This window comes from Terrabacter sp. MAHUQ-38, assembly GCF_014518425.1.
Taxonomy (GTDB): Bacteria; Actinomycetota; Actinomycetes; order Actinomycetales; family Dermatophilaceae; genus Terrabacter.
Genome location: NZ_JACVCU010000002.1, coordinates 689,764 through 747,434 on the forward strand (window position 1 = coordinate 689,764; position 57,671 = coordinate 747,434).

Below are 57,671 nucleotides of genomic sequence, written 5' to 3' on the forward strand. Positions count from 1 at the left end.
CGATGAGGACGAGAACGTACTCGTGCACCTACCGACCTTCATTCGTCGCCGACGCCGGCGGGATGGCCCCCGACTCAGCGAGGGTATGCCGGGAAGCGCGTGACGAGGTCGGTGACCTCAGCACGCACCTCCTTGCTGACCGTGTGGTCGGGGTCGGCGTCGCCCTCGGTGACAGCCCTGTGGATGAGCGAGGCGATGGTCTTCATCTCCTCGAGGCCCATGCCCTGGGTGGTCACCGACGGCGTGCCGACGCGGATGCCGGACGCGATGTTGGGCTTCTGCGGGTCGAACGGGATCGCGTTCTTGTTGAGGACGATGCCGGCGGCGTCGGCGCGCTCCTCCGCCTCCTTGCCGGTGACGCCCACGCCTTGGAGGTCGAGCAGCGACAGGTGCGTGTCGGTGCCGCCCGTCGTCGGGCGGATGCCCACCTCGAGCAGGCTCGCGGCGAGCTGCTGGCTGTTGGCGATGACGTCCTTCGCGTACTGGGCGTACTCGGGGCTCGCGGCCTCCTTGAAGTTGACCGCCTTGGCCGCGATCGTGTGCATCTGCGGGCCACCCTGCATCATCGGGAAGACCGCCTTGTCGAGCGCCGCCTGGTGCTCGGCCTTGCAGACGAGCGCGCCCGACCGCGGCCCGCGCAGGACCTTGTGCGTCGTGAAGGTGACGACGTCGGCATACGGGACGGGCGACGGGATCGCCTTGCCCGCGACGAGGCCGATGAAGTGAGCGGCGTCGACCCAGAGGATGGCGCCGACCTCGTCGGCGATGGCGCGGAAGCGCTCGAAGTCGATGAGACGCGGGATCGCGGAACCGCCGGCGCAGATGACCTTGGGACGGTGCTCCTTGGCGAGGGCCTCGACCTGGTCGTAGTCGATGTCCTCGGTCTGCTTGTCAACGCCGTAGTGCACGGCGTTGAACCACTTGCCGGAGAAGGAGACCTTCGTGCCGTGGGTCAGGTGCCCGCCCATCGGCAGGGCCATTGCGAGGATCGTGTCGCCGGGCGACATGAAGGCGCCGTAGACCGCCTGGTTGGCGCTCGCACCCGAGTGCGGCTGGACGTTCGCGTGGTCGGCACCGAAGAGGGCCTTCGCGCGGTCGATGGCGATCTGCTCGGCCTTGTCGACCTCGGCGCAGCCACCGTAGTAGCGGCGGCCCGGGTAGCCCTCGGCGTACTTGTTCGACAGCGTGGACCCGAGGGCCGTGAGCACGGCCGGCGAGCTGATGTTCTCGCTCGCGATGAGCTGCAGCCCGCCGCGGATGCGGTCGAGCTCGGACAGCAGCACGCCCGCGAGGTCGGGGTCGAAGCTCTGCAGGGCGCCGAAGTCGGAGCCGTAGAACGTGTCGTCAGCCATGGGAGTTCTCCGGGTGGGTCGGGAGCTGGGGCGCGAGCGCGAGCCAACTCTATGCCGTCGGGTGACGGCCGTTCGAGTGGTCCTCGGTGGTGGACAGCTGCTCGCCGAGCGTGTCGCCGGTGCCCGCGGCGAGGTCGGGCTCCGACCCCAGCTCGGGCTCCGGCTCGGGCTCGGGCTCGGGCTCCGGAGCCAGGGCCGCGTCGAGCTCGTCCTGAGAGATGGCGCCGACCCGCAGGGTCACCGGCGTCTCCCCCGTGCAGTCGACGATCGTCGAGGGCAGCGCGCCGGCCGAGGGCCCGCCGTCGAGGTAGACGCCGACGGACTCCCCGAGCATCGCGACGGCCTCCTCGACGGTGCGCGCGGCGGGGTCACCGGTCGTGTTGGCGCTCGTGACCGCCATCGGGCCGATGTCTCCGAGCAGCTCGAGCGTGATGTCGTGGTCTGGCACGCGCAGCGCGACGGTGCCGTTGGTCTCGCCGAGGTCCCAGTGCAGCGACGTCTGCGCCTTGAGCACGAGCGTCAAGGGGCCCGGCCAGAACGTCTCCATCAGTCGCTGCGCGTGGTCGGGCACCTGGGTAGCCAGGCCCTGCGCGGTGCGCGCGGTCGGGATGAGGACGGGCGGCGGCATGTCGCGGCCACGGCCCTTCGCGGCGAGGACCGTAGCGACGGCGTTCGCGTCGAAGGCGTCACAGCCGATGCCGTAGACCGTGTCGGTCGGCAGCACGACGACCTCGCCTCGACGAACGGCGGCGGCTGCGGCCGGGATGCCCTCGGCGCGCCCCTCTGGGTCGGTGCAGTCGTAGCGCTCGCTCACGAGGGCGAGCCTACTTGGGCCGCTCACGGGCTCGCCGCCCGCCGTCCCCGGGACGACGAGCGGCGAGGTCTTCGACGCGGACGGCACAAGGCCGTATGCCGTGTCGCCGGGGTCTACAGGGCGTCGAACGCCTGCTTGCTGCCGGGGGCGAGCGGGATGGGGTCGGTCCGTGGCCCGGTCTCGGCGGTCAGCTCCTTCGCGGCAGGGTGCACCTTGGCGAGCTCGGCGCCGCTGCCCCAGATGAGCTTCGTCAGGGCGCAGGCGTTCGCGGCCGAGAAGTCGTCGCGGACGAGGAGCACGTTGGGGACGACGATCGTCCTGACGTCGGCAGGAAGGCCGTACGTCGCTGCGGGAATGGTGCCCTCGGCGTAGACGGGGTTGACCTCCTTCAGCTTCGCGAGGCCCGCGGTGGCGTCGATGAGCTCGACGGCGTCCTTCTGCGACGTGAAGAGGTCGGTGAGGGCCGGTGTGGGCAGGCCGCCCGACCACACGAACCCGTCGATCGAACCGTCCTTCATCGCGTCGACCGTCTTGCCGAGCTCGAGGCGTTGGGCCGCGACGTCGGAGTTGATGTCGAGCCCGGCGGCCTGGAGCAGCCGGGTCGCGATGACCTCGGTGCCCGACTTCGGCGAGCCGGTCGAGATCCGCTTGCCCTTCATGTCCGCGACGGTCTTGATCCCGGACGCCTTGCGGACGACGACCTGCGTGTAGTTCGAGTGGATCCGGCCGAGGGCCTGCACCTTCTGCGGTGCGCTGAACGAGCCCTTGCCCGCCACGGCGTCGGCCGCCGTGTCGGCGAGCGAGAAGGCGATGTCGTACTGGCCGCCGACGAGCTGCTGGATGTTCTGGACCGACGCGCCGGTCTCGGCCGCGGTGGCCTTGAGCGGGGACTTCGCCGACATGAGGCTGGCGATGCCGCCGCCGAGCACGTAGTAGACGCCGGTGCTGTTGCCGGTCGCGATGGTGACCTGACCGGCGCTGGCCTCGCAGCCGCCTGCTCCGGTCGCTCCCCCGGCGGCGCCCTGGGGCTGCTTGCCCCCGCAGGCCGCGAGGGCGAGCGCCGCGGCGACCGCGGCTGCGACGAGCGGCACGACCCGGCGGCGGGTCCGTCGCTCCGACGTGGGTGGCGCCGAGATGGGTGGGGTGGTGGTCATGACAGCTCCTTTGCTGGCAGGGACGGTGCGGGTGAGGTGCGGGCGCGGGCGAGGTTGAGCAGCACGGCGGCGGCGAGGCACGCGAGGCCGGCAAGGATCGTGAGGGGCTGCAGGAACAGGAGCAGTCCGGCGGCGGGCACGCAGAGCAGGCGCTCGACGCCGTTGGCCGGTCGCAGCAGCCAGCCGCCCGTGACGGCGGCGAGAGCCGCCACGGCGAGCATCGAGACCGCGGTGGTCCACACGATGTCGACGACCGGTCCCTGCAGGAGCAGGTGTGAGCCGTTGTCGGTCATGACGAAGGCGAGCGGTGCGAGGAAGGCGGGCAACGTGTACTTCGCCGCCTGCCACATCGTGCGGATCGTGTCGCCGCCCGTGATCGCGGCCGAGGCGACGGCCGCCAGCGCCGTCGGCGGCGAGACCTCCGACAGGACCGCGTAGTAGAAGATGAACATCGCCGTCTCGGGTCCGCTCACGCCGAGCGCCTGCAGCGCGGGGCCGATGACGACCCAGCTGATGATGAACGACGCCGTGACCGGCACCGCGAGGCCGAGCAGGATGATCGCGAGCGCCGACAGCACCGCCGTGATGACGACGACGAGCGCCGGGTTGTCGGTGACCGCGTGGGCCGCGGCGACGAGGAGGTTCGCGAGGTTCTGCCCGAGGCCGGTCTTGACGATGACCGAGGTGATGATGCCCGCGGCGGCGCACACCGCCGCGACGGGCAGGACCGAGCGCACCCCGGCGGCGAGCGCCCGGTAGAGCTGGACGGCATACGCCAGCAGGGCTCCCCCGCGCGAGTTGACCTCCGCGTCGGGGTCGAGGGGGTCACGGCGCGAGACGAACCGCTCGACGAGGCCGACGGCCGCGGCGAGCGCCGTCGAGTAGATGACGGCCTTGAACGGGGGCACGCCGAGCGCGAGGAACACGACGATGACGCCGAGCGAGAGCAGGTGGTAGCCGAAGCGGAGCAGCAGCCGCCACGGGTTGCGGCGCGGCACGTCCACGGCGTCGACGCCGAACCGGCGGGCGTCGATCTCGACGGCGAGGATGATGCCCAGATAGTAGAGCAGCGTCGGGATGCTGGCCCAGAGAAGCACCTGGAGGTAGCTCGTCTGCAGGTACTCGGCGATGATGAAGGCCGCCGCGCCGAGGGTCGGCGGCGAGAGGATCGCCCCGATGCCGGCGGCCGCGAGCATGCCGCCGGCGTTCTCCCGCGGGTAGCCGGCCTTCTTGAGGATCGGCCACGAGACGGCGCCGAGGCTGACGGCCGTCGCGGTCCCCGAGCCCGAGACGGTCCCGAGGAGGAAGCCGCTCAGGGTCACCGTGCGACCCGGGGCGGTGCGCGAGCGGCCGAACACGGAGAAGCTGAAGTCGATGAAGAAGCGCCCGGCCCCTGTGGCGTCGAGCACGGCCCCGTAGATCGTGAACAGGACGATGTACGACGCGCACACGTCCAAGGGCACACCGTAGAAGCCGGACTGGTCGTTGTAGAAGCCGTTGACGATCTGGTCGAAGTCGACACCGGCGTGCGAGACCGGCCACCCGACGGGCAGGAACCCGCCGTAGTACGCGTAGGCGAAGAAGACGGCGCAGACGACCGGCAGGACGAGGCCGGTCGTTCGGCGGCAGCCCTCGAGGACGAGGAGCGTGAGCAGCGTCCCCATCGCGACGTCGGTCGGCGTCAGCTGGCCCTGGCGGTCGAGGAAGGCGTTGAAGCCGCCGCCGCTGTCGCCGAGCGCGAACGGCAGCACCGGGTAGAGGCACACGACGAGTGTGACGAGGGCGAGCAGCCAGTCGTGCACCTGTGGGTCGTCACGCGGCCCGCGGTCGGCCGGCGCGCGCTTGCGGCCACGGTAGGTGAGGAAGACGAGCGGCAGGACCAGCCCGAGGAACAGCATGAGGAAGAACTGGTTGCCCTGCCGCAGGGGCGCGAACACCTGGAGCAGCACGAACGCCGAGATGGCGAAGCAGTACACCGTGACGGCCGAGTCGAGCCGCTCGCGCAGCCGGCGTTGCGGACGCTCCTCGTCGTACTCGGCGATGAGGTCGTCGACGTCGACCTTCGTGGTCTGGGGACCGGCGTCTCTCGCGCCGGTGCGATCGGGTCCTGCAGTCACCGCTTCGTTGAGGGACATGCCGGGGAGGCTGCCACGGGCGAGCGCCCTGGCGGTGGTTGTGCCGGGATTCTTAACACCCTCTTGAGAATTCGCCCCGCGTCACGGCGTCCCCTGCTCGCGTATGCCGTCCCGCGGGCTCCCAGAGGTCCCCGACGAAGCGTCCTGGCGGGCTAGCATGCGCGGATGCGTGTCCTCATCGTCGAGGACGACGACTCCGTCGCCTCGGCCCTCGGTGACGCCCTGCGCGCGACCGGCCACGACGTCGACCGGGTCGACTCGGGCGTCGACGCGCTGCTGCGCCACCACGACCGTGACGTCGTCCTGCTCGACCTCGGACTTCGGGACGGCGACGGCTTCGACGTGCTGCGCAAGCTGCGCCAGGTGAGCCGCACGCCGGTGCTCGTCGTGACCGCCCGCTCCGACGAGCGGTCGACGGTGCGCGCCCTCCACCTCGGGGCCGACGACTACCTGGTCAAGCCGATTCGCCTGCGAGAGCTGCTCGCCCGCATCGACGCGGTGACCCGACGACGAGTTGCACCCAGCGCGCGGGCAGACCTCGTGCACACGAACGGCGTCACCATCGATCTCGCCGCACGCACGGTCGCTGGAAACGACGGGACACCGATCGCCTTGACCGCCAAGGAGTTCGCACTGTTGGCCGTGCTGGCGCGAAGGGTCGGCACGGCGGTGAGCCGGCAGCAGATCCTCGACGAGGTCTGGGGTGACGCGTTCGCCGCCGCGTCGCGGTCGTTCGACGTGCACCTGACACAGGTGCGAGCCAAGCTGCCCGCGGCCGAGCTCATCACGACGATCCGTGGCTTCGGCTACCGCCTCGAGGCCTGACCGTGCGCACCCGGGTGCTGGCACCGATTCTCGGCTGCGTGCTCCTCGTGGTCGTCGCCATCGCCGTTCCTGCGCTGCAAGCAATCTCGCGCGAGCGCACGCAGGAGCTGGTGCTCAAACGGTCGACCGCACTGGCCCGCTTCGCGAGCCTGGCCCGGTCGAGCATCGACACCGGTGACCTGGCGGCACTCGTCCAGCACGGCGAGACGTACGTGGGGCTCTACGGCGAGCCCGTCCTCGTCCTCGACCCGTCGGGACACGTCATCTTCGAGACCGAGGCGCTGTCGCTCGATGACCCTGCCGTGGCCGCAGCAGCGACGGCGGCGCGGCGCAACCAGCCCATCGACGCCTTGCCGGTGGTCTTCCCGTGGAGCGAGAGCAGCCACCTCATGGCGCAGCCCGTCGTCGGCACCGGCGACCTCACGGGCGGGGCGGTCATCACCCGCGTCGACGCCGGTCGTGCCATCGCCGACGTGAGAGAGCGGTGGGCGCTGGCGCTCGCCGCGGCCGCGGCGGGGCTCGTCGTGCTGACGGCGCTGGGCCTCCTCCTCGGACGGTGGGTGTTGCGTCCGGTGCGCGACCTGGACCTGGCGTCCCAGGCGCTCGCCGCCGGACGGCTCCCCGAGAGCCTCCGCCGCACCGGCCCGCCCGAGCTGCGTCGGCTCGCCCACTCGTTCGACGAGATGGCGGCCTCGGTGACGGGCACGATCCGCGAGCGGGGTCGGCTCGTCGAGGACTTCTCGCACCGGCTCCGCAACCCCCTCGCGGCGCTGCGCCTGCGCGTCGATGCGCTGGCCCACGACGAGACCGGCGCCACGCGCGGTGCCTCCCTCGCGCAGGTCGACCGTGACCTCGACCGCCTCGAGCAGATGGTCGACACCCTGCTCGACCTGGCCGAGGCAGAGCACCGAACGGGCGCAGGGTCGGTGAGCGGCCTGCTCGAACCCGACGAGAGACCGCTCGAGCTGACCTGCGACCTCTTCGCCGAGGAGGTCGTCGCTCGCTGGGCAACGCAGTCCGCGGCCCGCGATCTACGCCTGCTCCGCGAGGGCCTGGACCACGTCGGGCTGCGCTGCTCGGCCATGGACGCGCACGACATGGTCGACGAGCTCGTCGAGAACGCCGTGCGGTACGCCGGTCAGGGCGCCGACATCGTGCTGCGCCTCTCCCTGCGCGCGGGCGCAGGCGACACCGCAGGACCGGCGGAACGCGTCGCGCTCATCGAGGTGGCGGACACCGGCCCCGGGCTGGGTCCCGACGAGCTGGAGCATGCCCTCGAGCGCTTCTGGCGCTCGCCCGGGCAACGCGACACCGACGGCACGGGCCTCGGGCTCGCGATCGTCGCCCAGCTCGCCCGGGCCAACCGCGGCCACGTCGAGCTCCGCCCGAACGAACCGAACGGCCTCCGAGTGCGGCTGACCCTGCCTGCCGTGGGAGACGCATGAGGTCGCGCCACGTGCATGAGCAGCGCCGAGCAGCGTCGGGGGCGCCGCGGCCGCCCGGCGGTCACCTCCCCGGGCGTCGGACCGTCGTGCGGGCCGCCGTTGCGGCTGCGGCGGCCGGTCTCGCAGGTGCCACCGCCGGAGGCTGCACGGCGGACGACGCCCTCGACCGGCTCGACATCGCGTGCGGCGAGCCCGGTGGCACCTACATCCAGTTCGGCCGCCTCCTCGGTGGCGCGGCCGTGGTGGAGGGGCTGGCTCCCTCGTCGAACGCCCTCGTGACGGCGGGCAGTGTCGACAACCTGCACCGGCTGCGTACGGGGACAGCGGGCCTCGCCATGTGCCTCGCCGACTCCGCCCGTGAGAATGCCTGGACACCCGCGGCCATCGGCCGCGTCTACCAGAACTACCTCCAGGTCGTCGTGCCCGCCGGCAGCCCCGTCACCTCGGTCGAGCAGCTGCGGGGGCGGGCAGTGTCGATCGGTGCGCCCGGGTCGGGCACGGCGGCGACGACCCGCCGGGTCTTCGACGCCCTCGGTCTGCTCGACACCGGAGCGCGCCGGGTCGAGGTGTCCGAGGTCGTCCTCGCCGAGGCGATCCGCCGGCTCCGGGCCGGCACGCTCGCGGCCCTCGTCTTCAGCAGCGGCATCCCGATCCCCGCGCTGACGGCGGTGGCCGCGCAGTTCCCGGTGCGGCTGCTCGACCTCACCGAGGTCTTCGACCGGCTGACCCCCGTGCAGCGCGAGGTGTACGCCCGCACGACGGTGCCGGCGGCGACGTACGACATGCCTGCCGACGTCACCACGGTCGGTGTCGCGAACCTGCTGCTCTCACGACCCGACCTGCCCGAGGACACTGCCGCACGGCTCGTCGACCTCGTGCTCGGCCACGCCCGCGACCTCGTGCCCCCGCCGTCGACGGGCATCCAGTACCTCACCCAGCAGACCCTGGTCGACACCTTCCCGATCTCGCTGCACCCGGGGGCCGCGAGGCGCTACCGCGAGCTGCACGGGTAGACCGAGGGCTTCTGACCGTCCTAGCTGCTCGTCCGCCGGGCCGTGGTGACGCGGGGACGGCCGGTGAGGTCGGGGTGGTCGACGACGTCGCGCCACTCCCCCGTGGCCGCGAGGCGCCGCGGGAGGCTCTCACCCTGCGAGTCAGCGTGCTCGACGAGCACCAGGCCACCCGGCCGCAGCAGCCCGGCGGCGACCCGCGCCACCGCGAGCGGGATCGCCAGGCCGTCCTCGCTGCCGCCGTAGAGGGCGACCTCGGGGTCGTGGTCGCGCACCTCGGGGTCGAGTGGCACGGCTCCGACGGGGATGTAGGGGGGGTTGACCGTCACGACGTCGACAGTGCCCGCCCAGTCGGCGAAGCAGGGCTGCGTCGCGTCACCCTCGACGAGCTCGACGTCCAGCCCCAGGCGGTCGCGGTTCGCGCACGCCCAGGCGTACGCGTCCGGCGACAGCTCGAGGCCACGCACCTGCGCGCCCGGACGCTCGTGCTTGACCGACAGGGCGATCGCCCCGGACCCGGAGCAGAGGTCGACGACGCGAAGGGGTGCGAGAGGAGCGGTGGTGGCCGGAGTGCTGAGACGGTCCACCTCGGCGAGCGCGAGGTCGACGAGCACCTCCGTCTCGGGCCGCGGCACGAAGACGCCGGGGCCGACGGCCAGGGCCAGCCGGCGAAAGTGGGCCCGGCCGGTGAGGTGCTGCAGCGGCACCCGGCGCGCGCGCTCCTCGACGAGGACGCCATACGTCTCCGGAAGGCCCCGGCCGCCGATCACCGCGAGTCGGCGCACCTCGGACGCGTCGACGCCGAGCACGTGCGCGGCGAGCTCGACCGCGTCGACGTCGGCCGACGCGACGCCGCAGTCGCGCAGTCGGGAGGTCGCCGCCCGGATGCCGTCGCGCAGGTCGGTCACGCGCCGGACCTGTCGCCCTCGGCCAGCGCCGCGAGCTTGGCCGCCTCGTCGGCGTCCAACGCGGACTGGACGACCGGGTCGAGGTCGCCGTCGAGGACGGCGTCGAGGTTGTACGACTTGTAGCCGGTGCGGTGGTCGGAGATGCGGTTCTCCGGGAAGTTGTAGGTGCGGATGCGTTCCGACCGGTCGACCGTGCGCACCTGCGACCGGCGCGCCGCCGAAGCCTCGGCGTCCGCCTCGTCCTTGGCGATCTGGTGCAGTCGGGCCCGGAGGACGCGCATCGCGGCCTCCTTGTTCTGCAGCTGCGACTTCTCGTTCTGGCACGAGACGACGAGACCGGTCGGGACGTGCGTGATGCGCACCGCGGAGTCGGTCGTGTTGACGCTCTGGCCGCCGGGCCCGCTGCTCCGGTAGACGTCGATGCGCAGGTCGTTGGGGTCGATCGTGACCTCGACCTCCTCCGCCTCGGGCATCACGAGGACACCGGCCGCCGACGTGTGGATGCGCCCCTGGCTCTCGGTGACGGGGACGCGCTGGACGCGGTGGACGCCGCCTTCGTACTTGAGCCGGGCCCACGGCGCCTCGTCAGGGCCTGGGCTCCCCTTGGCCTTGACGGAGACGCGGACGTCCTTGTAGCCACCGAGGTCGCTCTCGGTCGCGTCCTCGATGGTGGTGCGCCAACCGCGCTGCTCGGCGTAGCGCAGGTACATCCGCAGCAGGTCGCCGGCGAACAGGGCCGACTCGTCGCCACCCTCGCCCGCCTTGACCTCGAGGATCACGTCGCGGTCGTCGTCGGGGTCACGTGGCACGAGCATGCGACGCAGGTGCTCCTCTGCCTCGACGAACCGGCCCTCGAGGGACGGCACCTCCTCGGCGAACGACTCGTCCTCGGTGGCGAGCTCACGCGCGGCGGCCAGGTCCTCACCGGCTGCCGTCCACTCGCGCGCCGCGGCGACGGTCGGGGCCAGGGCGGCATACCGCTTGTTGAGGGTGCGCACGAGGTCCTGGTCACCGTGCACCGCCGGGTCGGCGAGGCGCGACTCGAGGTCGGCGTACTCGTCGAGGATCGACTGGACGGAACGAAGCACGGGAGGCCCTTCGGTCAGGGGGTGGCTGCGCGGTGGACGGGGTAAGACGAACGCCGGCCCCCGACGACCGAAGTCGTGGGAGCCGGCGTGCGGGAGACCTACTTGGCGGCCTTCTTGCCGTAACGGGCCTCGAACCGGGCCACTCGGCCACCGGTGTCGAGGATCTTCTGCTTGCCCGTGTAGAACGGGTGGCACTGCGAGCACACGTCGGCGGCGATCTTGCCGCTCTTCTCGGTGCTGCGGGTCGTGAACGTGTTGCCACAGGTACAGGTGACCGTGGTCTCCACGTAGTCGGGGTGAAGGTCGTTCTTCAACGTCGTCTCCTTGAGGTAGTCGGCCGGGTCGGTGTCATCGCTGCTCGTGCTGGGAGCCGCTCTCCCGTGAACCGGTCCAAAGGAAGAGTGTGCCAGAAAGGCGCACCTCCCCCAAAACGCGCAGAGGGCGCCCGGCATTCCCCTGCCCCCGGCGTCACAGGGACAGCATCGCGACGTCGGAAGCCCCGTCGTGACCTGCAACGACCCACACCGTCCGAGCAGCCGCCGGTGGCGTGCGGCCGGGGCTACGCGGGGACGGTGGCCGGCTGGACCACCGGCAGGACGACCTGCATCGTCGTGCCCTCCCCCTCGACCGAGGCGATGACGAGCTCGCCGCCGTGGCCCTCGACGATCGCGCGCACGATCGCGAGCCCGAGCCCCGTGCCGGGGATCGCGGCCGCCGTGGCGTTGCCCGCGCGGAAGAAGCGCTCCGAGAGGCGCGCGAGGTCGGCCGCCGGAATGCCGATGCCGGTGTCGTGGACGGAGATGATCGTCGATGCGCCGGAGCGCTCGGCCGAGAGCACGACCTCGCCGCCCTCCGGCGTGAACTTCACGGCGTTGGACCCGAGGTTGATGAGCGCGCGCTCGACCTGGCCGCGGTCGACCCTCACGCGCAGCTCCTCGGGCACGTCAGGGCAGGTGAGCCTGACGCCACCGCCCGCCGCGACCGGTTGCATCGTCTCGGTGACGGTGCGGAGCAGGTCGCGGACGGCGACCTCCTCGGACACCGCCTGCAGGCCGCTGATCTCGATCTTGTTGAGCACGAGGAGGTCCTCGATGAGTCCGCGCAGACGGGTCGCGTTGCGGCCGATGATGTCCAGCGCCACGTGCTGCCCGTCGGACACGTCGCCGAAGTCGCCGTCGACGAGCAGCTCGAGGTAGCCGCTGATCGAGGTCAGCGGGGTGCGCAGCTCGTGGCTGACGGTGGCCATGAAGTCGGTCTTCTGACGGTCGAGCTCGGTGAGCCGCCGCACCTGCTCGTCCTGCATCTGCGACAGGCGCAGCGACACGATCGACTGGGCGGCGATGGCCGAGCACTGTTGCGCCGCCTGGATCTCGTGCCGGTGCCAGCGCCGCGGGGCGTTGACCATGAGCACCGCCAGGATGCCCAACCCGCGGCCGCCCGTGCCGACCGGCAGCATGAGCAGCGACCTGGCGCCGGTCGCACGGTGGAAGGCTCGGGCCCGTTCGTCCTCGTAGGCCTGGTGGGCGAGCAGGTCGCCGAGGTCGAAGAAGCCGACGCTCTGACGCAGCTGCTCGTTGACCTCGCCCACCTGCTGCGCCAGCGACCGCGGCAGGGGCGGCAGGTCGGGCAGGTCGTCGGTGTGCCACTGGTGGCGGCCCTCGATGGTCTGGCCGTCCTCGGCGAGCGCGTAGAGCAGGATGCGGTCGGCGCCGAGGCCGGCACCGAGCTTGGAGCAGACCCGTTGGAGGGCCTCGGGCACATCGACGGCCGAGCGGGCGCCGCGACCCACGTCGAGGACGAGCTCCTGCATCTCGAGTACCGCCGCCTGCTGGTCGACGAGGCGGGCGTTGGCTCGCGTCAGGTCGTTGAAGTCGCGCGCGAGCACGCGCACCTCCAGGGCGCCTTCCTCCTGGTTGGCGAGGGCGATGACGTCGTTCTCGGCCTGCCGGCGCACCACCTCTCGCAACCGCGCGAGCGGTCGGCCGATGGCACGATCCATGCCCAGGCCCCCCGCGACGAGGACGAGGACGACCAGTACGGCCATGGTGATGATGACGACCGAGGTGGTTCCCGTGGCCTCCCGCGCGCCGACACTCGCCGCGTTGCGCTGGTCCTGGATGGCGCGGCTGATCGTGTGGTTGGCCTCGAGGAAAGCGGAGTATGCCGCCTCGGACCGGGCACGTCCCGCCTCGGTCACGTCGCCGGCGGCAGACCGGCCCTGCAGGGCCGCGCGCGCGCCCGCGAACCAGGCGTCCACGGCGTCCTTCTCGCTGTCGAGGAGCGACCCAAGACGCGTGCGGTCGGACTCGTCGAGCTCGCGGCCCTGCGCGAGGGATGCGAGCCGGTCGAGATCCGCCCGGATCGTCGCCTCCAGGCTCAGCGGGTCGATGTGTGCCTGCGCTCCGGATGCTGCCTCGTGCCAGGCGCCCTCGGCGCGCGTCATCTGGAGGAGGACCGCGTTGTTGGCCTCGGTGGCCGGTCCGAGGACAAGCGTCAGCGAGCGGACTGCCGCGCTCTGCGACTGGATGATGGCGACGGAGACCACGGCCCCGACCGGCACGAGCACGAGGAGGATGCCGATGAGGAGCCGGATCTGGCTACCGACGGAGCGCCTCGAGACGGCCGGCAACCCGCCGTTCACGCCGGGTCCTCGTCGAAGCCGGTGCGGGTCATGACACCCCAGACGTGCTTCTTCCGGCGCAGGCTCGCCCACATGCCCTCGAGGCGCCACCACACGGTGGCCTGGCGGTAGCCGAAGTTCTCGAGCACGGAGGACGCCACGGTCTGCCAGATCGCGCGCCACCGGTCGTGCTTGTGGAAGGCCCACTCGTCGACGACCATCGCGGCGAGGGTCACGAGCACGGCATACCCGTAGGCCAGGACGAGGAAGAGCACGGCGAACGGCACGTCGACGACCCCGAGCAGCAGCCCGAGCGGCACGATGATGATGCCGAGGAGCTCGAGGAGCGGGGCGATCAGCTCGAAGAGCCAGTAGTACGGCAGCGCGACCCAGCCGATCCGGCCGTACCTGGGCCGGAAGAGCATCGCGCGGTACGCCCAGAGCGTCTCCCAGAGACCACGCTGCCAGCGGCGACGCTGGTTGCGCAGCACCCTGGCGGTCACGGGTACCTCGGTCCACGAGACCGGCTCGGGGACGAACTCGATCCGATAGTCGCGACCCTCGTCGCGCAGACGCTTGTGGATGCGCATGACGAGCTCGAAGTCCTCGCCGATGGTGCCCGGGTCGAGGCCCCCGACCTCGACGACGACGTCGCGCCGGAAGAGCCCGAACGCCCCGCTGATGAGGATGAGACCGCCCAGGCGCGACCAGCCGGTGCGACCGAGGAGGAAGGCGCGGAGGTACTCCACCAGCTGGATCCGTGGGAGCCACGTCTGAGGCATCTCCACCCGGACGATGCGCCCCGAGAGCACGCGGCTGCCGTTGACCGGACGGATGGCACCCCCGGTGGCGACCATGCGCGTGGGGTCGTCGGCGAACGGGCGGGTCACGTGGAGGAGCCCGTCGGGCTCGAGGATCGAGTCGCCGTCGAGCATCGCGACGAGCGGCTCGCTCGCGGCGTTGATGCCCAGGTTGAGCGCCTCGGTCTTGCCGGAGTTCTCCTTGCGGACCACGACGAGCCGAGTGCGGCCGTCTCGCGGCACGAAGACCCCGAGAACCCTTGCCCTCACAGGGATCTCGCGCGGGAGCTCACGCGGCACCGGCACGAGGTCGAAGGCCTCCTCGAGCCGTGCGAAGGTCGCGTCGGTGCTGCCGTCGTCGATGACGACGACCTCGTGCCGTGGGTAGCGCAGCGTGAGGAAGGACTTGACTGCCGTGACGATTCCGGCTTCCTCGTTGTAGGCCGGCACGAGCAGGGACACCCCGGGGGCCAACCCCGCACCCTGCCAGGACAGGGCCGAGGCACGGCGCCGTTGCTGGGCCCGGAACTCGAGGTAGGCCAGCACGATGAGCGTCAGCAGCGAGGTGTTGATGAGCACGAAGTAGACGAGGATCGGCACGCTCGAGACGTCCATGACCCACACGACGAAGGATCGAAGGCCCTCGATGAAGGCGTCCCAGCTCATGCAGCCGACTTCTGCAGGTCGGCGACCAGCCGGGCTGACCTCACAGCTGCGTCGTCCTCATGGCCCGCGAGGGCGTCGCGCCCTTCGGCACCCATCGTGATCAGCGCACCCGCCGCGAGCTCGGCCAGGCGAGGGTCCGGGTCGCCGAGCAGCCCCGCCAGCGTGGGCACGGCGCCCGGCTCACCGAGCTCGCCGATCGCCGTCACGCACGCACGGCGCAGCGGCAGCGGTTCGGTGGCGCCGGTGTGACGGGCTAGGACGTCGGCGTCCTCGCCTCGGCCGAGTCGCCCGATGGCAACCGCACACGTCTCACGGACAGTGACGTCGGGGTCGTGCGCCAGCAGGTGTCGCAGTTCGGGCAGGCCACGCGTGAAGCTGCGCTCACCGCTGAGGTGGGCCGCGACCATGCGGGTGCGGGCGTTCTCGTCCTTGAGTCCCTCGCGCAGCACCTCGGAGATGCCGACGCCCATCGACTGAAGAGCCTCCGCGGCGGTTGCCGCAGGAAGTCCTCGGTCGGGCACGCCGATGGCCGCCAGGATCGGCCCGGCCGCCGAGGCGTCGCCGATGAGACCGAGCGCATACGCGGCGCTGTTGCGCACCTCGACGGACTCGTCGCGCAGGGCATCGACGAGGAGCGGGACGGTGTGGGCCGCACGGGCCAGACCCAGCAGCTGGGCCCCGCGGGCGCGCTTCACCGACGAACGGCTCGACAGGTCGCCCACCGCCGCATCGACGGCGCCGTGCACCTCGAGCACCCGGACGAGCTGCTCCGCCGGCGCTCCTCGGATCTTCGTGAGCAGGTCGGCGATGTTGCGGTCGAGCACCGTCCGCGACACACCCGTCGCCCACGTCAGCTCTTCCGCGGCGCTGCCGTCGTCGTCCTCACCGGAGGCCACCGTGATGAGCGGCGGGCGAAGCGGTGACAGGAGCATCTCGTCGCGCTTGCTGCGGCTGTGCCGCCGGGCGCGCACGGCGATGACCCCGAGGATGAGCAGCAGGCAGGCACCGAGGACGACGATCGTCGCGCCGAGGAGCAGTGCCGCGCCCACGATCACGGGACCACGTCGCTCATCGAGCTCGCGCGAGCATGCCGTTGACCCTGTGGAGCAGCTCACGCGGGCTGAACGGCTTGATGACGTAGTCGTCGGCGCCGACCGCGAAACCGGTGTCGACGTCGGAGTCGCGCGACTTGGCGCTGAGGAGCAGGACGGGAACGCCGGCGAAGTCGCTCTCACGGATCTTGCGCAGGACGTCGATGCCGGACAAGCCCGGCATCATGACGTCGAGGACAGCCAGCTGCGGGGGGTTGGCCGAGAAGGCCTCCCACGCGCTGACGCCGTCGGGGACGGCTTCGACGGCATACCCGGCCTGGGTCAGCTTGAACTCGACGAGGTCACGGATGTCTGCGTCGTCGTCGGCCACGAGGACACGGACGGGGTTTGCATCGGGGTCGCCGGCAGGCGCAGACATGGCTCTCCATGGTGACGTCGGGAGTGGAACTCCATTTTAGGAACAAATCACCCGAATAGCCCATGAAACGCCGAAAGGGGACGGTGCCACCGGGCACCGTCCCCTTCCGCGACGCTCAGGACTCGTCGTCGAGCCGGGAGCTGCTGGTCTGCTGGACCTGCGTGAGGAACTCGTAGTTGGTCTTCGTCTTCTTGAGGCGGTCGATGAGCAGCTCGATCGCCTGCTGCGGGTCGAGCGCGGCGAGCACCCGGCGCAGCTTCCACATGATCTTCAGCTCCTCGCTCGCCAGGAGGATCTCCTCGCGACGCGTGCCGGAGCTGTTGATGTCGACCGCCGGGAAGATCCGGCGGTTGGCCAGGTCGCGGTTGAGGCGCAGCTCCATGTTGCCCGTGCCCTTGAACTCCTCGAAGATCACCTCGTCCATCTTCGAGCCGGTCTCGACCAGGGCCGTGGCCAGGATCGTGAGCGAGCCACCGTTCTCGATGTTGCGCGCCGCACCGAAGAACTTCTTCGGCGGGTAGAGCGCAGCCGAGTCGACGCCACCGGAGAGGATGCGCCCGCTCGCCGGGGCGGCGAGGTTGTAGGCACGACCGAGCTTGGTGATCGAGTCGAGAAGGACCACGACGTCGTGGCCGAGCTCGACGAGACGCTTCGCGCGCTCGATCGCGAGCTCCGCGACGGTCGTGTGGTCCTCCGCCGGACGGTCGAAGGTCGAGGAGATGACCTCGCCCTTCACGGCCCGCTGCATGTCGGTGACCTCTTCGGGACGCTCGTCGACGAGGACGACCATGAGGTGGCACTCGGGGTTGTTCGTCGTGATGGCGTTGGCCAGAGTCTGCATGATCATCGTCTTGCCGGCCTTGGCCGGGGCGACGATCAGGCCGCGCTGGCCCTTGCCGATCGGCGCGACGAGGTCGATGATCCGCGTCGTCAGGACGTTGGGCTCGGTCTCGAGGCGCAGGCGCTGCTGCGGGTAGAGCGGCGTGAGCTTGCCGAACTCCACGCGCTTGGCGGCCTCCTCCGGCGTCATGCCGTTGACCGTGTCGAGACGCACGAGCGCGTTGAACTTCTGCCGGCCGACGTTGCCCGACGGCTGCTCGCCCTCGCGCAGCGCCTTGACCGCACCGGTGACGGCGTCGCCCTTGCGCAGACCGTTCTTCTTGACGATGCCGAGCGGGACGTAGACGTCGTTCGGGCCGGCGAGGTAGCCGGACGTGCGGACGAACGCGTAGTTGTCGAGGACGTCGAGGATGCCGCCGACCGGCACCAGGACGTCGTCGTCACCGACCTGCAGCTCGGACTCGTTCCAGTCCTGGCCGCCCTCCCGGCCGCGGCCGCGCTTGCGGTCCCGGCTGCGCTGACGGTTGCGGCTGCGGCGGCTGCCACTGCGGTCGTCGTCGTCGAAGCGCGACTGCTGGCCGCGGTTCTGGTCGCCGGCATCGCCCGCCTGACGGTCCAGCTGACGGTCCTGACGGTCCAGCTGACGGTCGGGCTGACGGTCCGGCTGGCCGCGGTCGTACTGGCGGTCGTTCTGGCGCTCGCCCTGCTGACGTCCGTCACGGTTGCCCTGCTGCTGACGGTCCTGCTGTCGGTCGGGCTGGCGCTCCTGCTGGCGGTCCTGCTGGCCGCGCTCGGTCTGGCGGTCGCCCTGCTGACGGCGCTCGGGGCGGTCGGCCTGCCGGCCGCGCTGACGCCCCTCGCGCTCGTCCCCCTCGGCACGGTCATCGGAGCGCTCCTGGCGCTCCTGGCGCTCCTGGCGCTCGATGCGCTCGGCGGCCGGTGCGTCCGACCGGCCGTCGCCCTCGGCGCGGCGTGCACGCTCAGGGGCGTCGACGGACGGGGCTTCCACGACCGCCGCAGAGGCCGGCACGGAGTCCGGCGTGGAGGCCGGCTTCTCGGCCGGCGTCTCGTCGGCCGAGGCGGAGCCGGCCGGGCGGCTGGCTCGGCGGGACGCACGAGCGGGGGCCGCATCGGAGGTGGCGGCGGACGAGCCGCCCGCCTGACGGGCCTTGATGGCCTCGACGAGGTCGCTCTTGCGCATCTTGGTCGTCCCGGTGATGCCCATCGAGGACGCGACGCCCTTGAGCTCGTCCAGCTTCATGGCGGACAGGCCAGAGAGCGGACGGGTGGTTGTTTCTGACACGAAGGATCCTTCCCCCTCGTTTGCGGCCCGGGAGATTCCTGCGGGCCGGACTTGGACCAGATGACCTGGTCGTGTGAGATCCACGTCGGCGCAGAACGCGCCCAGAGGCAGATGTCTGCGCCTCAGTGTGGGGGTGGGTGCGCCGGCCTGCGATGACGCGGCATGTGGCGCGCGCTCAGGATACCACCCGGCGGCCGTCGGACCTGCGTCGCACACCCCCTTGTCGAGAATCAGCGGACCTGCACCCGGGCTCCGCGGGCCGGCACCCCGGGCAGGAGACGCTCCCAGTACGGAGCGAGATGGCCAGCCTGCACGTCGGCCTCGGCTGCACGTGTGGTGAGGACCAGGACGCTGGGACCGGCCCCCGAGACGACGGCGGCATGTCCCTGCGAGCGCAGGTGGTCGACGAGTGCCATCGTGTCCGGATAGGACGGCCGGCGGGCCTCCTGGTGCAACCAGTCACGGGTCGCGGCGTGCAGGTGGCTCGGGTCGGCCGTGAGGGCGTGGACGAGCAACGCCGCGCGGCCGGCACCGGCCGCCGCGGCAGCGAGCGAGACCGTCGCGGGCAGGACGGCACGCGCCGTCCGCGTGGCGAGCTGGGTCTCCGGGACGAAGACGACGACGTCGACGTCGGGGTGCGGGTCGATGCGTGCCGTGACGGTGCGCTCGCCGCGGTCGAGCCCGGTCCCGTCGGGCATCCAGCTCACGGTGAGGCCACCGAGGACGCTGGCCGACGCGTTGTCGGGATGCCCTTCGAGCTCGCTCGCCACGTGGGATGCCAGCCCGAGGTCGACGGGCACCTCCTCGCCGGGAGCCGGCCATCCGGCATTCGGCTCGATGGCGTACGAGAGCGCCTGTGCGGCAACGACGCCCGCCACGATGGCCGTGGCGGACGAGCCGAGGCCGCGGCTGTGCGGAACTCCGTTGGTCGCGACGATCCGCAACCCTGCCGGTGCCTCGACGCCGAGGGCGCGCCACGTGTGCTGGATCGTCGCGTGGACGAGGTGCCCCTCGTCGGTGGGCACGTCGGAGGCGCCCTCGCCGGTGACCTCGATGATCAGCCCTGCCGTGTCCGACGTCGTCACGACGTAGTCGTCCCAGAGACCGAGGGCGAGGCCGATCGAGTCGAAGCCGGGACCGAGGTTCGCGCTGCTCGCCGGCACGCGGGCGTGGACGGACCGGCCCGCGGGCACCCGGCTCACGCGCTCAGCCCTCGAGGCCGAGTGCCTGGGCGGCGGAGAAGGCGTCGACCGAGACGCGGGTCGGCACGACCTCCGCACCGTCGGCGGTGCGCAGCGCCCACTGGGGGTCCTTGAGCCCATGACCCGTCACGGTGCAGACGATGCGCGCGCCCGACGGGACCAGACCCGCCGCGTGGCTCGCGAGCAGGCCGGCCACGGAAGCTGCCGAACCGGGCTCGACGAAGACGCCCTCCTGCGAGGAGAGGTAACGGTGGGCGTCGAGGATCTGCTCGTCGGTGACAGCCTCGATGCGGCCACCTGACTCGTCGCGTGCCGCGATCGCCTGCTCCCACGACGCGGGGTTGCCGATCCGGATGGCGGTCGCGATGGTCTCGGGGTGGTCGACGGGGTGGCCGAGCACGATCGGTGCGGCTCCCGCTGCCTGGAAGCCCCACATGACGGGCAGGTGCGTCGCCGGGCCGGGGCGGTCGCTGACGGTGGGATCGGCGGAGTACTCGCGGTAACCCCGCCAGTACGCGGTGATGTTGCCGGCGTTGCCGACCGGGAGACAGTGGATGTCGGGGGCGTCGCCGAGGGCGTCGACGACCTCGAACGACGCGGTCTTCTGGCCCTCGATGCGGGCCGGGTTGACCGAGTTGACGAGCTCGACGGGGTAGGCCTCGGCGAGCTTGCGCGCCAGCGTGAGGCAGTCGTCGAAGTTGCCGTCGACCTGGAGCAGGGTCGCGCCGTGCGCGATCGCCTGGCTCAGCTTGCCCATCGCGATCTTGCCGTCGGGCACGAGCACGCCGCAGGCCATGCCGGCCTTCGTGGCGTATGCCGCCGCCGACGCGGACGTGTTGCCCGTGCTCGCGCAGATGACGGCCTTGGCGCCCGTCTTGGCGGCGACGCTGATCGCGGTCGTCATGCCGCGGTCCTTGAACGAGCCGGTCGGGTTGAGGCCCTCGTACTTGAGATGGACCTCGGCGCCCACTCGCTCCGAGAGCTTCGCGGCGTGGATGAGCGGCGTCCCGCCCTCGTGCAGCGTGACCACCGGCGCACCCTCGAGCATCGGGAGCCGGTCGGCGTACTCGCGGATCACGCCGCGCCACTGGTGAGCCATCAGGAACCTTCCACGCGCATCACGGAGTTGACACCACGGACGACGTCGAGCGTGCGCAGTCGCTCGACCGTGGACGAGAGGGCCGCATCGCTCGCGGTGTGCGTGACGATGATGAGGTTGGCGCGGGCGGACTCACCGTCCGCGGCCGCCACGAGATGCTGGCGCACCGTCTCGATCGACACGTCGTGGTCGGCGAAGGCCGCCGCGACCTGGGCGAGGACACCCGACCGGTCCTCGACGTCGAGGCTGATGTGGTAGCGCGTCTGGGCGTCGCCCATGGTCAGGACGGGCAGGTCGGCATAGCTCGACTCCCCGGGTCCCAGGCCGCCGCCGACCCGGTGGCGCGCGACGGCGACGAGGTCACCGAGCACGGCAGAGGCCGTGGGGTCGCCGCCCGCGCCCTTGCCGTAGAACATCAGCTGGCCGGCGGCGTCGGCCTCGACGAAGACGGCGTTGAAGGCCTCGCGCACGCCGGCGAGGGGGTGCGACCTCGGGATCATCGCGGGGTGCACGCGCACGCTGACGCCCTTGTCGCCGCGCTCACAGATCGCGAGGAGCTTGACGACGGCATCCATCTCCCGGGCGGCGGCGACATCGGCCGCCGTGACCTCAGTGATGCCCTCGCGGTAGACGTCGGTGCCGGACACCCGCGTGTGGAACGCGAGCGAGGCGAGGATGGCCGCCTTCGCGGCGGCATCGAAACCCTCGACGTCGGCCGTGGGGTCCGCCTCGGCGTAGCCCAGCGCCTGGGCCTGCTCGACGGCGTCGTCGAAACCGGCGCCGGTCGTGTCCATCTTGTCGAGGACGTAGTTGGTCGTTCCGTTGACGATGCCGAGCACCTTGCGCACCTCGTCGCCGGCGAGCGACTCGCGCAGCGGCCGCAGCAGCGGGATCGCGCCCGCGACCGCCGCCTCGTAGTAGAGGTCGACGCCGTACCCTGCGGCCGCGGCGTACAGGGCGGGGCCGTCCTCGGCGAGGAGGGCCTTGTTGGCCGTGACGACCGAGGCGCCGTGCTCCATGGCACGCAGGATGAGCGAGCGGGCCGGTTCGATGCCGCCGATGACCTCCACGACGACGTCGGCCCTGGTCACGAGCTCGTCGGCGTCGGTCGTGAAGAGGGCTGGGTCGACGCCGAGGTCGGACCGGTCGCGACCCGACCGGCGGACGGCGATGCCCGTGATCTCCAGCCGCGCGCCCACCCGGGCGGCCATGTCGTCGGCGTGCTCGGTGAGCAGGCGTGCGACCGCTCCACCCACGACGCCGGCCCCGAGCAGGGCGACGCGCAACGGCCTGGGGTCACTCACGGCGCTGTCCACGGTGCGAATCCTGCCGTCTGTCCGGGTGACGGACGGTCATTGTTTCGCGATCCGGACATGCCCGGCGCAGGAATTGCAGGAGGCATCAGATGTCGAGGGCGAGCAGGTCGTCGATGGTCTCGCGCCTGACGATGACCCGGGCGCTGCCGTCACGCACGGCCACGACCGGCGGTCGCGGCGTGTGGTTGTACTGGCTCGACAGGGACCGGCAGTAGGCGCCGGTGCCGGGGACCGCCACGAGGTCGCCGGGCGCGACGTCGGCGGGCAGGAACTCGTCCTTGACGACGATGTCGCCGCTCTCGCAGTGCTTGCCGACGACGCGCGCGAGCACGGGATCCGCCGTGGAGGCACGGTTGGCGAGGGTGCACGAGTAGTTGGCGTCGTAGAGGGCGGTGCGGACGTTGTCGCTCATCCCGCCGTCGACGGAGACGTAGACGCGCTGGGCCCCGCCGTCGAGGTCCACCGGCTTGACGGTGCCGACCTCGTAGAGCGTGAAGGTGCTCGGGCCGGCGATGGCGCGACCCGGCTCCACGGAGATCCTGGGCACGGCGACGCCGTCGGCGCGGCACTCGCGCTCGATGATCTCGGCCATGCCGGCGGCGAGGTTCTTCGGCGGGAGGGGGTCGTGCTCGGTCGTGTAGGCGATGCCGAAGCCACCGCCGAGATCGAGCTCGGGTAGCTCGGCGCCGAGCTCCTTGGCGACCTGCGTGTGCAGCCCGAGAATGCGCCGCGCCGAGACCTCGAACCCGGAGGTGTCGAAGATCTGCGAGCCGATGTGGCTGTGCAGCCCGAGCAGCCGAAGCGACTCGGGCCGGGCGAGGATGCGGCGGACCGCCTCGAAGGCATGGCCGCCCGAGAGCGACAGCCCGAACTTCTGGTCCTCGTGCGCCGTCGCGATGAACTCGTGCGTGTGCGCCTCGACCCCGACGGTGACGCGGACCAGGACCGGCGCGACCACGCCCAGCTCATTGGCGACGTCGGCGACGCGTTCGATCTCGTCGAAGGAGTCGATGACGATGCGGCTCACGCCGTACTCCAGGGCCGCGCGGATCTCGGCGACGCTCTTGTTGTTGCCGTGCATCCCGATCTTCTGGCCGGGCACGCCTGCGCGCACCGCGACCGCCAGCTCACCTCCGGTGCACACGTCGAGGTGCAGGCCTTCGTCGTGGACCCAGCGTGCCACCTCGGTGCAGAGGAACGCCTTGCCGGCGTAGAACACGTCGGCCGCGCCGGACAGGCTGTCGAACACCTCGGCGTAGGTCTGCTTGAAGTCCCTTGCGCGAGAACGGAAGTCGTCCTCGTCGATGACGTATGCCGGTGTGCCGAACTCGCGCGCCAGCTCGGTGACGCTCACACCGCCGACCGTGAGGACGCCGCCGCTGCCGCGCCCGACGGACGTCGCCCACAGGGACGGCACGAGGGCGTTGACGTCGACGGGGGTCTGGAGCCACGCGGGGCCGCGGTAGCCCTCCGCGTGCAGCGCTCCGGCTTCGTGTGCGCGCATTGCTACATCCTCTCCGGGGCCGAGGCGCCGAGGCGCTCGAGTCCATTGCGCAAGACGATGCGGACGGCGTCCGCGAGGACGACGCGGGCACCGTGGACTGACTGCACCGACGCGCCCACCGTCGTGGGTCGCAGCGGGTGGTCCCAGGCGTCGGCGAGCGAGGCCAGGTCGGTGACGGCGCGTCGCTGCTGCACCTCGTCACCGACATGGGTCTCGAGCCGTTGGGGAAGGTCGGCGAGCGCGACGAGCAGGTGCCGCTCGGCGACATGGGTCAGCTCGCCGAGCCGCGTCGGTGACCGGCGCTCCACCCCGGCGGCCTCCGCGTTGCGGATGAGCCGGCAGAGCCTCGCGTGCGAGCGTTGGGCGGCGAGGACCGGGTCGTCGGGGGGACGGCTCCCGGGCAGCTCGGTGAGCTCGCGGTGGGAACTGCCGGGGGCGAGAGCGTAGGTGTCCTGCCCCTCGAGGACCAGGCGGACGATGGCGGAGCGGGCGAGGTCCTCGAGGGTGATCGCGATGAGGCCGCTCGGCGCCACCTCGACCGCGGCGACCGGCTTCTGCTGGGTCAGCCCCCGGGCGAGGACGCGGGCGAGGTCGCGGGGTCCGAGGTCGATCTGCGGGGCCCAGCGCTGGGCGACGGGTGTCACCCAGTCGGCGATGACGCCGGCGGTTCGCGCATCGGTCGGCCGGAACAGCGGTCCCGCCGGCGGACCGGCCTCCGCCTCATCGGGGAGCTCCCCCGTGCGGGCTGCCTGCGCGGCGACGTCCTCGAGGAGGGCGCGCAGCTGCTCCGGCGTCATGGCGCGAGTCTACGAGGGACGGCTCGGCCGGGTCGGCCGGCTCGATCCGGGGGCGCATTCAGCGTCGGGCCGCCTCTGCTGCTAATCTCACCGGGCGCACGAAAAGTGTGTGTCGCCCCCGTAGCTCAGGGGATAGAGCACCGCCCTCCGGAGGCGGGAGCGCAGGTTCGAATCCTGCCGGGGGCACCGAACGCCGAAGGGCGGTCACCAAGCGCGAAGCGCCCGGTGACCGCCCTTCCGCACTCCGGTCCGGGATCGTCGGGTCGGGTGGTCAGGATGGTCAGGGGCTGGTGAACAGGACCAGGTCGGCACAGCCGAACTGGTCGTAGCACCGGGCGCCACCCGGAGACGTAGATGGTGATGGTGACATCCCGGCACGGCGCGCTCGAGGTGACCGCCCCGATGGCCTGCCTGACAGCCGAACGGCGTTGACCACGAGCGACGGAGATTGGGAATGCCTTTCGCCTGTAAGGCCGCTCGTTCCTGCGCGCCGCTGTCGTGACCGCAGTCGTGCGTACGCGTCGCGCTCGCCGGGGCCAACCCCCCTGACCTCAGGTGCGTGCCACGATGGGCTGGTGCTCATCTCCAAGCCCGTTGCCGAGGCCATTCGCGCCGGCACCGTCACCCAGGCCTTCCGGCGTTGGGACGCCCCGCGTGTCAAGGTCGGTGGACTCCAGCTGACGCCGGCCGGGCTCGTGCGCTTCGACGCAGTCAGCAAGGTGCGGGACCCGTCGCGGCTCACGGAGCGCGACGCGAGGAAGGCCGGACTCAAGGACCTCGCCACGCTCCAGAAGCACCTCGCGCCGAGGGAGCGCAGACCCTCGCCACGAGGAGGCCGTGGTGGCGACACCGTCTACCGCATCAGGCTCAGCTGGGCCGGGGAGGACCCGCGAGTCGCCTTGCGCGAGAGCCTTCCGGACGAGGCGACCCTCGGTGACATCGCGGCCCGGCTCGCCCGACTCGATGCCCGGCCGACCGGTCCGTGGACCCGCGACATCCTCACGTGGATCCGCGACAACCCCCGCGTCGTGTCCAAGGAGCTGGCCGCACTCCGCGGCTGCGAGCTGCTCCCCATGAAGATCGACATCCGCAAGCTCAAGGCCCTCGGGCTGACGGTCAGCCACGACGTCGGCTACGAGCTGTCCCCGCGCGGCAGGGCATACCTCGGCTACATCGAGCGCACCGAGCGCAGTGGGCCGACCGACCCGGACGCGCAGCCGGGGTAGCCCGTCGCGCGGTCACCGCTGGGTCGTGTCGGTGACCTCGCCGACGAGCTCCTCGAGCACGTCCTCGAGGAACACCACGCCCGTGACCTCGGCGTCGTCGTCGATGACCCGGGCGAGGTGCGCGCCCGTCAGCTGCATCGTGGCGAGCACGTCCTCGATGTCGTCCCCCTCGCGCACCGTCGCAAGGCGCCGTACGCGCTTGGGCGGGATGGGCTGCTCGTGGCGCTCGTCGTCTGCGTAGAGGACGTCCTTGAGGTGGATGTAGCCGGCGATCTCCCCCGCTGCGTCCCGCACCGGGTAGCGCGAGAAGCCCTGCTTGGCGACGAGTCGCTCGATGTCGGCCGGCGTCGCTCCCAGCTCGACCGTCGTCAGCGACCCCGTGTCGACGGCGACGTCGCGCGCGAGCTTGTCGGAGAACTCGAGCGTCTTGGCGACGAGGCCGTGCCGCTCCTCCTCGATGAGGCCCTCGCGCCGCGACTCGCCGACGATGTGGGCCACCTCCTCGGCCGTGAACGCCGAGGCGATCTCGTCCTTGGGCTCGACGCGGAAGAGCCGGACGAGCGCCTTCGCCACCGTCTCCATGGCGTGGACGACGGGTCGCAGCATCGTGGAGATCCAGAAGAGCGACGGCACGAGGACGAGCACCGCACGGTCGGGTCCGGCAATGGCGAGGTTCTTCGGGATCATCTCCCCGACGACGACGTGGAGGTAGCTGATGATGAGCAGCGCGAGGGCCAGGGCGACTCCACCCGCCCACGCCTCCGGCAGCCCCCACGCGTGGAAGACCGGCTCGAGGAGGTGGTGCAGGGCGGCCTCTGCGAGCGCCCCGAGACCGACCGAGCAGACCGTGATGCCGAGCTGGGCCGTGGCAAGCATCGACCCGAGCCGCTCGAGCGCGAGCAGGCACGACGCGGCGCGCTTGCTCCCTGCGTCCGCGAGGGGCTCGAGCGTCGAGCGGCGCACGGCCATCGCGGCGAACTCGGCACCGACGAAGAAGGCGTTGCCGAGCAGCAGGAGCAGCGAGACGAGGTAGACCCAGGCCCCGCTCACGACGCCTCCCCCGACGGGTCACGCGGCCGGTCGGGCGTGTTCTGGGCGTTCGCTCCGCCGGGTCCGTCGTGGTCGTCGGTGTGCGGCAGCGAGGCCGGGTCGGGCACGAACCGCAGCCGGTCGACCCGCCGTCCCTCCATGCCGACGACGTTGATCCGCCACCCCGGGACGTGGACGACGTCGCCGACCACCGGCACGCGGCCGAGACTCGTCATGACGAAGCCGCCCATCGTCTCGTACGTGTACCCGTCGGGGACGTCCGCGTCGAACGCGTCGCGCACCTCGTCGGGTCGCCACAGCCCGGGCACGGTCCAGGAGCCGTCGATGAGCTCGCGGCCGCCTTGGCGGCTGCGGTCGTGCTCGTCCGAGACCTCGCCGACGATCTCCTCGACGACGTCCTCGAGCGTCACGATGCCCGACGTGCCGCCGTACTCGTCGACGACGACGGCCATCTGGAACCCGCCCTCGCGCAGGTCGCGCAGCAGCGGGTCGAGGCGGATCGTCTCCGGCACGACGAGGCGTTCGGACATCAGGGCCGAGACCGGCACGTCCTTGCGCCGCTCGTGCGGCACGGCCATCGCCTTCTTGACGTGCACGACGCCGTCGATGTCGTCCCAGTCGTCGCCGAGGACGGGAAAGCGCGAGTGGCCGGTTCGTCGCGACAGGCGCAGCACGTCGTCGGCGGACTCGTCGCGGTGGATGCCGGTGCACCGCACGCGCGGCGTCATGACGTCGTCGGCCGTGCGCTCCCCGAAGCCGAGAGAGCGGGTCAGCATCCGGGCCGTCGTCACGTCGAGCGTGCCGGCCTGGGCGGAGCGCTGGACCAGGCTCGCCAGCTCCTGAGGCGTACGGGCCCCGGAGAGCTCCTCCTGCGGCTGGATGCCGACGGAGCGCAGGACGGCGTTCGCCGAGCCGTTCAGCACGACGATGAGCGGCCGCGCGACGACAGCGAACACGCGGACCGGCAAGGCGACCACCTTGGCCGTCGCGAGGGGAGCCGAGATGCCGAGGAACTGCGGCAGCAGCTCGCCGAAGACCATCGAGAAGACCGTGGCCAGCACGAGGGCGAGGGTGCTCGAGACCGCCTCGACCGCCCCGGAGCCCAGGCCGAGAGCGCCGAGCGGCCCGGAGACGAGCACGCCGATCGACGGCTGGGCGAGGTAGCCGACCACGAGTGTCGTGATGGTGATGCCGACCTGCGCCGCGGACAGCTGCGTCGAGAGCTGCTTGAGTGACTGGAGCACGACACGGGCGCGCGCATCGCCCTCGTCGATCGCGCGCTGCACGGTGGGCCGGTCGAGCGCGACGAGCGAGAACTCGGCGGCGACGAAGATCGCGGTACCCGCAGTGAGCAGGACGGCACCGAGGACCAGCAGCCACTCGGTCACCGACGGGCCACCCGTCGGGCGCGGGAAATGTGGAGCCCCGGGAGAGCCGGGACCCGGTCGCGGAGGCAGGTCATGGTGGGCCCACTATAAGGAGCGCCGGGCGCCCTTGGAGGTCCGCGGGCCCCCGCAGCGGCCTCCGTGTGGATGACGTATGCCGTGTGGTTGAGTTGGGCCCATCACGGCGGGACCCGGCTGGGCTGAGAGAGGGAGCACGGTGGTGAGCGGACAACCGGAGTTCGCCGGGCACATCGAGGTGCGCGGCCTGACGAAGCGCTTCGGCTCCTTCACCGCCGTGGACCACCTCGACTTCGACGTCGCCCCCGGCCGCGTGACGGGCTTCCTCGGCCCCAACGGCAGCGGCAAGACGACGACCCTGCGCATGCTCCTCGGCCTCGTCCGTGCGACGCACGGCACGGCCACGATCGACGGCCACCGCTACGCCGACATCCCGAACCCGCTGACCGTCGTCGGGTCGGCCCTCGAGGCGACCAACTTCCACCCGGGCCGCACGGGACGCAACCACCTGCGGGTCCAGGCCGCCGTCGCCGGAGTGCCCGACCGGCGCGTCGACGAGCTGCTCGAGCTCGTGGGGATCCCGGCAGCGGCGCGCAAGCGGGCCGGCGGCTACTCGATGGGCATGCGCCAGCGCCTCGGGCTGGCCGCCGCCCTGCTCGGCGACCCGCGCGTCATCATCCTCGACGAGCCCGCCAACGGCCTCGACCCCGAGGGCATCCGCTGGCTGCGCGGCTTCCTGCGCCACCTCGCCGACGAGGGGCGCACGCTGCTCATCTCGAGCCACATGCTCTCCGAGGTCGAGCAGACCGTCGACGACGTCGTCATCATCGCCAACGGTCGCCGGGTCGCCCAGGGGACGGTGGCCGAGCTGCGCGGCAACCCCACGGCATTCGTCCGCACCTCCGACCCCGACCGCCTGGCCGATGCGCTGCGGCTGCGCGGCCTCACCGTCACGCCCAAGGGGCGCGGGCTGCAGGTGACCACCGAGGACCTCGCGGTCGTCGGCGACGTGGCGCACGCCAACGACGTCGCGATCCACGAGCTGCGCGGCGAGCAGACCCACCTCGAGGAGCTCTTCTTCCACCTCACGGAGAGCGAGGAGCACCGCAACCGCAACCTCGGCATCGACCCTTCGCCTGACGGTCCGCTCGTCGACCTGCCGCCGCCCACGGGGGCGCCGCTCGACCCCGCCCTGCTCGCCGACCCCATGCCCGCCGTCCGGCACGCCACTGAGTCCCAGGAGGGCGCGCGATGACCGCGGCGGTGCGGGCCGAGCTCCGCAAGATCTTCACGACACGTCTGTGGTGGGGCATGGCCATCGCCGTCCTCGTCAGCGGGGCGGCGTTCGCGGTCCTCTTCGCGTTCGTGCTCACGAGCGACGCCGTGCAGGGTCCGCAGGGCGCGGCCGTCCCCAGCACCGACGTGGCTCTCGCGAAGGCCGTCTTCACCGGTGGCCTGCAGGTCGGCTACCTGCTCACCTTGGCCATCGGCGTCCTGACGATCGGCTCCGAGTACCGGCACCAGACGATCACCGGCACGTTCCTCGCGATCCCCCGCCGGGGCCGGGTCATGGCCGCGAAGGTCGTCACCCTCCTCGTGGTCGGTGCGTTCTACGGCGTGCTGTCGCTCGCGGGCGCGGTGGGCGCCGGCACGCTGGTGCTCACCTCCAAGGGCCACCACCCGTTCGCCGACCCGTCCGTCTGGCGCACCGTGGCACTGTCGCTCCTCGTCCTCGGCATGTGGGCGCTCATCGGCCTCGGCGCCGGCATCCTCATCCCCAACCAGGTGGCGGCCCTGCTCATCTCGGTGGCCGTCGCGTGGATCGTCGAGCCGGTCCTCGGCCTCGTGCTCGCCATCACCGACTGGGGCAAGAGCATCTCCCCGTACCTCCCGAGCCGCGCCACGAGCGCGATGCTCGACACCACCGGCGGCGGCTTCGACGGCCAGCCCATCGACCAGCTGTCCTGGTGGGCGGGCGCGCTCGTCCTCATGGCGTATGCGGCCGTGATGGCCGGTCTCGGCACGTGGCGGACCCTGCGCGCCGACATCAGCTGACGCCTGCTCGATCAACGTGATGAAGGCCTCGTCGACAGGCCGGCTCGACATCCGAGCCGCCGTCCGGTATCGGGGTCTTCGGGGCTAGGCTTGACCCCTGTATACGCAAGGTCGCAACCAAGCCAAATGAAAGAGGCGCATTCGCCGTGTCCGATCAGTCCACGTCCGGTGACCCGATTGCTGCATTCGGTCCGAACGAATGGCTCGTCGACGAGCTCTACCAGCAGTTCCTGACCGACAAGTCGTCGGTGGACAAGGCCTGGTGGGGGTACTTCGAGGACTACCGACCGGGTGACGCCGACCCGAGCGGGGGCGCGAGCCGGGCGGCGACCGCCACCGCGTCGAAGACGACGACCGGCACGACCTCCGCGCCTGCGGGCACACCTGCTGCCCCGGACGCCGCGGATGCCAACGGCTCCGCCAACGGCGCGCCCGCCCCGGCGGCGCCTCCTGCCGCCGCACCGAAGTCCCAGCCGGCAGCCGAGCCCAAGACGGAGGCCACGCTCCCGGCCGCCACCGAGGCGAAGGCCGAGCCCAAGCCTGAGCCCGAGCCCGAGCCCGAGCCCAAGCCGGCGACGAAGCCCGAACCGAAGGCCGAGCCGAAGAGCGAGCCCGTCGCCGAGGCGCCCAAGCCGCGCGACATCCCCGCCGTCAAGGGGACCGGCCCGGTCAACGAGGACGTCGTGACCCCGCTGCGCGGCGCGTCCTCGCGCGTCGTGTCCAACATGGAGGTCTCGCTCACCGTCCCGACGGCGACGAGCGTTCGCGCCGTCCCTGCCAAGCTGCTCATCGACAACCGCGTCGTCATCAACAACCACCTCGCGCGCTCGCGCGGCGGCAAGGTCAGCTTCACGCACATCATCGGCTACGCCATGGTCAAGGCCCTGGCGATCATGCCCGAGATGAACAACGGTTTCGCCGAGAAGGACGGCAAGCCCGCCCTCGTCCAGCCGGCCCACGTGAACTTCGGCCTCGCCATCGACCTGCAGAAGGACGACGGCAGCCGCACCCTCGTCGTGCCGTCGATCAAGTCGGCCGAGGAGATGGACTTCGTCCACTTCTGGACCGCCTACGAGGACATCGTCCGCAAAGCACGGGCCAACAAGCTGACGGTCGAGGACTTCCAGGGCACGACGATCTCGCTCACCAACCCCGGCGGCATCGGCACGGTCCACTCGGTGCCGCGCCTCATGAAGGGCCAGGGCGCCATCATCGGCGTCGGAGCCCTCGACTACCCCGCCGAGTGGCAGGGCGCCAGCACCGAGACGCTCAACCGGAACGCCGTGAGCAAGATCCTCACGATCACGTCGACCTACGACCACCGGATCATCCAGGGCGCCCAGAGCGGCGACTTCCTGCGGATCATCCACCAGCTGCTCCTCGGCGACAACCGCTTCTACGACGAGATCTTCGAGTCGCTGCGCATCCCCTACGAGCCGGTCCGATGGATGCAGGACGTCGACTCCTCGCACGACGACGACATCAACAAGGTCGCCCGCGTCCAGGAGCTCATCCACGCCTACCGCGTCCGCGGCCACCTCATGGCCGACACCGACCCGCTCGAGTACAAGCAGCGGCGTCACCACGACCTCGACGTCACGACTCACGGTCTGTCCCTGTGGGACCTCGACCGCACCTTCGCGACCGGCGGCTTCGGCGGCTACCCGTTCCTCAAGCTGCGCAAGATCCTCGGCATCCTGCGTGACTCGTACTGCCGCACGGTCGGCATCGAGTACATGCACATCCAGGACCCCGAGCAGCGCAAGTGGATCCAGAACAAGGTCGAGCGGCCCTACGAGAAGGCGAGCCGCGACGAGCAGAAGCGCATCATGCGCCGTCTCAACGCCGCCGAGGCCTTCGAGACGTTCCTGCAGACGAAGTTCGTCGGCCAGAAGCGCTTCTCGCTCGAGGGCGGCGAGTCCGTGATCGCGCTCCTCGACCGCATCCTGTGCCGCGCCGCGAGCGAGAAGCTCGACGAGGTCTGCATCGGCATGCCGCACCGCGGGCGCCTCAACGTGCTCGCCAACATCGCCGGCAAGTCCTACGGCCAGATCTTCCGCGAGTTCGAGGGCACCCAGGACCCCAAGTCGGTCCAGGGCTCCGGCGACGTGAAGTACCACCTCGGCACCGAGGGCGAGTTCGTCTCCGAGGACGGCAGCAAGACGAAGGTCTACCTCGCGGCCAACCCGTCGCACCTCGAGGCCGTCAACCCGGTGCTCGAGGGGATCGTCCGCGCCAAGCAGGACCGCCTCAACCTCGCCGGCGAGTCGTTCACCGTGCTGCCCGTGCTCCTGCACGGCGACGCGGCGTTCGCAGGTCAGGGTGTCGTGGCCGAGACGCTCAACCTCTCGCAGCTGCGCGGCTACCGCACGGGCGGCACGATCCACGTCGTCATCAACAACCAGGTCGGCTTCACGACGTCGCCGAGCAGCTCGCGCTCCTCGGTCTACTCGACCGACGTCGCCCGGATGATCCAGGCGCCGATCTTCCACGTCAACGGCGACGACCCGGAGGCGTGCGTCCGGGTGGCCGAGCTCGCCTACGAGTTCCGCCAGGAGTTCAACAAGGACGTCGTCGTCGACATGGTGTGCTACCGCCGCCGCGGTCACAACGAGGGTGACGACCCGTCGATGACGCAGCCGCTCATGTACAACCTCATCGAGGCCAAGCGCTCGGTCCGCAAGCTCTACACGGAGTCGCTCATCGGCCGCGGGGACATCAGCGTCGAGGACGCCGAGGCCGCGCTGCGCGACTACCAGCAGCAGCTCGAGCGGGTCTTCGTCGAGACGCGCGAGGCGAAGAAGGCCTCCGCCGCTCCGGCGGGCCGGGCCACCGAGTCCGACGCACCGGACAACGCAGGACTCGAGCGCCCGACCGCCCAGGTCCAGGACGACGAGGCCCCGGTCCGCTCGGCGACCGAGACGGGCGTCCCGGCCTCCGAGATCGTCCACATCGGCGAGACCTTCGCCAACCCGCCCCAGGGCTTCACGATCCACCCGAAGCTCAAGCAGCTCATGGACAAGCGCGCTCAGATGGTCCGCGAGGGCGGCATCGACTGGCCGATGGCCGAGCTGCTCGCCTTCGGCACGCTCCTCAAGGAGGGCACGCCGATCCGCCTCGCCGGTCAGGACAGCCGCCGCGGCACGTTCGTGCAGCGTCATGCCGTTCTCATCGACAAGAACAACGCGGAGGAGTGGACCCCGCTGCTCTACCTCGGTGAGGGGCAGGCCCGTTTCTGGGTCTATGACTCCCTCCTGTCGGAGTACGCGGCGATGGGCTTCGAGTACGGCTACTCCGTCGAGCGCCCCGACGCGCTGGTCCTGTGGGAGGCGCAGTTCGGCGACTTCGCCAACGGTGCGCAGACGATCGTCGACGAGTTCATCAGCAGCTCCGAGCAGAAGTGGGGCCAGCGCAGCTCGGTCGTGCTCCTGCTCCCCCACGGCTACGAGGGCCAGGGTCCCGACCACAGCTCGGCGCGCATCGAGCGCTACCTGCAGCTGTGCGCCGAGAACAACATGACGGTCGCCTACCCGTCGACGGCAGCGAGCTACTTCCACCTGCTGCGCCGCCAGGCGTACGCACGCCCGCGCACGCCGCTCATCGTCTTCACGCCGAAGTCGATGCTCCGCAGCAAGGCGGCGGCCAGCCCCGTCGAGGCGTTCACGCAGGGCGGTTTCCAGCCGGTCCTCAGCGACCACGAGGGCGTGACGAAGGACGTGACCCGCGTCCTGTTCGCCTCGGGCAAGGTCGTCCACGAGCTCGACGCCGAGCGCGAGAAGCGTGGTGACACGTCCACGGCGATCGTCCGCGTCGAGCAGCTGTACCCGATCCCGGAGAAGGAGATCAAGCAGGCCGCGGCCAGCTACCCCGGGGCCGAGCTCGTCTGGGTGCAGGACGAGCCCCGTAACCAGGGCGCCTGGCCGCTCATGGCGCAGTGGCTGCACGAGGACCTCTGCGAGATGGGCGAGACCCGTCCGTGGCGCGTCGCGGCGCGCAAGGCGGCGGCCTCGCCCGCGACCGGCTCGTCGAAGAAGCACGCGCTCGAGCAGGCCGAGCTCATGGAGCGCGCGTTCGGTCGCTGACCCCCGGGCCCTGAGCCCACCGGTTGCACGCGAGGGACCCCGCCACCACGGCGGGGTCCCTCGCTGCATGCGGCGGGCACGGGCACGTCCGCGGGCGGAGTGGCTTCTCCCCGGCCCGCCTTCGCAAACGCCACCCCGGCACGCGATAACCTCGCCACGTGTACTTCACCGACAGGGGCATCGAGGAGCTGGCGGCCCGTCGCGGCGAGGAGCAGGTCACCTTCGAGTGGCTCGCCGAGCAGCTGCGCACGTTCGTCGACCTCAACCCCGAGTTCGAGGTGCCGGTCGAGCGGCTCGCGACGTGGCTCGCCCGGCTGGACGACGACGAGGACTGAGCACGTGAGCGACCGCAGCGACAACGCCGGGACCCAGGCCGAGGCCCCGAGGGCGCCCTACGGCGTGGGCCCCGCGTACCCCTCGTCCCACACCCAGTTCACGGACGAAGCACCCGGCAGGTATGCCGCCGCGCCCGTTCCCGAGCCCGCCCAGGCCCCCGCTCCTGCCCCGCCTGTCGCGCCCGCCACGGCCCCCGCCGAGCCGTACTACGCGCCGAGCGCCGAGTTCGCGGTGGCCGAGGGGGTGCGCGACGTCGGGATGGTCTTCGTCGGCGCCTCGATGACGGCCGGCTACGGCGATCCCAAGGGTCTGGGCTGGGTCGGACGCGTCGTCGCCCGCACCCAGCATCCCGACCTCGACCTGACGGCCTACAACCTCGGCGTCCGCGGCAACACGTCGGGCGACGTCGTGGCCCGCTGGGGCGCCGAGTGCCACCCGCGCTGGGCGGGGCGCAGCGAGCGCCGTCTGGTGCTCTCCGTGGGCACCAACGACCTCCTGTCCGGCATGACGATGGCCCGGTCGCGGCTCAACCTGGCCAACGTGCTCGACGAGGCGACCAACGCCGGCATCGGCGTCTTCGTGGTCGGCCTCACCCCGACCCTCGACGACGACCTCAACCGCCGCATCGAGGCCCTCGCCGAGGCGCAGGCCGACGTGTGCGCGCGGCGCGGCATCACCTACGTCGACTGCTACCGCCCGCTGGCCACACACGACCAGTGGATGGCCGACCTCGCCGCCAGCCCCGATCGGGCGCATCCCGGCCAGGCGGGCTACGGCCTCATCGCGTGGCTCGTGCTGCACAACGGCTGGAACGACTGGCTCTCGCTCAGCTGACGACGTCACCGTCGGGGTCGGGCTCGTCCCGCCGCCCCGGTGCCGACAGGGCCGCGACGATGCTGGCCACCGCCACCGCGGCCACAGCGAGCGCGACGGGCGTGCGTCCGGACTCGTGGAGCGACCACGCGACGGGCAGCAGCAGGGCGTTCCAGAGCATCGTCGGAGTGCGCGGCCAGTCGGCCGCCCGGGCCCAGCCGCGCGCGAGCGCGAGCAGCGCGATCCCGAAGATGAGGATGAGGGCTCCGGAGGTCGCCGCGCGCGTCAGGTCGTCTGTGGCGCCCGTCACCATCTCGTAGACGTAGAAGACGGTGAAGCCGAGCAGAACGAGCGCCTCGAGGAGCGTGAGCAGCCCTGCGGCACGGTGGGATCCGCGCACCTCGCGGCTCGGAGAGGTCGGTTCGGTCACCTCCGCAGCCTAGCGACGCAAGGGGCGTGGGCCGTCCAGGAGGTCCGAGGTGTCCGCGGACGGGACCGAGGTCTGGAACTGGGAGCCGTCTGCCGATAGACTCCATCCTTGGTGTGATCTGCGCCCAGGGCGTTGAACACGGACGTGGATGTCGATCACACTGGATCATGGCCCGCGACGCGTACGGAACCTTTTCGTGCGCGTTTCCGTTGGTCAGGGGGTCATCATCCGTGACCGCGCGACACCATGACCAGGCTCCGACAACGACGCTGGCGCCCGAGAACATGCACCGCGACCGACAACCGGACGCTGGTGCCGAACCGACATACATGAAGGAGCACGATCCACATGGATTGGCGCGACCGCGCTGCCTGTTTGGATGCCGACCCCGAGCTGTTCTTCCCCATCGGGAACACCGGGCCGGCCATCCTGCAGATCGAGGAGGCGAAGGCCGTGTGCCGGACCTGTCCGGTAATCGACACGTGTCTCAAGTGGGCCCTCGAGACCGGCCAGGACGCCGGCGTGTGGGGTGGCCTCTCCGAGGACGAGCGTCGAGCCCTGAAGCGTCGTAACGCGCGGGCCCGTCGCGCTGGCTGACCCGCACCACCCGACCGCGAGCCCGGTGACCAGCACGGTCGCCGGGCTTTTGGCTGCTCACGAGCCGCGCGGGGACGCGGGCGGATGCCGTGCGGCCGGCGTCAGTCGATCGGGCGCAGGCTCGCCGTGAACCTGGCGCGCGTGCCGTGCGGCACCACTGGTTCCCACGTGATGCGGCCCTGGAGGTCGCCCACGAGCGACTGGACGATCTGGGTGCCCAGGCCCGAGCCGGGGCGTCGGGCCGGGTCGATGCCCTTGCCATCGTCCTCGACCGAGACGACGAGCATGGGCTGACCGCGCTCGTCGGCGAGGCGCTCGATCCCGATCCGCACCTCTCCCCCGGCGTCGCCGAGGCCGTGCTCGATGGCGTTCTGGACGAGCTCGCTCATGATCATCGCCAGGGATGTCGCGTCCTCGGCGCGCAGTCGGCCGAACGAGCCGCTCGTGACGGTGTGGACCGGTGCGCCGTTGGCCGACACCTCGACGACGGCGCCCAGCCCACGCTGAGCGATCGCGTCGAAGTCGACGGTCTCGTCGAAGCCCTGGCTCAGCTGGTCGTGGACCATGGCAATCGTCCCGACCCGTCGCTCCGCCTCCGCGAGCGCCACCCTGGCCTCCCCCTCCGGCACTCGCCGGGCCTGCAGCCGCAAGAGCGCCGCGACCGACTGGAGGTTGTTCTTGACCCTGTGGTGGATCTCCCGGATCGTCGCGTCCTTCGTCATCAGCTCGCGCTCGCGGCGGCGCAGCTCGCCCACGTCACGCATGAGCACGATCGCGCCGAACCGCTGACCCGCCTCGGTGAGTGGGATCGCGCGCATCGAGACCGTCGTCCCGCCCGCGACGACCTCCGTGCGCCACGGCTGCCGGCCCGTGACGACGAGCGGCAGCCCCTCGTCGACCGGGTACGACTCGCGCACGTTCTCGGTGACGATCTGCGCCAGGCTCACCCCGACCACCTCACCGAGGTGCCCGAGGCGGTGCAGGGCCGACACCGCATTCGGGCTCGCGTACGTGACGATGCCGTCGACGTCGAGGCGGATGACGCCGTCACCGACGCGCGGCGCGCCACGCCGCAGGCCGGTCGGGGCGCTGCTGTGCGGGAACTCGCCGCCCGTGACCATCCGGCACAGGGCGTCAGCGGTCGCGAGGTAGGTCAGCTCGAGACGGCTGGGCGTCCGGGTGGTCCAGAGGTTCGTGTGCCGGGTCATCACCGCGACGACATGGCCGCCGCGCACGACGGGGATGTACTCCTCGCGCACGGACTGGTCCGGCCCGTGCTCGTGGGGAACGACAACCTGCCGCACGCGCAGGATGCGCTGCTCGGCCGACGCCTCGTCGAGCAGGTCGCGGGTGCGCCCGGGGTCGGCGACACGGCCGACCTGGTCCTCGACGAAGACGAGCTGACCGGTGGTCGGCCGCACGTGGGCCATGGCCTCCCACCGGTCGCTGGTCGATCGGACCCACAGCACGAGGTCGGCGAACGAGAGGTCGGCGACGAGCTGCCAGTCACCGACGAGCAGGTGCAGCCACTCGACGTCGTGGTCGGGCAGGTCGGTCCGCCCCCGCAGGAGCTCGCTCAGAGTTGCCACGGTACGAGCCTATTGCGCGACCGCCCCGCACCCGGACGGTGTCCGGGAGCGGGGCGTGCGAGCTGATTCCGGTCGAGCCGTGTCAGTCGCCCGGAGTCGCCGCGGCCCTTGCGGTTGCGGTACCCGTCGACTTCCTCGCGGCCGCAGCCGCCGAGCGCCGGGCGGTCGTCTTCTTGCCCGGGGCCTTCTTCACGGCCGCCTTGGCGGCAGGTGCCGTCGCCGACGCCGCCGCCTTGGCCGACGTCTTGGCGGCCTTCTTGGTCGCGGCCTTCTTGGTCGCTGCCTTCTTGGTCGGAGCGTTGGTGGCGGGCGCCTTCCCGGTGGCCGCCTTCCTGGCCGGCCGCTTCGCCGAAGCGGCCTTCGCCGCCGGCCTCCGCGCAGCCTCCTTCGCGGCAGCCTTCTTCACCGTCGCCTTCGTCGTTGTCGCCTTCTTCACGGCTGCCTTCGTGGCGGCCGCCTTCGCACCCTCGACCGGCGTGCCCCCGACGGTGGGAGCCTCGACCGGAGCCGGCGCTCCCGACGCTGCGGGCTTCGTCACCGTGCGCAGGGTGCGCAGCGCGACGGAGAGCGCCGCGATGCCCGCGTGGCTCATCCGCTCGATACCGCCCAGCGCGGCCTTGGCCCGCCCGAGCGCGTCCGCGTTGAGCTCGGACCACTCCGCGAGGCGGGTGGCCGCATCGTGTCCGGGCCTGCTCACCTCGAGGACCGACCGGGACAGGCTCTCGAGGACGGCATAGAGGTCGTCGCGCAGGGCGCCACGAGCAAGGGCGTCCCAGCGGTCGTCACGCGGCAGCATCGTCACGCGGGTCAGCATCGCGTCGATCGAGAACGTCTCGGACGTCAGGAAGTACACCCCGACGACGTCGTCCAGCTTCTCGCCGGTGTCCTCGGCGATCTCGATGCAGTCGAGCAGCGAGTAGGCGTCGAGGAGCGACGCGGCGGCCAGCGCGAGCTCCTCCGGCACGCCCTTGGCCTCGAGCTCGCGGGCTCGTCGCAGCATCCGGTTGCGCTCACTGCCCTGGAGCAGCTCGGCGATGCGGCCGCCGTACTCCTGGATGCCCGGCCGGAACCGCGCGACCTCGGCGGCGATGTCGAGCGCCGCAGGGCGCGAGGTGAGGAACCACCGCACGGAGCGGTCGATGAGGCGACGGAACTCGAGGTAGAGCGCGGTCTGTGCTGACGTGCTCACCACGTTGTCGGTGGCCTCGACCCGCCGCACGAATCCGGCGAGGTCGAAGACCTCACGGCACACGACGTAAGCGCGGGCCACCTGCTCGGGACTCGCGCCGGTCTCCTCCACGGCCCGGTAGGCGAACGTGATGCCTCCGCGGTTGACCATGGAGTTCGCGACGGAGTTGGTGATGATCTCGCGACGCAGCGGGTGCGCTGCGACCTGCTCGGGGTACTTGGCGCGCAAGGGCTTCGGGAAGTACTCGGCGAGCGTCGTCGTGAACCACGGGTCGTCGGGGAGCGACGTCGCGATGAGCTGGTTCTTGAGGTAGAGCTTCGCGTAGGCGACGAGCACCGAGAACTCCGGCGACGAGAGGCCGAGCCCGTCCTTGTTGCGCCTCCCGATCTCGGCGTCGCTGGGCAGGAACTCGAGACCGCGGTCGAGGTCGCCGTGCTCCTCGAGGAACTGGATGAGCCGCTCGTGCACCGTGAGCATGGCGTGCTGCTGGGCGCGGGCGTTGCCGAGCAGGACGTTCTGCTCGTAGTTGTCGCGCAGCACCTGCTGGGCGACCTCGTCGGTCATGGAGGCGAGCAGCGTGTTGCGGCGCTTCATCGTCAGCTCGCCCGAGCGGGTCAGCTCGGTGAGCAGGATCTTGATGTTGACCTCGTGGTCGGACGTGTCGACGCCCGCGCTGTTGTCGATGGCGTCGGTGTTGATCCGGACACCCGTGAGGGCGGCCTCGATGCGGCCGAGCTGGCTGGCGCCGAGGTTGCCGCCCTCGCCCACCACCTTGCACCGCAGGTCGCTGCCGTTGACGCGGATGGCGTCGTTGGCGCGGTCGCCGATCTCGGAGTTGGTCTCGGCGGTCGACTTGACGTACGTGCCGATGCCGCCGTTCCAGAGCAGGTCGACCGGTGCGAGCAGGATCGCCTTCATGAGGTCGGCCGGCGTCATGCTCTTGGTGTTGGCGCGCAGGCCCAGGGCCGCGACCATCTGCGGCGAGATCGGGACCGACTTCGCCGATCGCTCGAAGACGCCGCCGCCCTTGCTGATGAGCTTGGCGTCGTAGTCGGCCCACGACGAACCCGGCAGGTCGAACATGCGCCGACGCTCGGCGTACGACGTGGCGGCGTCGGGGTCGGGGTCGACGAAGATGTGCCGGTGGTCGAACGCGGCCACGAGCCGGATGTGCTCCGACAGCAACATGCCGTTGCCGAAGACGTCGCCGCTCATGTCGCCGACACCGACGACCGTGAACTCCTCCGACTGGGTGTCGACACCGAGCTCGCGGAAGTGCCGCTTGACCGACTCCCACGCGCCGCGGGCGGTGATGCCCATGGCCTTGTGGTCGTAACCTGCCGAGCCACCCGACGCGAACGCGTCGTCGAGCCAGAAGCCGTAGTCGGACGAGATGCCGTTGGCGATGTCGGAGAACTTGGCCGTGCCCTTGTCGGCGGCCACGACGAGGTAGGTGTCGTCCCCGTCATGGCGCACGACGCGGTGCGGAGGCACCGCCGCGCCCGAGACGAGGTTGTCGGTGACGTCGAGCAGGCCGGAGATGAAGAGCTTGTACGACGCGATGCCCTCGTCGAGCCAGGCCGCGCGGTCGACGGCAGGGTCGGGCAGCTGCTTGGCGTAGAAACCGCCCTTGCTGCCCGTCGGGACGATGACGGCGTTCTTGACCATCTGCGCCTTGACGAGGCCGAGGATCTCGGTACGGAAGTCCTCGCGCCGGTCAGACCAGCGCAGACCACCACGGGCGACCTTGCCGAAGCGCAGGTGCACGCCCTCGACGCGCGGGCTGTAGACCCAGATCTCGAACATCGGGCGCGGTGCCGGCAGGTCGGGCACCTTCCTCGGGTCGAGCTTGAGCGAGACGTACGACTTGTCGTGGCCGTGCTCGTCGGGCTGGTAGAAGTTCGTGCGAAGGCTCGCCCGGATGACGCCGAGCAGGGCGCGCACGATGCGGTCGTGGTCGAGGCTCGCCACGTCGTCGAGCGCCTCACGGATGCGGGAGACGAGCTGCTTCTCCTTCGCCGCGCGCCTGTCGTGCCCAGCTCCGGTGTCGGGAAAGGCACGAGGGTCGAACCGCGCCTCGAAGAGCTCGACGAGGCTGCGCGCGATGCCGGTGTTGGCGGCGAGCGCCGACTCGACGTAGTCCTGCGAGAAGGTCGATCCGGTCTGGCGCAGGTACTTCGCGACGGTGCGCAGGATGACCACCTGGCGCCACGTCAGCCCGGCCGCGAGGACGAGGGCGTTGAAGCCGTCGGACTCGGCGCGGCCGTCCCACACGGCCCGGAAGACCTCCTCGAACCGCCCGCGCACGTCGTCGGCCAGAGCCCCGTCACCCGAGCCCCACGTCCGGGCGTCGGCGCGCAGCCCGAAGTCGAAGATGTGGAGCGTGCGCCCGTCGGGCCCGGGCACCTCGTAGGGCCGCTCGTCGGTGACCTCGACGCCGAGGTGCGTGAAGAGCGGGAGCACCTGGGTCAACGACAGGTCGGCTCGGCGGTAGAGCTTGAAGCGGCGCTCGCGCGGGTCGTCCGAGGCGGGGTCGTCGTAGAGGTGCAGCCCGGTCGTGCGGTCGCCCTCACCGAGGGCGTCGATGCGGTCGAGGTCCTCGACGGCCGTCTCGACGCCGAAGTCCTCCTTGTACGCCTCGGGCAGTGCCTTGGCGTATGCCGCCATCGTCCGCGCTGCCCCCTCGAGCCCGCGTGCCTGGCTGAGCGCCTCGGAGAGGTCCTCGTCCCAGGTGCGGGTGGCGTCGATGACGCGCTGCTCGAGGGCCGCCTCGTCGACGTCGGGGATGTCGGTGCCGGACGGCATACGCACGACGAAGTGCAGGCGGGCGAGCGTCGACTCGCTGACGCGCGTCGTGTTGTCGATGTTGTCGCCACCGAAGGCCGCGAGCAGGATCGCCTCGATGCGCAGGCGGACCGTCGTGTTGTAGCGGTCGCGCGGGAGGTAGACGAGGCAGGAGACGAAGCGGCCGAACTCGTCACGGCGCAGGAAGAGCTTGGTCTTGCGGCGCTCCTGCAGGTGCAGCACGCTCGTCGCGATCTCGGCCAGCTGCGCCGGGCTCGTCTGGAAGAGCTCGTCGCGCGGGTAGGTCTCGAGGATCTGCAGGATGTCCTTGCCCGAGTGGCTGTCGGCGCTGAGGCCGGTGAGCCGCAGCACCTCCTGGGCACGCACGTCGAGCAGCGGGATGTCGTGGATCGTGTCGTTGTAGGCAGCCGACGCGTAGAGGCCGAGGAAGCGCTGCTCCCCCACGCACTCGCCACGGGCGTTGAACCGCTTGATCGAGATGTAGTCGAGGTAGACGTCGCGGTGGACCGTGGCGCGCGAGTTGGCCTTGGTGATGATGAGGATGTTGGAGTCGCGGGCGACGCGGCTCGCGGCCGGCGTCAGCACGAGTCCCTTTGCCGCAGAAGGACGGTCGTAGCGGAGCAGGCCGAGACCGGTGCCCGGGACCTGGCGCGAGACGTCCTTGCCGTTCTCGTTGGTCAGGGAGTACTCGCGGTAGCCGAGGAACGTGAAGTTGTTGTGCGCGAGCCACTCGAGGAAGCGGCTGGCCTCGCGCGCGTGGTGCGGGTCGGTGCCGGGCGGCGTCGCCGAGCGCAGCTCGCTCGCGATCGTGAGGGCGTGGGCCCGCATCTTGGGCCAGTCCTCGACGGAGTCGCGCACGTTCTCCAGGACGTGGCGCAGGCGGGCCTCGACGTCGGGCAGCGCGTCGTCGGGGAGGCGGTCGATCTCGAGGTGCATCCACGACTCGCGCGCGAGACCGACGGAGCTCGACTGGACGGTGGTCGAGCCGTCGGTGACGACGGTCTTGAGCTCACCGGTGATGGAGCGCGACACCGTCATCTGCGGGTGGACGATGATGTGGACGCCGCGGTCGAAGCCACCGAGTGCGGCGACGACGGAGTCGACGAGGAAGGGCATGTCGTCGACGACGATCTGCACGACGGTGTGGTTGGTCGACCATCCCTCGTCGTCGGCCGTCGGGTTGAACGCGCGGACGTTGAGCGACCCGACCGGGCGGTCCTGGGCAAAGTCGCGGTGGGCCAGGGCGATCGTCGCGAGCTCGCGCGCCGGACGGGCCAGCAGGTCCTCGGTGGCGACGAGTCGGTAGTACGCGAGGAGGAAGTCCTCCGGGTCTCGGGGCTCGGCGCCGCCGGATCGGCCTCGACCCCGCCGAGGGGGAGGTGCCACTGCAGCAGCAGCGGCTTTCAGGACGTCGATTCGAGACTGTTCGAGTGACGCAGACATGCGCTTGTCGGTTTCCTCACCGTGCGGCCCGTGTCGCGACACGTCGTTGTGCCGCGCATCTCACGATGCGAGCCTATCGCCGTCCCGGTCCCGGCCTGAACCGCCCCCGGTGGAGAACTCCGGGAACGCTCGTCCGGCGGTCCCTAGAGTGGTGCCATGACCGAGGGGAGCCGGGTTCCGGGCGCTGCAGACCCCGCGACCACTCGGGTCCTCTCGTCGGCCAGGTCGACCGCGCGCGAGCTCTCCGACGAGCTGCTGACCCATCTGCCCGACCTCGGCGACCTGCCCACGCAGCGCGCCCTGGACGCATGGGTGGAGCAGGCGGCCGACACGCTGCGCGCCCTGTCCGAGACCCTCGAGGAGCGCCTGCTCGACCTCGGCACCGCCTCCGCCCCCGGGCACGCGACCGCCACGAGCCCCACAACCTCAGCGACTCCCGCCGACCCCATGACACAGGGCGACTCGCGATGAGCCTCTCCCCCGGCGACCCCGGCTCGACGTCGGCCCTCGGCGGTGCCCTGCGCACCCAGGCGGGGCGGCTTGCCGACCTCGTCGTCGACCTCGAGGCAGCGGCGTCCCGTGCCGCCCGGGGCGGCGGCACGGACCCGACACCTCGCGAGCGCGACCTCGTGAGCCGTGCCGCGACACAGCTCGACCGGGTCGGCGGCCTTCTCCAGTCGTGGACGACCACTGTCGTCGAGTCGGCGGCACGGCTGCGAGCCCTCGAACCAGCCCTCGCGCGCTGCGACCTCGTGGTCGAGGGCCACCTCGTCGTCGAGCGGTCCGGCCCGAGCCGGGTCGAGCCGGGCGAGCGCCTCGCGGAGCGCGAGCGCCTGCAGGAGCTGCTCAACCGTGTCACGGCCGTCCGGTCGCGCGAGCTGGCCGGGCTGCGCCGCGAGCTCGAGCAGTCGGGCGCGACCCTCGCGGCGCTGTCCGACCGGGCCCGGTCCGGCACCTGACCTCCCGCCTGCAGGCGTGCAATAGCGTGTCGGCCATGAGGATCACCGAGACGATCACGTATGCCGCCCCGCCCGAGACCGTCTACGCGATGGTCACCGACGAGGCCTTCCAGCAGCGCAAGTGCGTGGACGCCGGCGCGCAGCGCCACGAGGCCGCGGTCAGCACCGTCGGCGACGGGGCACGCGTCGTGACGAAGCGCGACCTGCCGGCCGACGACCTGCCCGACTTCGCCAGGTCCATCGTCGGCTCGACGCTCTCGGTCACCGAGACCTACGAGTGGGGTGCCGCCGCGGGTGACGGATCGCGCACTGGCACGCTGACGGTCGAGGTCGCGGGGGCGCCCGTCGCGTTGCGCTCCACGGTCCGGCTCGCGGCATCCGGCGGCGGCAGTGAGATCTCGATCGTGGGCGACCTCAAGGCCTCGATCCCGCTCTTCGGCGGCAAGGTGGAGAAGGCGGCCGCACCGGCGGTGGTCGACGCGATCCGCAGCGAGCAGCGCACGGGTCAGGCCTGGCTCGCCGAGCGCACCTGAGCGACGCCGTCAACCCAGCCTGCCGCCGGGCCCACCCCCCTCGGGGAACGGGCCCGGCGGCATACGCTTTCGAGGTGCGCTCGGGGGGCCAGACCGTCAGCCCATGTGCGGGTAGGTGTGGTTGGTCGGCGGGACGAACGTCTCCTTGATCGATCGCACACTCGTCCAGCGCAGCAGGTTCTGCGCGGCGCCGGCCTTGTCGTTCGTGCCCGATGCCCGACCGCCGCCGAACGGCTGCTGCCCGACGACCGCGCCCGTCGGCTTGTCGTTGATGTAGAAGTTGCCGGCGGCGAAGCGCAGGCGCTTCGTCGCATCGGCGATGACGCCCCGGTCCTGTGCGATGATCGAACCGGTCAGGCCGTACGGCGCGAACCGCTCCATCTGGTCGAGGACCTCGTCGTACTGCGAGTCGGCGAAGACGTGCACCGACAGGATCGGACCGAAGTACTCGGTGCGGAACGACTCGTCGCGCGCGTCCTTGATCTCGAGGACGGTGGGACGCACGAAGTAGCCTTCGGAGTCGTCGTAGGTGCCGCCCGCGACGACGTCGATGCCGGGCGCCTCGTGCGCGCGATCGATGGCGTCCCGGTGCTTGGCGAAGGCGCGGTCGTCGATGACGGCGCCCATGAAGTTGGACAGGTCCGTGACGTCACCCTGCGTCAGGCCGTTCGTGAGGTCGACGAGGTCGTCCTTGATCTGCGTCCACACGGACGCGGGCACGTAGGCGCGCGACGCCGCCGAGCACTTCTGGCCCTGGAACTCGAAGGCGCCGCGGATCATCGCGGTGCGCAGCACGGCCGGGTCGGCGCTCGGGTGGGCGAGGATGAAGTCCTTGCCGCCCGTCTCGCCGACGAGGCGCGGGTAGGTGCGGTAGCGGTCGAGGTTGGTGCCGACCTCGTGCCACAGGTGCTTGAACGTCGGTGTCGAACCGGTGAAGTGGATGCCGGCGAGGTCCTCGTCGGCGAGGGCGGCCTTGCTGACGTCGATGCCGTCGCCGGTCACCAGGTTGATGACTCCCGGGGGCATGCCGGCCTCCTCGAGCAGCTCCATCGTCAGCTGCGCCGCGAGCTGCTGTGTCGGGCTCGGCTTCCAGACGACGGTGTTGCCCATGAGCGCCGGCGCGGTCGGAAGGTTGCCGGCGATCGCCGTGAAGTTGAACGGCGTGATCGCGTAGACGAAGCCCTCGAGCGACCGGTAGTCGGAGCGGTTCCAGATGCCCTTCGCGTTGAGCGGCGGCTGCTGCTCGAGGATCTGCCGCGCGAAGTGGACGTTGATGCGCCAGAAGTCGATGAGCTCGCAGGCCGCGTCGATCTCTGCCTGGTAGGCCGTCTTGCTCTGGCCGAGCATCGTGGCGGCGTTGAGGCGGGCACGCCACGGACCGGAGAGCAGCTCGGCGGCCTTGAGCAGGATGGCGGCGCGGTCGTCGAAGGCGAGGTCGCGCCACATCGGAGCGGCGGCCTTGGCCGCGTCGACGGCGGCCTGGCCCTCCTCGACGGTCGCGTTGCGGAGCGTGCCGAGCACCTTCCGGTGCGCGTGCGGCTGCCGGACGGCGATCTCTCGTCCGGTCCCCGTGACGCGCCGGCCGTTGATCGTGTGCGGCAGCTCGGTCTGGGTCCCGCCCAGCTGGGCGAGAGCGACCTCGAGCGCGGCTCGCTCGGGCGAGCCCGGGGCGTAGTCGAGCACCGGCTCGTTGGCCGGTGCGGGCACGTGGGTCACGGCGTCCATCAAGTTCTCCTGCTGGGTTGGCGCGGGCGCTGGGGTGGCCGCCTCGTGGGCGAACCACCCCATCGTTCCACGTCCGCAGGAGAGTGCCGGTTCAGTGCAGGAGCGTGATGCTCCACGGGTAGCGGTAGGACTCGCCGCGGTTGGCTGCCATGGCCGCGCGGACGTGGAACCACAGTGCCGCGACGATGGCGACGATCCAGACGATGATCGCGACCGGTATGAGGATGACCGTGAAGAACATGAGCCAGCCGACGATGATCGCGGCCCACACGGCGAGGTTGAAGTTGAAGGAACCGGCGGCCGCCTGACGGACGAACGCGCTGCGGTCCTTGTAGATGGCCCAGATGACGAGCGGGCCGACGACGCTGAGCCAGCCGACGGAGATGACGGCGGCGATGATGGCGGCGAGGTGCCCGAGGATGGCCCAGGTGCGCTCGTCGCTCGTCGGCGTCAGGGAGTGGCCGGACGGCTGCGGGATGGGTTGTGTCATGCGTCCATCGTCGCGCCCGACGGACCGTCTGCGCTGCTGGGGACGCCCCTGAGCGGACCCTGACCCTGCCCTGATCCGGCCCCGTCTCCGACAGGGGCCCGACCCTCAGGCGTTGACGCCGACGCCCTGCTCGATGACGAGCGAGCACACCGGGCTCGAGCCGTCCGCGATGCCGAGAGTGGAGAGCAGGGTGAGGGTCAGCTCGTGGTGGCCCCGCGGCCCGGGGTGGAAGCTGTCGTCCAGCCAGCCGGCGGGCGCGACCTCTCCGTCGGCGGCCTCCTGCCACGCTGCGGCGTGGTCGACGACGAGAACGCCGAGGTCGCGAGCGACCTCGCGCACCGCCTCGGCATAGAGCGCGAGGTGGCGCGGGGTGCGGCCCTCGCCCTCGAGCACCGGCGGGGGCGTCTGCAGCACGACGGTGGCGCCGACGTCGCGAGAGCGCTGGACGATCTGGTCCATGCGGTAGCGAAAGCCGCGCACACCGTCCTCGCCGGCGAGGATGTCATTCGTGCCGTACATCGCGAAGACGACGTCAGGCGCGAAACGCCCTGCGCGCCAGTGGAACTCAGACAAGAGGTCCTCCGCAGTGGCGCCGGACACCCCGCTGTTGACAACCGTGTCCCCACGTCGTCCCAGCTCACCGCGGACGCGCTCGGCGAAGTGCTCGACGTAGTTGCGGTGACCGCGCGTGTGGGCGACTCCCTGGGTGATGCTGTCGCCGAGGAAGACCCACGTCACGGGCGGGCCGGACAGGATCTCTCGGAGTCGGTCGGCGTCGCGGCGGGCGTACTCGTCGGCGGTGAAGTCCATTACCGCAACGTAACAAGCGATCGTGCGCGCGCGACTCCCCCGGACCAGCCTGTGGGACGCTCAGGCCGCTCCCGCCCGGACCGGTGGCGTCGCCCCCTCCCGGCCCGACCCGAGCGCGACGCCGGCAGCGAGCGGCTGGGGCCGGTCGTCGCCGTGCAGCGTGGGCTCGATCGGCAGCCGGTCGACGAACCGCGCGACCGCTCCTGCGACCGCCGCGTCGGCAAGGATCCTCCGGTGGCCGAGCCCGGCCGTCGAGAGCAGCTGCGCACCCGGCCAGGAGCGCACCAGCCGGGTCGAGGGCTCGTGCGGCGCCTCCCGGTCCAGCAGGTCGTGCACGACCAGCAGCTCAGGGCGTTCCACTGGCGACAGGGTCGCTGCGATCGCTACGAGGTCGAGCACGTCGACCTCGTAGCCGGTGCGACGCCGCGCCCGCTCGCTGAGCCGTCGGGCCGAGCGCTCGCCCAGGCCAAGCTCGGCGCGCAGCCGCTCGAGCAGGTCCGGTATGCCGGTCGGTGGGGCCACCAGGACGAGCCGCTCGGTTGCGAGCCACCCGTCGCGGACGGCGAGCAGCGACGCCAGCGCGCCCATCGAGTGGGCAACGACGGCACGGGCGGGACCGAACCGGGCAGCGACGGCATCGAGGGCCCGTCCGAGCTCGACCGCGTCGCTCGACTCGGCCCCGTGGCGCCCGGGGTCGGAGTGGCCGTGGCTGAGACCGTCGAACGCCACGACGCCAAGCCCTCGCTCGAGAAGCGGCGACACGAGGGGTGTCATCTGCTCGAGGGTGCCGCCCCAGCCGTGGACGAGGTAGACGACCGGCCCCTCACCCCACGACCAGCCCCGAACCACGCGCCCGCGCAGCTGCACCTCGAAGGGCATGCCCAGCAGCTCGCGCATCCCGAGGACGCCATCGACCGACGTGACATCGACACGGCGGGCGACGCGTGCAGGGAGCCGGAACCAGAGTCGCTCGGCGAACCGAGCCGCCGTGTCAGGTGCGACGGGCTCGAGGCCACGGAAGCCGAGCCGCAGAATAGACCGAGCGATCGTGCTTTTCTTGGGTGATGAAGTGGCCATGCGACCCTCCTGGGGTGGATGTCTGAGGTGACGAGAAGGTGAGGCGCCGGGATCGGGACGGGTTCAGTCGGGCCCGCCGGCGGGTCGACAGCTGCCGAGGAGACGCTCGAACGCACGCCTCGCGCGGGTCTCCGCCGCGTCGTCGCGCATGAGCCGCCGGGCATGGTGGTGGGCCAGCACGATGCCCTCGAGCTCGTAGGCGAACTGCTCCGCATCCACGTCGTCGCGGAAGTGCCCTTCGCTCACGGCGGTGCCGACGATGAGGATGACGGACTCGAGCTTGTCGCGCTCCGCCCGCACCAGCTCGTCACGGACGGCGCCCTCCTGGTCGTCGAACTCGCTTGCGGCGTCGACGAAGATGCATCCTCCACCGAATCCCGTCGACTGCCAGGTGAGCCACCGGTCGAAGAACTGCCGAAGTCGCGGCTCCCCGCGAGGTGTGGCAAGGGTCGGGCGCATGACCGCGTCGGTGAAGCGGTCGCGGGCGTGCTGGAGGACCTCGACCTGGAGCGCCTCCTTGGACGCGAAGTGGGCGTAGAGGCCGCTCTTGCTCAGCTTCGTGGCGGCGGCGAGGGTCCCGATCGTCAGGCCACCGAGGCCGACGAGCGAGGCGAGCTCAGTGGCCTCGTCGAGGACGGCGGTCTTCGTGTTCTCACCCTTGCCCATGACTCCATAAAAGCACGACCGTTCGGCTGTGGCAAGGGTTGGGGCACGCGCGCGCCCGGGCTCACGCCACCGCCCAGGAGCGCACGATCCCCGACCACACCGCGACGCTGTCCGGCACGATGCTCCCGGGATCCTCGTCGATCCGCCGCACGAGCTCCTCCACGGTCACCCACTCCCCCCACGCCACCTCCTCCGGCTGCCAACGGATCACGCCGTCCCACACGACGACGTAGCGGAAGGCCCGGTAGCGCGTCGCGGCGTCGGCGTAGTCCGCGACGCCGAAAGGCTCGAGGGCGGCTCCGGAGACGGCGAGCTCCTCCTCGACCTCGCGCACCGCCCCGACGTCGGGGTCCTCGCCCGCGAGCAGCACGCCGCCCGAGGCGAAGTCGAGCAGTCCCGCGTAGACGTCCTTGGTCGTCGTGCGGCGGTGGAGGTAGATCCTGCCGGCCGAGTCACGCACGACGACGGACGACGCGGCGTGACGCAGGTTGCGTGCACGCATGACCGAGCGCGGGGCCGACCCGGACACGCGACCCGCCTCGTCGTAGAGGGCGACCTCCTCGTCGGCCATGGTCCGCGCAGCTCAGGCGCCGAAGAAGCCGCGGACGTCGTCGAGCTCGGTGACGTCGTACCAGAGCAGCTCGTCGGCCTCCTCGTCGACTCCGACGGCGACGTCGTCGTCGACGTGGAACGAGGCGACCCGCGACAGCGGGATCGGTGCCGTCAGAACGACTTTCGAGACCGGTGCGCCCTCTCGGGGCGCTACCCAGGCGGGGTCGGCATCGGCCGACGCCACGACCCGCCGGTCTGCCGGTGCCGCCCGCAACGCGCCCGCGGCGGCCACGGCGTCGCTGAAGGCGGCGTACTCGAGGTCCTCGACGTCGAGCCCCGGCGCCGCGCGCTCGAGTCCGGGGGTGACGGCATACGCCTGGCGGGGGGTGCCCGGCCCGGCGGCGAGCGACCCTGCGGCAGCGAGCTGCTCGAGGCCCTCGCGCCCGAGGGGCACGTACACCCGCACGACGGGCATCAGGACTCCCTGCCGCTCGTCAGCTCGGCGAGCGACTCCACGATCGACTGACCGAGCACGTCCACGTCGGGCATCGCCTCCCGGTCGGCGTTGAGCCCGAAGTAGACGCCACCGGCGTACGACGTGATGCCGATCGAGAGGGCCTGGCCCTTCGCGAGCGGCGTCACGGGGTAGGTCGAGAGCATCTCGGCGTCACCGGCGTACAGCGGGGTCTGGGGGCCGGGGACGTTGGTGATCATGACGTTGTAGAGGCGGCGCGACATCGCTGAGCCGAGCCGGGCACCGAGCGCGTGCAGCGTCGGGGGCGCGAAGCCCGCGAGGTTGGCGAGCGAGGTGGCCCCGACCGCCTGACCGCCCTCCATCTGCTGGCGCATCGCGAACGCGATCTGGTGCAACCGCATCGAGGCCCCCGGCTCGCCGACCGGGAGGTTGACGACACATGCCATCACCTGGTTGGCGTACATACCGGTCGGGTCGTCGCCGTAGATGCTGACCGGCACCATGGCGCGCACCGCGGTGTGCGGACTGACGGCCTCCCCACGGCCGAGCAGCCATGAGCGGAAACCGCCGGCGATCGTCGCGAGCACGACGTCGTTGATCGTCACGTCCTCGGCATACGCCCCGCGGGCGAGCCGCTTGCGCACGAGGCGGTAGTCGTCGAGGTCGGTCGCGATCATCACCCACCGACGAGCCGAGCCGATCTCGGCGTTGAGCGGCGAGTAGGGGGCCGGCCGGGCCGCCGTGCGCGCCACCGTCGAGAGGACCTGGCCCGCCGACTCGACCGCGCGAAGCCCCACGTTGAGGGCGTCGTTGACGCCGCCACGGACGAGGTCGACGACCTGCGTCGGCCGGCGCACCGCATCGACGACGGCCCCGGTCACCAGCTCGACCGACGACGGCGCACGGCTCGGCTCCCACGGTGGTGGGTCGTCGTCGAGGTCCTCGCCCTTGACGGCGTCGACGATGACGTGGGCGATGTCGAGGGCGTTGACGCCGTCGATGAGGGCGTGGTGCGTCTTCGTCACGATCGCGAATCGCCCCTCCTGCAGGCCCTCCACGAGGTAGACCTCCCACAGCGGGCGCGTGCGGTCGAGCTTACGGGGCTGGACCCGGGCCACGAAGTCCTGCAGCTGGCGGTCGCTCCCCGGCCGCGGCAGGCCGGCGCGGCGCACGTGGTAACCCATGTCGAACGCCTCGTCGTCGACCCAGACCGGGTTGGCGATGCGGCCCGGCACGTCGCGGACCTTCTGCCGGAAGCGCGGGATCGCGCCGATGCGGCTCTCGATGATCCGCACGAGCTGGTCGTAGTCGAAGCCCTCGCTCGGCGGCTCGAAGACCATGACCGAACCGACGTGCATCGACGTGGTGGCCTCCTCGAGGTAGAGGAACGACGCGTCGAGCGAGGTCAGCCGGTCGGACATGGTCACACTCTGCCAGACGCCCCTGCCTAGGATCGTGGCCATGCGTGCGTTTCGTGCCCTTCCGTATGCCGTCTGCGTCCTGGCGCTCTCGGGTGTGGCCGCGTGCTCCTCGGGGACCCCCGCCGACGGGTCCGGCACGCCGACGCCCGCCGTGTCGGCGGGCACCGTCAAGCGCCTCGAGGTGACCGTCACCGGAACCACCGTGACGCCGGCCCCGGCCCAGGTCGACCTGCCCGTCGGCTCCACCCTCGAGCTCGTCGTGACCGCCGACCACGACGACGAGCTGCACGCCCACGGGTTCGATGTCGAGGCCCCGCTCAAGGCGGGTGTGCCGGCGACGCTGCGCCTGACGGCCGAGGAACCCGGCGTCTACGAGGTCGAGACGCACGAGCCGGCCCTGACCCTGCTCTCCGTCGCCGTCCGCTGACGTGGTCGTCGCACTCGCGCCGGCGCACGGCGTCGGCAGCCGTGGCGACCTGCCGCTGCCGTTCGCAGCGCTCGTCATCGGCGCGGTCGCGGCGCTGCTCATCTCCTTCGTGGCCATCGGGACGCTCTGGCGTGAACCTCGGCTGCGTGACACCGACGGCCTGCTCCTGCCTCCCCCGGTGGCTGCGGTGCTCGACTCCGGCTGGCCCCGGGTCGGGGCCCGTGTCCTCGCCGCCGTCCTCACCGTCTGGACTGTTGCGGCGCTCGTCCTCGGTCCGGACTCCGCGCGCAACCCGGTGCCACACGTCGTCTACGTCTGGCTCTGGGTCGGGCTGGCGTTCGCCTCGATGCTCCTCGGCCCAGTGTGGCGCGTCATCAACCCGTTGCGGGCGCTGCACTCCGGCCTGTTGAGGCTCGCCCGTGTGTCCCCCGACCTCGCGGCGCTGCCGTACCGCTGGGGCCTCTGGCCCGCCGCGGTCGGTCTCGGAACGTTCACGTGGGTCGAGCTCGTCGCCGAGGAGAACACCTCGCTGAGTTTCCTACAGCTGCTCGTCGCCGGCTTCGTCGCGGTGTCCCTGCTCGGCGCAGCCGTCTTCGGTCGGGTGTGGTTCGACCGGGCGGACCCGTTCGAGGCATGGTCCCGACTGCTGGGACTGCTGTCCCCGCTCGGGCGCCGGGCCGACGGCCGATGGGTCCTGCGCACGCCTCTGCACGGCGTCAACAGCCTCCGCGGCCAGCGCGGCCTGGTGCCCACCGTCGCCGTCATGCTCGGCGGCACGGCATACGACGGCTTCTCGGCCAACCTCTCGTGGGCCACGTTCGTCCAGACCTCGCCGGTTCCCTCGTCGCTGCTCAAGACGGCCACGATGCTCGGGTTCTTCGGGCTGGTGGCGCTGACCCTGTGGGTCGCCTCGCTGGTCTCGGTGCGTCTTGCGGGCGAAGCTGTGCGCGAGTCGTTCACGTTCGTCAGCGACATCGCGCCATCGCTGCTGCCCATCGCAGGCGGGTACGTCGTCGCGCACTACTGGTCGCTGTGGGTCTACCAGGGGCAGTATGCGTGGCGCCTGCTGACCGACCCCCTGGGCACGGGCGCTGACCTGCTCGGCACGGCCGAGCTCACGCCGAACGACGCGCTCATCCAACCGACGCTCGTGGCGACGATCCAGGCGGTCAGCATCGTCGTCGGCCACCTGCTCGGCGTGCTCGCCGCGCACGAGCGCGCCGTCACTGTGCTCGACCGGCGAGCGGCCGTCATCGGCCAGGTGCCGCTCATGGTCGTCATGGTCATCTACACCCTCGGCGGCCTGACCATCCTCTTCGCCCCCTGACGCAGGACGCGCGCGGTGGTGTGACCGTATGCCGTGCGGCTCAGGCGCCGGCGGCCACCGAGGAACGCCGGGACGACCGACGGCTCCGGCGCTCGCGACGCCCGCCGACCGGCGCGGACCACGGGACGAGGGCCGTCGCGAGATCGGCCACGGCCCAGCGCACCGGCGACTCGGGGGCGTGCTCTACGAGCGAGCGCCCCGCGAGCAGCGCGCCGTCCAGGGCCGCTGCGTCGTCAGGCACGAACCGCACCGACGTCAGGCCGGCGAAGCGCAGCAGCGAGTCGGCGATTCGCGACTCGGGCCGCGAGCCGACGGCGGTGGCGCGCACCCGGTTGACGACGGGGACCGGCGCTCCCGACGGCACGGTGCCGAGCTGCTGAAGGCCGCGGACGAGACGCTGGAGCGCGACGGGGTCGGCGCCACCGACGGCGACGACGAGGTCCGAGGCCCCAAGAGAGGTGAGCGTGGCCTCGTTGCGGCGTGGGGCCACCGTGTCGTAGCTCAGCTCTTCGTCGTCCTCCAGGCAGAAGCCGCAGTCGACGACGACGACCTGGACCAGGGACCGGCTCAGCTCGAGCACGCGCTCGAGAGCGGCGGCGCGGACCTCGGGCCAGCGCTCGGCCTTGGGCAGGCCGGTGAGCACACGGAGCCCGGACACCACCTCCGGGGCGATCCGCGAGAGGGCCGGCAGGTCGAGCAGGCCCTGCTGTGCGGCGCGACAGGCCGCCGCGATGCCGGGCGCCTCGTCGAGCAGCCCCAGGGCCTGCGCGACGCAGCCACCATAGGTGTCGGCGTCGACGAGCAGGACCTCGGTTCCGCGGCTGGCGAGCTCGGCGGCGAGGGTCGTGGCCATCGTCGTGCGGCCGGGAGCACCGGTCGGCCCCCAGACCGCGATGACTGGCGCGCGGGACGGGCGGCGCATGTGGCGCGCGGTGGCACCGAGGTCGCCCCTGTCGTCGGCGTCGTGCGGGTCCTCGGCGTCGCGAGGGTCGGATCGGTCGATCTCGAGGTCGCCGACCGTCGTCGCCCGGGCCTGCGCCCCTCCGGCCGGGCGCCAGGAGGCGGCCTCCTCGTGAGCGGAGGCTTCGGCAGCCACGGGCGGGACGGCATACGCGTCGGACTGCGGACCGGCGTGGGCCGCCGGCTCGGGAGCGTCGGGGCCGGCCAGCGCAGCCTCGAGCTCGTCGACGGGCGTGGCAGTGGTGTCAACGAGGCGTTCGGCCCAGCGATCGGCCCCCGCGTCGGCAGCCAGTGTGGCCGTGACAGTCAGCTGCCGCAGCCGGCGCTCGGCGCCCTCGTCGTCCGGCGGGTGCAGGCCGATGACTCGGATCCCGTTGCCGCGCAGTCGGGTCACCACAGTGAGGTCGAGCCCGCGAAGGTCGGAGGAGACGACGGCCGTGTCGCCGACTCCGGCATCGGCGAGGGACAGGAGCTCGGCCACGTCGGCGCAGCGGCGGCTCACGGTCACCCCGGGCACTTCCTCGAGGACCGTCGCGACGGCTGACTCCCAGTGGTGGCTGAGAGCGGTCAGGACCTCGGTCATGCTCCGCCGCCGGTCACGGCTCCGACTGACGGGACGAGCGTCAGCTTGGCCTCACCGTCGACGGCCTCGACGAGGGGTTGCACCTTGTCGGCGGGCACGTAGATCTGCACGGACGTCAGCGACCCTGAACCGAAACCACCCGAGCTCGTCAGCACACCGGCGACCGCGGCGGCCTCGAGCACCTTGGTCGTCGTGGCCTTGGCCTGCTCGCCCGTTGTCGCGGCCTTCGGCGTGACGAAGACGTCGACCCGGCTGCCGCGCGCCAGGCCTGACGTGGCCATGGCGTCGGCCCGGACGGTGACCCGCTGGACGCCCACGGCGTCGGCGTCGCCCAGGGCGGACACGGGCACGAGCTCGCCTGCGCGCACGTCGCGAACCAGGAAGGAGCCGACCGGGGCCGGCGCGTCGGCGCCGAGGTAGGTGCTCATGCCGTCGGCGAGCCGCACGTCGGCGCGCACGAACGACCCCGGCTCGATCTCGTCGCCGGCCACGAGGTTGGTCGCAGCCACCCAGACGGGCAGGCGGTCGTCGGCGCTCGACACCGCCTTGGCGCCCAGGGTCGCGGCCACGATGACGAGAAGCACCCCCACGACCAGACGGCTGTCCCGCCAGGACGGCCGTTGCAGGCGTTTCGCCGTCGGTCTGGCCAGCTCGGTCATGGTGGACCCCCTGTGGTGCGATGTCGGTCTGGCGCGCAGCCCCGCCCGGGAACCGGACGACGCCGCAAACATCTTGCATCAGTGGGGTGCAAAGCGCCCGTTCAGGCGCACACCTGGGGATAACGGACGCCAGTCGCCACACCGGCTCCATAGGATGGCCCGGTGTCTCCCGGCCGAGCACCCGGTGCAGGGCGGGTCGGCGGATGTCGTTTCGTGTGCTGACGCGCCCGGTCGGGTACGTGTGCGTCGAGGCCGTCATCGCGACGGTGCCAGAGGAGGAGTCAGACGTGGCCCAGCGGTTCCTGCAGCTCGCCGAGGTGTCGGAGATCCTCAACATCTCCTCCGCCCAGGCCTACGCCCTCGTGCGCTCGGGCGAGCTGCCCGCCATCAAGATCGGCGGTCGCGGGCAATGGCGCGTCGAGGCGACCGAGCTGGAGAACTACATCCAGCGCATGTACGCCGAGACCAAGTCCTTCGTCCAGGCCCACCCGTTCGGCGGCGCCGTCGAGGAGTGACGCCGGGCGGCCGCCCAGGACCCGCCGACGCGTGAGGTCAGTGGATCCGGCGCACCGAGCCGAGTGACCAGAACGGCACGAGCAGCCGCCCTGTGAGGTTGGCCGTGCGCCGCACCTCGTCCGACGCGTGCTCAGCCAGCTCGAGGTGGTCGGCGCCGACGACGTCGATCGTGCCCGTCGCCGCGTGCCCGTCGAGGTCCGCGAGCTCGACGACCGCCCGGTCGCGGCTGACCGCGCGCAGCGCGGCACCGACTCCGAAGCGCTTGGCCACCACGGACGGGGTGCGCGCGCCGGGTCGGAGCCCGGTCACCCCCCGGACCGCTGCGAGCGCCACGAGCACGGGGCGCTGCGGGCCCGTCTCTACCAGTGCCCAGTCTGGGCCCACGTCGACCAGCGTGCCGGTGATGACCCGTCCGGCCAGCCGGAGGCTCACCCCCTGCACCTCGACGTTGGCGAGCATCCTGGTGTGCACGTCGAGCAGGGCCCGCTCACGCCGCGTCCGGTCGGCCACCTCGGAGTCACGCTCACGAGCGTCCTCGCCCAGGAGCTGTGCCTCGAGGTCGTCGAAGAGGCGGTCCCATCGCATGTGCACACCTTTCCCGGCTGGGTCTTGCATGGCCACCCAGACCTTCCTGAGCCATCACCATACTTGACCAAACACATGCAAACTGCATTAAATGACGTCTATGCACAGGGGACCGCGCGCCATGGAGAGCTCATCCCGACCACCGGCCCGCTCGGGCGGCACGTCCTCGAGCCCGGCCCTGCCACCGCCCCCGACCCGTGCCAGGGTTCTCGCGGGCGAGCTCGTGGGCGGCCTTGTCGGACTCGGGGTCGCGGCGCTCGCGCTCGCCCTGCTGGGCACGGTCGCCCGCCGAGCACCCGTCGTCGCCGCACGTCCCGACGACATGGTCCTCGCCCTCCTGGCGTGGGCCGGCGTGGGGCTCGCTGCCTGGCTCGCGGTGGGTTCGCTCCTCGCCGTGCTCGCGCTCCTGCCCGGCGCAGCCGGCCGGGTCGCCGGGCAGGTTCGTGACCGGATCACGCCGTTGGCGGTCCGACGGTGCCTGACCCTCGTCCTCGGCGCCTCGGTGGGCTCAGTCGCGCTGCCATCAGCCCCCGTCTCCAC

The 57,671-nt window shown here is 71.5% G+C and carries 51 protein-coding genes and 1 tRNA gene (2 of these 52 only partly in view); 18 read left to right on the forward strand and 34 right to left on the reverse strand.

The genetic code is table 11. The features are described 5' to 3' along the window. From H9I49_RS10155 to H9I49_RS10175, 5 genes are all read right to left on the reverse strand, one after another. On the reverse strand, positions 1-28 hold the 5' end (the start) of the coding sequence (locus H9I49_RS10155; RefSeq protein WP_188030216.1) for an MraY family glycosyltransferase. It extends 1,070 nt beyond the left edge of the window; the window shows 28 of its 1,098 coding nt (coding positions 1-28); the start codon lies at positions 26-28; its stop codon lies beyond the left edge, outside the window. Positions 29-74: 46 nt separating this feature from the next. After that, positions 75-1,352, reverse strand: a complete 1,278-nt coding sequence (gene glyA / locus H9I49_RS10160) for a serine hydroxymethyltransferase (protein WP_188030217.1) — start codon at positions 1,350-1,352, stop codon at positions 75-77. Positions 1,353-1,401: 49 nt separating this feature from the next. Further along, the gene (locus H9I49_RS10165) at positions 1,402-2,166 is read right to left on the reverse strand and encodes an L-threonylcarbamoyladenylate synthase (RefSeq protein WP_188030218.1); all 765 of its coding nucleotides are present in this window, start codon (positions 2,164-2,166) and stop codon (positions 1,402-1,404) included. A 113-nt stretch (positions 2,167-2,279) separates the two neighbouring features. Then, positions 2,280-3,320: a TAXI family TRAP transporter solute-binding subunit gene (locus H9I49_RS10170; protein WP_188030219.1), complete on the reverse strand. Its 1,041-nt coding sequence runs from the start codon at positions 3,318-3,320 to the stop codon at positions 2,280-2,282. Further along, entirely contained in the window at positions 3,317-5,455 is a 2,139-nt protein-coding gene (locus H9I49_RS10175) for a TRAP transporter fused permease subunit (protein ID WP_188030220.1), read from the reverse strand. Before H9I49_RS10175 ends, H9I49_RS10170 begins: the two co-directional genes overlap by 4 nt. A gap of 165 nt (positions 5,456-5,620) precedes the next feature. Here H9I49_RS10175 and H9I49_RS10180 point away from each other — a divergent pair, with 165 nt between their 5' ends. Genes H9I49_RS10180 through H9I49_RS10190 form a run of 3 tightly spaced genes read left to right on the forward strand, consistent with a single transcriptional unit; the run spans position 5,621 to position 8,738 of the window. After that, positions 5,621-6,280: a response regulator transcription factor gene (locus tag H9I49_RS10180; RefSeq protein ID WP_188030221.1), complete on the forward strand. Its 660-nt coding sequence runs from the start codon at positions 5,621-5,623 to the stop codon at positions 6,278-6,280. 38 nt (positions 6,281-6,318) lie between these two features. After that, positions 6,319-7,725 carry a HAMP domain-containing sensor histidine kinase gene (locus H9I49_RS10185; RefSeq protein WP_188030222.1) on the forward strand — a complete coding sequence of 469 codons (1,407 nt, stop codon included), beginning with the start codon at positions 6,319-6,321 and terminating at the stop codon, positions 7,723-7,725. An 11-nt stretch (positions 7,726-7,736) separates the two neighbouring features. Continuing rightward, the gene (locus H9I49_RS10190; protein ID WP_223128480.1) at positions 7,737-8,738 is read left to right on the forward strand and encodes a TAXI family TRAP transporter solute-binding subunit; all 1,002 of its coding nucleotides are present in this window, start codon (positions 7,737-7,739) and stop codon (positions 8,736-8,738) included. Positions 8,739-8,758: 20 nt separating this feature from the next. Here H9I49_RS10190 and prmC read toward each other — a convergent pair whose 3' ends face one another. From prmC to H9I49_RS10255, 13 genes are all read right to left on the reverse strand, one after another. Beyond that, on the reverse strand, positions 8,759-9,643 hold the full coding sequence (gene prmC, locus H9I49_RS10195; RefSeq protein ID WP_188030224.1) for a peptide chain release factor N(5)-glutamine methyltransferase: 885 nt from the start codon (positions 9,641-9,643) through the stop codon (positions 8,759-8,761). Then, entirely contained in the window at positions 9,640-10,731 is a 1,092-nt protein-coding gene (gene prfA, locus H9I49_RS10200) for a peptide chain release factor 1 (protein ID WP_188030225.1), read from the reverse strand. The genes prmC and prfA overlap by 4 nt, the downstream gene beginning before the upstream one ends. Before the next feature lie 98 nt (positions 10,732-10,829). Continuing rightward, positions 10,830-11,045 (reverse strand): 50S ribosomal protein L31, encoded by a 216-nt coding sequence (rpmE, locus tag H9I49_RS10205; RefSeq protein WP_188030226.1) that lies wholly within the window; start codon positions 11,043-11,045, stop codon positions 10,830-10,832. A 245-nt stretch (positions 11,046-11,290) separates the two neighbouring features. Continuing rightward, the gene (locus H9I49_RS24420; protein ID WP_188030227.1) at positions 11,291-13,372 is read right to left on the reverse strand and encodes an ATP-binding protein; all 2,082 of its coding nucleotides are present in this window, start codon (positions 13,370-13,372) and stop codon (positions 11,291-11,293) included. Further along, complete coding sequence (locus H9I49_RS10215) at positions 13,369-14,817, reverse strand: glycosyltransferase family 2 protein (protein ID WP_188030228.1); 1,449 nt, start codon at positions 14,815-14,817, stop codon at positions 13,369-13,371. Before H9I49_RS10215 ends, H9I49_RS24420 begins: the two co-directional genes overlap by 4 nt. Continuing rightward, positions 14,814-15,872 carry a HEAT repeat domain-containing protein gene (locus tag H9I49_RS10220; RefSeq protein WP_188030229.1) on the reverse strand — a complete coding sequence of 353 codons (1,059 nt, stop codon included), beginning with the start codon at positions 15,870-15,872 and terminating at the stop codon, positions 14,814-14,816. The genes H9I49_RS10215 and H9I49_RS10220 overlap by 4 nt, the downstream gene beginning before the upstream one ends. 13 nt (positions 15,873-15,885) lie before the next feature. Beyond that, on the reverse strand, positions 15,886-16,287 hold the full coding sequence (locus tag H9I49_RS10225; protein WP_188030230.1) for a response regulator transcription factor: 402 nt from the start codon (positions 16,285-16,287) through the stop codon (positions 15,886-15,888). 115 nt (positions 16,288-16,402) lie between these two features. Beyond that, positions 16,403-18,388, reverse strand: a complete 1,986-nt coding sequence (rho, locus tag H9I49_RS10230; RefSeq protein WP_223128592.1) for a transcription termination factor Rho — start codon at positions 18,386-18,388, stop codon at positions 16,403-16,405. A 272-nt stretch (positions 18,389-18,660) separates the two neighbouring features. After that, the gene (thrB, locus tag H9I49_RS10235) at positions 18,661-19,632 is read right to left on the reverse strand and encodes a homoserine kinase (protein ID WP_188030232.1); all 972 of its coding nucleotides are present in this window, start codon (positions 19,630-19,632) and stop codon (positions 18,661-18,663) included. 4 nt (positions 19,633-19,636) lie between these two features. Beyond that, positions 19,637-20,731, reverse strand: coding sequence for a threonine synthase (gene thrC, locus H9I49_RS10240; RefSeq protein ID WP_188030233.1), 1,095 nt, complete (start codon positions 20,729-20,731; stop codon positions 19,637-19,639). Beyond that, complete coding sequence (locus tag H9I49_RS10245; protein ID WP_188030234.1) at positions 20,731-22,035, reverse strand: homoserine dehydrogenase; 1,305 nt, start codon at positions 22,033-22,035, stop codon at positions 20,731-20,733. Before H9I49_RS10245 ends, thrC begins: the two co-directional genes overlap by 1 nt. Before the next feature lie 97 nt (positions 22,036-22,132). After that, complete coding sequence (gene lysA / locus H9I49_RS10250; RefSeq protein WP_188030235.1) at positions 22,133-23,551, reverse strand: diaminopimelate decarboxylase; 1,419 nt, start codon at positions 23,549-23,551, stop codon at positions 22,133-22,135. Positions 23,552-23,553: 2 nt separating this feature from the next. Beyond that, positions 23,554-24,348, reverse strand: coding sequence for a DALR anticodon-binding domain-containing protein (locus H9I49_RS10255; RefSeq protein ID WP_188030236.1), 795 nt, complete (start codon positions 24,346-24,348; stop codon positions 23,554-23,556). A 114-nt stretch (positions 24,349-24,462) separates the two neighbouring features. On the opposite strand from H9I49_RS10255, the gene H9I49_RS10260 reads away from it, so the two are divergent. Together H9I49_RS10260 and H9I49_RS10265 are read left to right on the forward strand one after the other, a co-directional pair. Continuing rightward, a tRNA-Arg gene (locus H9I49_RS10260) sits at positions 24,463-24,534 on the forward strand. A 389-nt stretch (positions 24,535-24,923) separates the two neighbouring features. Next, positions 24,924-25,574, forward strand: a complete 651-nt coding sequence (locus tag H9I49_RS10265; RefSeq protein WP_188030237.1) for an ASCH domain-containing protein — start codon at positions 24,924-24,926, stop codon at positions 25,572-25,574. Between the two features lie 12 nt (positions 25,575-25,586). Here H9I49_RS10265 and H9I49_RS10270 read toward each other — a convergent pair whose 3' ends face one another. Both H9I49_RS10270 and H9I49_RS10275 read right to left on the reverse strand, forming a co-directional pair. Beyond that, on the reverse strand, positions 25,587-26,624 hold the full coding sequence (locus H9I49_RS10270) for a hemolysin family protein (protein ID WP_188030238.1): 1,038 nt from the start codon (positions 26,622-26,624) through the stop codon (positions 25,587-25,589). Continuing rightward, positions 26,621-28,012: a hemolysin family protein gene (locus H9I49_RS10275; protein WP_370587516.1), complete on the reverse strand. Its 1,392-nt coding sequence runs from the start codon at positions 28,010-28,012 to the stop codon at positions 26,621-26,623. Before H9I49_RS10275 ends, H9I49_RS10270 begins: the two co-directional genes overlap by 4 nt. 217 nt (positions 28,013-28,229) lie before the next feature. On the opposite strand from H9I49_RS10275, the gene H9I49_RS10280 reads away from it, so the two are divergent. The 5 genes from H9I49_RS10280 to H9I49_RS10300 all read left to right on the forward strand — a co-directional run bounded on the left by H9I49_RS10280 (position 28,230) and on the right by H9I49_RS10300 (position 35,334). Next, positions 28,230-29,282: an ABC transporter ATP-binding protein gene (locus H9I49_RS10280; RefSeq protein WP_188030239.1), complete on the forward strand. Its 1,053-nt coding sequence runs from the start codon at positions 28,230-28,232 to the stop codon at positions 29,280-29,282. Further along, entirely contained in the window at positions 29,279-30,082 is an 804-nt protein-coding gene (locus H9I49_RS10285; RefSeq protein WP_188030240.1) for an ABC transporter permease, read from the forward strand. The genes H9I49_RS10280 and H9I49_RS10285 overlap by 4 nt, the downstream gene beginning before the upstream one ends. 146 nt (positions 30,083-30,228) lie before the next feature. After that, positions 30,229-34,164, forward strand: a complete 3,936-nt coding sequence (locus tag H9I49_RS10290; protein ID WP_188030241.1) for a multifunctional oxoglutarate decarboxylase/oxoglutarate dehydrogenase thiamine pyrophosphate-binding subunit/dihydrolipoyllysine-residue succinyltransferase subunit — start codon at positions 30,229-30,231, stop codon at positions 34,162-34,164. A gap of 158 nt (positions 34,165-34,322) precedes the next feature. After that, positions 34,323-34,499: a DUF6104 family protein gene (locus H9I49_RS10295; RefSeq protein ID WP_188030242.1), complete on the forward strand. Its 177-nt coding sequence runs from the start codon at positions 34,323-34,325 to the stop codon at positions 34,497-34,499. A gap of 4 nt (positions 34,500-34,503) precedes the next feature. Further along, entirely contained in the window at positions 34,504-35,334 is an 831-nt protein-coding gene (locus tag H9I49_RS10300) for a GDSL-type esterase/lipase family protein (RefSeq protein ID WP_188030243.1), read from the forward strand. Here the strand turns inward: H9I49_RS10300 and H9I49_RS10305 are convergent. Further along, a complete protein-coding gene (locus H9I49_RS10305) occupies positions 35,327-35,743 on the reverse strand; it encodes a hypothetical protein (protein ID WP_370587517.1) in 417 nt (138 codons plus the stop codon). The genes H9I49_RS10300 and H9I49_RS10305 overlap by 8 nt on opposite strands. 348 nt (positions 35,744-36,091) lie before the next feature. Here H9I49_RS10305 and H9I49_RS10310 point away from each other — a divergent pair, with 348 nt between their 5' ends. Beyond that, a complete protein-coding gene (locus H9I49_RS10310; protein ID WP_013493302.1) occupies positions 36,092-36,340 on the forward strand; it encodes a WhiB family transcriptional regulator in 249 nt (82 codons plus the stop codon). 101 nt (positions 36,341-36,441) lie between these two features. On the opposite strand, the gene H9I49_RS10315 is transcribed toward H9I49_RS10310, so the two are convergent. Continuing rightward, positions 36,442-37,929: a histidine kinase N-terminal domain-containing protein gene (locus H9I49_RS10315; RefSeq protein WP_188030244.1), complete on the reverse strand. Its 1,488-nt coding sequence runs from the start codon at positions 37,927-37,929 to the stop codon at positions 36,442-36,444. 82 nt (positions 37,930-38,011) lie between these two features. Next, a complete protein-coding gene (locus H9I49_RS10320) occupies positions 38,012-43,366 on the reverse strand; it encodes an NAD-glutamate dehydrogenase (protein ID WP_255523808.1) in 5,355 nt (1,784 codons plus the stop codon). 156 nt (positions 43,367-43,522) lie between these two features. On the opposite strand from H9I49_RS10320, the gene H9I49_RS10325 reads away from it, so the two are divergent. The 3 genes from H9I49_RS10325 to H9I49_RS10335 are packed head-to-tail and all read left to right on the forward strand — an operon-like array spanning position 43,523 to position 44,858. Next, on the forward strand, positions 43,523-43,837 hold the full coding sequence (locus tag H9I49_RS10325) for a hypothetical protein (protein WP_188030245.1): 315 nt from the start codon (positions 43,523-43,525) through the stop codon (positions 43,835-43,837). Further along, positions 43,834-44,325 (forward strand): hypothetical protein, encoded by a 492-nt coding sequence (locus H9I49_RS10330; RefSeq protein ID WP_188030246.1) that lies wholly within the window; start codon positions 43,834-43,836, stop codon positions 44,323-44,325. Before H9I49_RS10325 ends, H9I49_RS10330 begins: the two co-directional genes overlap by 4 nt. A gap of 35 nt (positions 44,326-44,360) precedes the next feature. Then, positions 44,361-44,858 carry a DUF2505 domain-containing protein gene (locus tag H9I49_RS10335; protein ID WP_188030247.1) on the forward strand — a complete coding sequence of 166 codons (498 nt, stop codon included), beginning with the start codon at positions 44,361-44,363 and terminating at the stop codon, positions 44,856-44,858. Positions 44,859-44,954: 96 nt separating this feature from the next. Here the strand turns inward: H9I49_RS10335 and pruA are convergent, their stop codons facing one another. The 8 genes from pruA to H9I49_RS10375 form a co-directional block, all read right to left on the reverse strand. Beyond that, on the reverse strand, positions 44,955-46,583 hold the full coding sequence (pruA, locus tag H9I49_RS10340) for an L-glutamate gamma-semialdehyde dehydrogenase (RefSeq protein ID WP_188030248.1): 1,629 nt from the start codon (positions 46,581-46,583) through the stop codon (positions 44,955-44,957). 91 nt (positions 46,584-46,674) lie between these two features. Next, entirely contained in the window at positions 46,675-47,073 is a 399-nt protein-coding gene (locus tag H9I49_RS10345; protein WP_188030249.1) for a DUF4870 domain-containing protein, read from the reverse strand. Between the two features lie 105 nt (positions 47,074-47,178). Then, positions 47,179-47,883: an SGNH/GDSL hydrolase family protein gene (locus tag H9I49_RS10350; RefSeq protein ID WP_188030250.1), complete on the reverse strand. Its 705-nt coding sequence runs from the start codon at positions 47,881-47,883 to the stop codon at positions 47,179-47,181. Between the two features lie 60 nt (positions 47,884-47,943). After that, positions 47,944-48,960, reverse strand: a complete 1,017-nt coding sequence (locus H9I49_RS10355; RefSeq protein WP_188030251.1) for an alpha/beta hydrolase — start codon at positions 48,958-48,960, stop codon at positions 47,944-47,946. A 63-nt stretch (positions 48,961-49,023) separates the two neighbouring features. After that, a complete protein-coding gene (locus tag H9I49_RS10360; RefSeq protein ID WP_188030252.1) occupies positions 49,024-49,626 on the reverse strand; it encodes a TetR/AcrR family transcriptional regulator in 603 nt (200 codons plus the stop codon). 61 nt (positions 49,627-49,687) lie between these two features. Then, a complete protein-coding gene (locus H9I49_RS10365; protein ID WP_188030253.1) occupies positions 49,688-50,197 on the reverse strand; it encodes an NUDIX domain-containing protein in 510 nt (169 codons plus the stop codon). A gap of 12 nt (positions 50,198-50,209) precedes the next feature. Then, positions 50,210-50,653 (reverse strand): hypothetical protein, encoded by a 444-nt coding sequence (locus tag H9I49_RS10370; protein WP_188030254.1) that lies wholly within the window; start codon positions 50,651-50,653, stop codon positions 50,210-50,212. Next, positions 50,653-52,074, reverse strand: coding sequence for a wax ester/triacylglycerol synthase family O-acyltransferase (locus H9I49_RS10375; protein ID WP_188030255.1), 1,422 nt, complete (start codon positions 52,072-52,074; stop codon positions 50,653-50,655). Before H9I49_RS10375 ends, H9I49_RS10370 begins: the two co-directional genes overlap by 1 nt. A 40-nt stretch (positions 52,075-52,114) precedes the next feature. On the opposite strand from H9I49_RS10375, the gene H9I49_RS10380 reads away from it, so the two are divergent. Beyond that, positions 52,115-52,501 (forward strand): hypothetical protein, encoded by a 387-nt coding sequence (locus tag H9I49_RS10380; protein ID WP_188030256.1) that lies wholly within the window; start codon positions 52,115-52,117, stop codon positions 52,499-52,501. A 1-nt stretch (position 52,502) separates the two neighbouring features. After that, complete coding sequence (locus H9I49_RS10385) at positions 52,503-53,828, forward strand: hypothetical protein (RefSeq protein ID WP_370587518.1); 1,326 nt, start codon at positions 52,503-52,505, stop codon at positions 53,826-53,828. A 40-nt stretch (positions 53,829-53,868) separates the two neighbouring features. Here the strand turns inward: H9I49_RS10385 and H9I49_RS10390 are convergent, their stop codons facing one another. Then, positions 53,869-55,371, reverse strand: coding sequence for a hypothetical protein (locus H9I49_RS10390; protein WP_188030257.1), 1,503 nt, complete (start codon positions 55,369-55,371; stop codon positions 53,869-53,871). Beyond that, positions 55,368-56,030: a hypothetical protein gene (locus tag H9I49_RS10395; RefSeq protein ID WP_188030258.1), complete on the reverse strand. Its 663-nt coding sequence runs from the start codon at positions 56,028-56,030 to the stop codon at positions 55,368-55,370. The genes H9I49_RS10390 and H9I49_RS10395 overlap by 4 nt, the downstream gene beginning before the upstream one ends. A 287-nt stretch (positions 56,031-56,317) precedes the next feature. Between H9I49_RS10395 and H9I49_RS10400 the strand changes: the two genes are divergently transcribed. Further along, positions 56,318-56,545 carry a helix-turn-helix domain-containing protein gene (locus H9I49_RS10400; RefSeq protein WP_188030464.1) on the forward strand — a complete coding sequence of 76 codons (228 nt, stop codon included), beginning with the start codon at positions 56,318-56,320 and terminating at the stop codon, positions 56,543-56,545. Positions 56,546-56,582: 37 nt separating this feature from the next. Here the strand turns inward: H9I49_RS10400 and H9I49_RS10405 are convergent, their stop codons facing one another. After that, positions 56,583-57,131: a hypothetical protein gene (locus H9I49_RS10405; protein WP_188030259.1), complete on the reverse strand. Its 549-nt coding sequence runs from the start codon at positions 57,129-57,131 to the stop codon at positions 56,583-56,585. Positions 57,132-57,252: 121 nt separating this feature from the next. Between H9I49_RS10405 and H9I49_RS23440 the strand changes: the two genes are divergently transcribed. Next, positions 57,253-57,671 carry the start of a LysM peptidoglycan-binding domain-containing protein gene (locus H9I49_RS23440; protein WP_223128482.1) on the forward strand. Its footprint extends 598 nt past the window's final position, so the window shows 419 of its 1,017 coding nt (coding positions 1-419); the start codon lies at positions 57,253-57,255; its stop codon lies beyond the right edge, outside the window.

Coding starts and splice junctions, on each gene's coding strand:
- H9I49_RS10390 (WP_188030257.1), bottom strand. CDS start 55,371: ATGACCGAGGTCCTGACCGCTCTCAGCCACCACTGGGAGTCAGCCGTC.
- thrC (WP_188030233.1), bottom strand. CDS start 20,731: ATGGCTCACCAGTGGCGCGGCGTGATCCGCGAGTACGCCGACCGGCTC.
- H9I49_RS10395 (WP_188030258.1), bottom strand. CDS start 56,030: ATGACCGAGCTGGCCAGACCGACGGCGAAACGCCTGCAACGGCCGTCC.
- H9I49_RS10375 (WP_188030255.1), bottom strand. CDS start 52,074: ATGTCCGACCGGCTGACCTCGCTCGACGCGTCGTTCCTCTACCTCGAG.
- H9I49_RS10330 (WP_188030246.1), top strand. CDS start 43,834: ATGAGCCTCTCCCCCGGCGACCCCGGCTCGACGTCGGCCCTCGGCGGT.
- rho (WP_223128592.1), bottom strand. CDS start 18,388: ATGAAGCTGGACGAGCTCAAGGGCGTCGCGTCCTCGATGGGCATCACC.
- H9I49_RS10285 (WP_188030240.1), top strand. CDS start 29,279: ATGACCGCGGCGGTGCGGGCCGAGCTCCGCAAGATCTTCACGACACGT.
- glyA (WP_188030217.1), bottom strand. CDS start 1,352: ATGGCTGACGACACGTTCTACGGCTCCGACTTCGGCGCCCTGCAGAGC.
- H9I49_RS10255 (WP_188030236.1), bottom strand. CDS start 24,348: ATGACGCCGGAGCAGCTGCGCGCCCTCCTCGAGGACGTCGCCGCGCAG.
- H9I49_RS10180 (WP_188030221.1), top strand. CDS start 5,621: ATGCGTGTCCTCATCGTCGAGGACGACGACTCCGTCGCCTCGGCCCTC.
- H9I49_RS10335 (WP_188030247.1), top strand. CDS start 44,361: ATGAGGATCACCGAGACGATCACGTATGCCGCCCCGCCCGAGACCGTC.
- H9I49_RS10175 (WP_188030220.1), bottom strand. CDS start 5,455: ATGTCCCTCAACGAAGCGGTGACTGCAGGACCCGATCGCACCGGCGCG.
- H9I49_RS10360 (WP_188030252.1), bottom strand. CDS start 49,626: ATGGGCAAGGGTGAGAACACGAAGACCGCCGTCCTCGACGAGGCCACT.
- H9I49_RS10355 (WP_188030251.1), bottom strand. CDS start 48,960: ATGGCCACTTCATCACCCAAGAAAAGCACGATCGCTCGGTCTATTCTG.
- H9I49_RS10325 (WP_188030245.1), top strand. CDS start 43,523: ATGACCGAGGGGAGCCGGGTTCCGGGCGCTGCAGACCCCGCGACCACT.
- H9I49_RS10215 (WP_188030228.1), bottom strand. CDS start 14,817: ATGAGCTGGGACGCCTTCATCGAGGGCCTTCGATCCTTCGTCGTGTGG.
- H9I49_RS10225 (WP_188030230.1), bottom strand. CDS start 16,287: ATGTCTGCGCCTGCCGGCGACCCCGATGCAAACCCCGTCCGTGTCCTC.
- lysA (WP_188030235.1), bottom strand. CDS start 23,551: ATGCGCGCACACGAAGCCGGAGCGCTGCACGCGGAGGGCTACCGCGGC.
- H9I49_RS10345 (WP_188030249.1), bottom strand. CDS start 47,073: ATGACACAACCCATCCCGCAGCCGTCCGGCCACTCCCTGACGCCGACG.
- H9I49_RS10370 (WP_188030254.1), bottom strand. CDS start 50,653: ATGCCCGTCGTGCGGGTGTACGTGCCCCTCGGGCGCGAGGGCCTCGAG.
- pruA (WP_188030248.1), bottom strand. CDS start 46,583: ATGGACGCCGTGACCCACGTGCCCGCACCGGCCAACGAGCCGGTGCTC.
- H9I49_RS10405 (WP_188030259.1), bottom strand. CDS start 57,131: ATGCGATGGGACCGCCTCTTCGACGACCTCGAGGCACAGCTCCTGGGC.
- H9I49_RS10365 (WP_188030253.1), bottom strand. CDS start 50,197: ATGGCCGACGAGGAGGTCGCCCTCTACGACGAGGCGGGTCGCGTGTCC.
- H9I49_RS10320 (WP_255523808.1), bottom strand. CDS start 43,366: ATGTCTGCGTCACTCGAACAGTCTCGAATCGACGTCCTGAAAGCCGCT.
- H9I49_RS10310 (WP_013493302.1), top strand. CDS start 36,092: ATGGATTGGCGCGACCGCGCTGCCTGTTTGGATGCCGACCCCGAGCTG.
- H9I49_RS10170 (WP_188030219.1), bottom strand. CDS start 3,320: ATGACCACCACCCCACCCATCTCGGCGCCACCCACGTCGGAGCGACGG.
- H9I49_RS10350 (WP_188030250.1), bottom strand. CDS start 47,883: ATGGACTTCACCGCCGACGAGTACGCCCGCCGCGACGCCGACCGACTC.
- H9I49_RS10380 (WP_188030256.1), top strand. CDS start 52,115: ATGCGTGCGTTTCGTGCCCTTCCGTATGCCGTCTGCGTCCTGGCGCTC.